Below are 55,111 nucleotides of genomic sequence, written 5' to 3' on the forward strand. Positions count from 1 at the left end.
GCGGTGCGTGACGCGTCGGAGGCCCCGCGCTCGGCGACGGACGCCGCGTCGCGCGCGGCCTCGGCGTCGGCGAGCAGTTCGTCGGTCACGGGCTCGTCCGCCGCAGCGGCGGGGCTCGGGTGCTCGACGGCGCCACACACCGCGCAGGCCTGACCGTCGACGAGGTGCGTGGCGAGCTCGCCCGCGTAGCCGTCGAGGCGACGCTGCAGCAGCGCGGCGACAGCGGCGGCGGTGCTCGCCGCGGTCTGGGCGGCGTCGCGATGGGCCTGCTCGGCCGTCTGCCGCGCCGCAGCGAGACGCTCGGCGTCCTCGGCGGCGACGAGGCGCTCGGCGACCTCGGCATGACGTGTGCGCGCCGGCTCGAGAAGGGCGGCCTGCTCGAGTGCGGCGGCGAGTTCGGCGTCGAGGCGCTCGAGCTCCGCGGGAACGGCCTCGCGCTGGGCGTCGAGCGCGACCACGTCGCCCTCGAGACGCACCACGTCGGACGACGCCTGCCGGTGCTCGGTGAGGCGCTCCGTCAGCTCGGACTCCCGCGCCACCGCTGCCGTCCACACCGCGAGGTCGCCGGTGAGCCGCTCGACCTGCGCGGCGAGGGCGGCGTCGGACTCGTGGTCGGCGTCGGTGCCGCGGTCGTCGACGACGCCGGACCCGGCATCGCGTGCGATCCGGCGCCAGGCGTCGTCAGCGGCGACCCGCGCAGCGGCTGCCGCCGCGGACGCGTCGGCCGCGCGACGCGCCGCCTCCAGCGGGGCGCGGAGGGCCTCGGCAGCGCGCGCCTCGTCGAGGACGACCCGCTCGGCCGCGATGCCCTCGGCGGCGTCTTCGAGGGCCGAAAGTGCCGTGCGCGCCCGGGCGAGGTCGCCCTGCGACTTCGCGAGCGCCACGAGGCCGGCGTGTGCGGTCTCGGCCCCACGGCGCGCGCTCTCAGCCGCCTCGCGATCACGCGACGCGGTGTCGAGCCGGTAGGCGGCACGCCGGCGGGCCAGCTCGACGTCGGCTCGACGGACGGCGAGGTCGCGCGTCGCTCCCGTCGCCGCGAGATCCGCGACCGTCACCGCGTCGGGTGTCGCGTCACCGGAGCCCTGGGCGGAAACGCCGGACTCCGCGTCCGGCGCGGTCTGCGCGTCCAGCGCATTCGCCGCGACGAGCCGCTCGGCCTGGTCGAGGAGCGTGCGCGCGCGCTCGCCCAGAGCCTCGACCTCGTGCTGAGCCTGCTTGCTGCGCTCGGCGAGGTCGCGCGTGTACTCCTCGTACCGGCGGGTGCCGAACAGCGCGCGCAGCAGGGACTGCCGCTCCGCGCCCGAGGCGAGCAGGAACCGCGAGAACTTGTTCTGCGCCAGCAGGATGACCTGCTGGAACTGCTGGGCGCTCAGACCCAGCACCTCGTCGAGCAGCAGGCCGACGTCGCGGGGCCGGGCCGCGCGACCGATCCACTCGCCCTCGATGAGCTCTTCGAGCTCGGCACGGGTGGGCTCGGTCGTCAGTCCGCCGCCGCGCCGGGCCGGGCGCTGATAGTCGGGAGCGCGCGTGACGCGCCAGCGGCGGTCGCCCACCGTGAAATCGAGGCGAACCTCGGTCGGGTCCTCTGGCTCGCAGTGGTCGCTGCGCAGCCGCTTGTCTCCGGAGTCGTAGCGCGGGACGCTGCCGTACAGCGCGAAGCATACGCCGTCGAGGATGCTCGACTTGCCCGCTCCGGTGCGCCCGGTGATGAGGAAGATGCCATCGCGCTCGAAGGCCTCGAAGTCGACGGTCTGGGTATCGCGGAACGGACCGAAGCCGGTGAGCTCCAGCCGATGCAGCCTCACGCCGTCGCCTCCGCACGCACGCGCTCATCGAGCAGTTCGCGCACGAGCTCGGTCTCACGACCCGTCGCCCCCTCGCCCTCGCGCACGTGCGAGAGGAAGGCGTCGACGAGCTCGGCGTCGTTGCCCGCGCTGCGCACGCGCTCCGCATACGTGCGCGGGGTGTCGATGCGCCCCGCCGGCGGCGTGTGCCGCACCTCGGCGCAGAAGGGGAAGCGTGCGAGCAGGCGTCGCATCGGGTCGCGCTGCGGCAGGGCGTCGGTGTACTCCGCGCGGACCCAGTCGCCCGTGTGAGCCGCAAAGCGCTCGTCGGTCAGCAGCTCGTCCAGGGTCGCGATCAGCGTCGTGAGCGCGCGCGGGACCGGCAGCGGCATCCACACGACGTCGACGAGCCCGTCGGCACCGAGCTCGACGAGCCACGAGCCGCGCGGCTTGTGGCCCTCGTCGAAGCTGTAGTGCAGCGGCGCGCCCGCGTACCGGACGTGGGGCGCGAGCTGCTGGCGGCCGTGGATGTGCCCGAGCGCCATGTAATCGACGCCGTCGAACGTCGACAGCGGCACGATGTCGAGCCCGCCCTGCTGGATGTCGCGCTCGAGGTGCGGTGTGGGCTCGACGCCCGCGGCGAAGCAGTGGGCGATCGCGACGGTGCGGCCACCGCGCGTCGCGGCGTCGTCGCGCACGAGGCGCATCGCGTGTTCGAGGACGTCGGCCTGCGAGCGCACGCCCGGCCACTCCCCGCGCATCAGCACCGGTTCGAGGAAGGGGATGCCGTAGACGTGGACAGGACCGTGCGCATCCGGGACGGTGACCGGGGTGCCGATCGCCGCGGGATCGGTGAGGACGTGCACGCCGTCGCGCAGCAGCCCCGACTGGAAGCCCAGGCGCGCTGCCGAGTCGTGGTTGCCGCTGGTCACGACGACCGTCGCACCGGCGTCGGCGATCCCGCGCAGCGCATCGCTCAGCAGCGTGTACGCGCCCGCCGCGGGCGTGGCGGAGTCGAACACGTCGCCGGCGACGATCACGACATCCACGTCGTGCTCGCGGACCTGCGCCACCAGCGACTCGAGCACGCCCCGAAGCGCATCGAGCGTGGCGTGGCCGTGGAACGACCGCCCGATGTGCCAGTCAGAGGTGTGCAGGATCCGCATGCAGCCACCGTACGTTCGGGCTCCGACATCCCCGTCGAGGCTGGCCGCGGTCTCGCGGAACGCCGGCTCGCCCGTCGTCGGCGTGCGCAGGACCGGCGGTGCGCCGCCCTCCGCACGCGGACCGGACGTATCGTGGAACATGGCGCTCACCCCGGATCCGGCCCCGCTGGCCACCGTCGTCGCCCTCGTCGGCGCCGACAGCGACGAGCTCCTGTCCGGCCTGGCCGATGTCCCGGCCCTCGTCGCCCTCTCGCTGCGCGACGCCGACCCGGCCGCCGCCGCGCACCTGGTCGCCTCGGTCTCGCTGCCGTACGTCGTGCACGACGCGGATCCGCTCGTGCATGTCGCGGCGGCATGGGTGGAGCTTTACGAGGAGCGCGCGACGCTGGGCTCGCTCGACGCCGAGGTCGAGGCGCTGCTGTCGCTGTTCGCGGCCGGCGAGGCCGTCATGCCCGACTACTACCTCGTCGCGGGGCCCGAGGCGATCGAGGGCACGTGGCGCCATTGGTGGCTGGGCGCGCTGGCCCATCACGCCCCGTCGCGCGTGCTGCCCATCGAGGCGTCGGGCGCCGCAGTGCGCGCGCGGCTGCGAGCCCTGCCGACGTCGCGACCCTGGCCGGACCCGTCGGCGTGGCTCCCCGGCGTGCGCTTCGACATCCCCGATCGCGTCGGCCTGCGCGATCAGCCGGGCGCCGCCTGACATGCCGTCCGTGGAGCGGTTCGCACACGCGGGCGCCACGATGATCGTCGAGCGCACCGGGGACGGCGGGCCGGTGTACGTCCTCGTGCACGGCATCGGAATGGGCCGCAGCGTGTTCCGCGAGCTGGTCCGGCAGCTGCACGACGGCGAAGTCGTCACCGTCGATCTTCCCGGCTACGGCGAGGCGCCCGAGCCCGTGCGCGTGCTCACGGTGGAACGGACCGCAGACCTGGTCGCGGCCTTCCTCCGCGAGCGCGTGGGGCGACCGGCCGTGCTCGTGGGGCATTCCATGGGCGCCCAGGTGGCCCTCGAGGTCGCGGTGCGGCATCCCTCGACCGTCGATCGGTTCGTCCTCGTCGGCCCGACTGTCGATCCGTCGGCACGCACGGCGCCGCGTCAGCTCTGGCGCCTGCTGCGCGACATCGCCGTCGAGAGTCCCCGCGTGATCGGCCGCGGCGCGCGGGAGTACGTGCGCGCGGGTCCGCGGCTGCGCGCCAAGTTCCGGGCGATGCTCGTGCACCGCCCCGAGAGGGTCCTGCGTCGCGCGCACGCGGCTGCCCTCGTGATCCGCGGCGAGGACGACCTCGTCGCGCCCCACGCGTGGTGCCGGCGCGTGGCCGACGAGCTCCCGGACGGGCGGCTCGTCGAGATCGCGGGGCACGGTCACGAGACGATGATCAGGGATGCCGCACCGGCCGCGCGGCTGATCCGCGCGTTCGCGCACGACGGCCGGTGAGGCCGGCGCGGCTGCCTGGTGACGTCGGATTCCTGCCATCCCGGAGCCACCCGGCAATGTCGGAACCCCCTCGTAGGTTTGCTATGTCGAACCAACGGAGGAAACCATGTTCGCTGTATTCGCCGCCGAACAGCAGTACCACCACGACACCCGCACGCGCGAGCAGGAGCGCCTGATCCTCGCCTCGATCCGCGAGCGCTCCGCTGTCGCCCCGACGCCCCTCAGCACCGTCACGCCGAGCCGCGCGACGGACATGGCGCCGGCACGCGCGCCGCGTGCGGCCTGGCCGCGGCCGATCGGGGTGCATGCGCACGAAGAGTCCGCCGCCTGCGCGATGGCCTGAGCCCGGCGCGTCGGGCGCGCTCAGGCGCGCGGGTTGAGGATGCCGCGGTGCGACGGGTTCTCGTCGAACCAGTCGGAGACGTACCAGCACACCGGAAGCACCTTCCGGTCGCCGCTGCTCTCCAGCTCCGCCACCGCCCGGCCGACCAGCTCTCCGGCGTAGCCGTGCCCGCGGAAGGTGGGGACGGTGTACGCACGGGTCATGGCGACGGTCCGGCCGTCGTCGCGGTAGTCAAGGATGCTCACGAGGTCGTCGCCGCGGTGCAGGGTGTACCGCGAGGCGTCCGGCTCGTTCGCGAAACGCAGCTCGTTCACCCGCACAGGGTACGCCCGGCCGGACGCGCCGGGACGCACCTCGGCGGATGTCGCGGCGATCACTCAGCAGACGGGGCGCTCGGCCCGTCGATCGGCTCGACGCGCAGCAGCCGGAACTCGTGCCGCCGCAGGATCGTCAGCACGACGCGGGGCCCACGCCCGAACGCGCGGCGCCCCGCGTCGGCCGGATACGGTTCGACGGCGGCGATGCGATACCAGCGCCGCCGGTGCAGGACCTCTCCCCCGCCGGCCACGATGTTGCGGTACCAGTTCACCTGCGGCCCGTAGGTCAGCTCGGCGATCAGCCCTTCGGCGACGGCGGCCAGCATGACAGGCGTCTCGAAGGTGCGCCCGCTCTTCCTCCCCACGTGCCGGACGAGCGAGAACGGCCCCTTGCCGGCGCGCGCGAGGTCGAGGGTCCAGGGGTTGAGGCGGCGCTGGATGAGGTCCAGCCACCACCGTTTCAGCGGTCCGGGTCGGGATGCCACGAGCCTCAGTAAACTCCGTCGACCGTCGACGCGCCGTACCGCGCGCCCGAGGCTGAGCAATCTGTCACATTCCGACACGATCGAGCCGCGGCATCCGAGCGATTTGACGTATTCCGACAAAGTCGGTCATAATCGGCCTCATGACTGACAACGCGCTTTCTCTGTCCGCCTGGGAGGCGAACAGGACTGCCGGCATGATGATGGCCGGCCGCGCTGTCATGTGTTGTCGAATGTGCCACTAGCACGGTGACCCCCGTCGGATTCCTTCTCCGCTTCTGAACACGGATCGCATGGAGTCCCCCGAAGCACCGGTCTTGTGCGTCGATCACGCGCACCCGGATCCGCTTCGCACACCGCCCAACGTCGGGCACCCGCCCTCTCTGGGCTCCCGGCCGATCAGGGCCGCAGCACATCCGAACCCGGCACCGTCATACGGGTTCCTTCCGCAAGGACCATCATCATGTCGACCACCGCACTCCTCGACCGTCCCGCCACCGCTCCCGTCCGCCACCTCCGTGCCGTGAACCACCCCGCCCGCGTCGAGGCCCCCGCCGATCCCGAACCGGCGCAGCCGGCCGGACGCGCCCTTCCCGCCGGCACCGCGCCGCGCGGCTTCGCGCTGTACGTCGGCATCGACGAGGCCAAGGCCGCCGCGAACGGTGTCAGCCTCGGCGTGCTCGTCGACGCGCTGCGCCGTACGCTCGCCGACCTCGCGCCGACCGCCGAGACCTACGCCACGGTGGCCCTCGCCCCGGTCGGCTCGGGCGGACGCGACGTCGACGTCGTGCGCCTCGCGCTGCACGAGCCGTCGGCGATCGCCCGCACCAAGCAGGAGGAGCCGGAGGACGAGGAGCACAGCGCCGGCGGCGTCGTCGTCGACATCTCGCGCAAGCGCGTCCTCATCGACGGTGAGTCGGCCGCCTTCACGTTCAAGGAGTTCGAGCTGCTGCAGTACCTGGTGCTGCGCGAGGGCCGCACGATCGAGCGCACCGAGCTCGTGACGTCGCTGTGGCAGGGCGCCACCGACGAGGACGCTCCGGGCGAGCGCACGATCGACGTGCACGTCCGTCGTCTGCGCGCCAAGCTCGGCCGCTACGAGGACATCGTCCGCACCGTCCGCGGTGTCGGCTATCGCTTCGACCGCCACGCCGACGTCGTGATCCGCTACGGCCACGGCACGCCGTCGCCGGACCGCTTCTGACGCGCGAGCCGTCGCGTATCGCTGCTGCGGACTCTGCGCAGCGACCAGGTGAGACGGTTCGACACCCCGGGAGAGCGGATGCCGCGTCCCGGCCGCTCCGGCGGCGGGATGTCGGTGGTCCCGGCGTAGGGTGGGCGGCATGACCACGTCGCTCTCTCGCATCCCTCGCACGAGGGATGCCGAGCGCTTCCAGGCGCGCGAGAGCACGACCCGCGACCCGCGACCCGCACCGGAGCGCCCGCTCGAGGCCGAGTACCGGCCGCGGCATCCGCTGGATCTGCGGCGCACCGTGCTGTACCAGCGGCACGGTGCCGGCGACCCGACGATGACGGTGTCGGGCTCGGTGATCTGGCGCGCGAGCCGCACGCCCGCCGGTGTCGCGACCCTGGCGATCCGCGAGACCCATCCCGGCGTCGTGCGGGGCGCCGCCTGGGGTCCCGGTCGCGAGTGGGCGCTGGCACAGCTGCCGGCGCTGTGCGGCGCCGGCGACGACCCGTCGGGATTTGACGCGTCGCGGCATCCGTTGATCGCCGACGCGCACCGCCGCAATCCCGGACTGCGTCTCTCGCGCACCGACCTGGTCTTCGACGCGCTCGCCAGCGCGATCTTCGAGCAGAAGGTCACCGGCATGCAGGCGTTCGGCGCGTGGCGCCGCGTCGTCACGTGGTGCGGCGAGCGCGCACCCGGCCCCACGCCCCAGCCGATGTTCGCACCGCCGACCATCGACGGCTGGCAGCACGTGCCGTCCTGGGTGTGGCATCGTGCCGGCCTCGAGCCGCCGCAGTCGAAGACCGTCGTGCGCGCCGCGCGCCGCGGTGACGCCATCGTGCGCGCCGTGCTGGGCGCCGAGGACGGCGAGGCGGTCGACCGCGTGCTCGTCAGTCAGCCCGGGATCGGTCCGTGGACCTCGGCAGAGACCCGCATCCGCGCCCTCGGCGACGCCGACGCGGTGAGCGTCGGCGACTTCCACCTCGCGCATCACGTCGGGTACGCGCTCGAGGGCGAACGCACCGACGACGACGGGATGCTGCGGCTCCTGGCCGCGTGGCCGGGTCACCGTCAGCGCGTCATCCGGCTGATCGGCGCGAGCGGCGTCATCGAGCCCCGGCGCGCTCCGCGCCTGCATCCCGAGGACCACCGCGACCGCTGAGGCCGAGGTCACGAGGCGTTCACCGCGGCCCCTTGTCGATGTCGGAGGGGGCGAGCACACTGGTACGCGCCACGCGGCCGGGCGCGGCATCCACTGATCCTTCTCAGGAGTTCGACATGCCCAGCCTCAACCCTTATCTCTCCTTCCGCGACCAGGCCCGTGAGGCCATGACCTTCTACCAGAGCGTGTTCGGCGGCGACCTCGACATCTCGACGTTCGGCCAGTTCGACGGCATGGTGCAGGATCCCGCCGAGAACGACCTCGTCATGCACGCGCAGCTCACGAGCCCCGACGGCTTCGTGCTGATGGGCTCCGACACCCCGACCGGGATGAACTACGAGAAGCCTGCGGGCATCTCGGTGTCGGTGAGCGGTGACGAGGAGTCCTCCCTGCAGGGGTTCTGGGACAAGCTCGCCGACGGCGGCACGGTCACCATGCCGTTCGACACTCCGCCGTGGGGCGGCAAGTTCGGCATGCTGACCGACCGGTTCGGCATCGACTGGATGGTCGCTCTGAACGCCGCCCAGGCCTGAGCCGCGCGGCCGTCGGAGCGACGGTCGTCAGAGGTACGCGCTGTCGTCGATCGCCGACGGGGCCGGGCCGAGTTCGTCGAGCTCGGCCCACACCCCGTCGGGGATCGGCATCGCGGCGAGCTCGTCGAGCTGAGCCAGCCGTGCGGCAGACGACACCCCGACCACGGTGGTGTCGACGAGCGGCGAGCGCAGCGAGAAGTGCAGTGCGACGCCCGGGAGCGTGACGCCGTGCGCCACACACACCCGCTGCAGCTGCGACACCCATTCCTGCAGCTGCGGCGTCGCGGGGCGATACGCGTACATCGCGCCCTCGCGGGGTCCTGTGGCGAGGATGCCGGCACCGAACGGCGCTGCGTTGAACACCGTCATGCCGCGCTCGCGGGCGTCGACGAACACCGGCTCGGCCGAGCGGTCGACGACTGTCAGGCGGTTGTGGATGAGCACCGCATCGAACACGCCGGTCTCGACGTAGCGGGCCATGAGCGGCACCGGTCCGGCGGCGACGCCGATGGCATCGACGCGGCCGGACTCGCGCAGTTCGATCAGGCCCTCGACCGCACCGCCACGGCCCATCGCCTCGTCGAAGGTCACCGTGTACGGGTCGTGCAGGTGCAGCAGCGGCAGCCGGTCCACACCGAGCCGGGCGGTCGTCTCGTCGAACGAGCGCAGCACGCGGTCGCGGTCGAACACGCCGGTGCCGGGCTCGCAGTCGACCTTCGAGATCACGCGCGTCGCGGCATCGGCACCCACCCGGGCCATCGCCAGGCCGAGGACGGACTCGGACCGCCCGCCCGCGTAGTTGTTCGACGTGTCGACGAAGGCGTGCGTGCTCGCGAACAGGCGCTCGGCGAACTCGACAGCCGCCTCTTCGTCGGCGGATCCGGGTTCGGTGTCGCGGCCGAGGCCGGACGTGCCGAGGGTGAGCGGGCTGACGTTGAGGGTCATGGCATCCGTTCCGTGTGGGGGTCTGCCTTCCAACCTATCGACCGCGCGCCGCCGTGGCGGCTCTAGGCTGGCGGCATGACCACGACGCGCAAGGGCTGGACCCGCGGGCATTCCGGCTGGGCCTTCGGCACCGCCCTGATGTTCACGCTGGGGATCGTCTTCGGCCTCATCTGGGGCAACGTGCTGCTGGGCGTCGTGCTCGCGGCGGCCGTGTCGATCGGCTGGCTCATGGCGTACGAGTCCTGGCGCGGCCGCAACGTGGGCCTGGAGAACCGCGACGACGACGGCGCGCAGCTGTAGCGGCGCGCGACGGTCTATCCCTGGCCGCCGTCGCGACGTATCGTGAGCGCCAGGAGGTGATCCGCATGCAAGCGAACGTCGGCGATCGCGTGATCATCCACGGTCGTGTCGTCGGTGCCACCGAGCGCGCCGGAGAGGTCGTCGAGGTCCGCGGCAGCGATGAGAACCCGCTGCTGGTGGTGCGCTTCGACGACGGCCACGAGGCGATCCTGTCGCCGGGCAGCGACTGCGAAATCCGTCACGCCCACTGAACCCGGCCGGTGGCCGGGCCGCGCTCAGCCGAGCAGCTCCGGGCGAGTCGCCTCGGCGCCTCGCACGTGCTCGGCCAGGAACGCGAACACCGTCTCGTACCAGACGATCGCGTGCTGGGGCTTCAGCACCCAATGGTCCTCGTCCGGGAAGTACAGGAAGCGGTGCGCCATGCGGCCCTCGGCGTCGGCGTGGTGCTCGGCGAGCTCGGACCACAGCCGCAGCCCCTCGCCGATCGGCACGCGGTAGTCCTTGTCGCCGTGCACGACGAGCAGGGGCGTGCGGATGTCGCCGACGAACCGGTGCGGCGAGTGCTCGATCATCGCCTCGGGCGTGAAGATGCGCTGCCAATACTCCGAGCTGTCGGTCGTGCCCGCGAACTGGTCGAGCGCCCACAGGCTCGCGTGCGTCACGATCGCACGGAAGCGGCCGGTGTGCCCGGCGACCCAGTTGGCCATGTACCCGCCGAACGACCCTCCCATCGCGGCGGTGCGCTCGGCGTCGATGTCGTCGCGCGCCTCGGCGGCGTCGGTGATCGCCAGCAGGTCGGTGTAGGGCTTCGCACCCCAGCTGTTCCAGCCGCGCGCGATGAACTCGAGCCCGTAGCCGGTCGACAGTGCGGGGTCGGGCAGCAGCACGGCGTACCCGCGGGCGACCGCGAGCAGCGGCGCCCAGCGCCAGCTCCAGGCGTTCCAGCTGTTGAGCGGGCCACCGTGGATCCACAGCAGCAGGGGCGCGGGAGCCGTCGCCGAGGCCCCCTCGGGCAGCAGCAGCCAGCCGCGGACGCGGGCGCCGTCCTCGGCTGTCGTCTCGACCTCGGTGATCGTGCCCGGCGCGGCCGGCGCGGCGGCGGGCGTGACCAGCGGGGTGACGGTGCCGTCGCGGGCGATGCGCACGGGATGCGGCGGCACGACCCACGACGAGCGCAGGGCGACCAGTCCGCCCCCGCTGCGGTCCACGACGACGTGCGTGTAGGTGAAGTCGTCGTGGGTCAGCGGCTCCGGTGCGGCACCGTCGAGTGGCAGGCGGAAAACGGGCCCGCGGCCGTCGTCGTCGGCCGTCGCGATGACCGCATCGTCGTCGGCGTCGAACGCGAGCGAGGACGCCCAGCGGTCCCAGTGCTCCGCGATGCGCTGCGGTGACGAACCGTCGATGCCGGCGACCCAGACCTCGCAGTCGGTCGGTCCGGCCGGCGTGCTCTTGATCGTGCGCAGGTAGGCGATCCGCGTGCCGTCGTGGCTCACGGCGGGCATCTCGAAGTCGACGTCGACCTCGTCGAACAGGTCCGTGCGCTCCCCGGTGCGGGTGTCGATCGACACCAGCACGCGGCGCCCGGCGCGCTGCTCACGGCGCTCCAGCGACACGATGAGCACCGAGGCGTCCGGGGTGAGGGCGGCCTCGGCGTGGTCGAGGGTGCGGCCGGGCCGGGGCGTGAGGTCACGCGGGCGCGGCAGCGTCGACGGGTACGGCTTCGGGTCGGCACCGGGCGAAGCATCGCCGGACGACGCGTCGGCGACGGCCGCGGCATCCACCGGCTCTTCGGCGACGATCGCCGCCAGCGAGTCCTGCAGGCCGTCGAGGTCGAGCGCGAACAGGTGCGGCGCGGCCGGCCCCAGGTCGTGGTCCCAGTACCGCACCGGGTACGTGTCGTGCAGGATCGCCGAGACCTTCTTCTCCTTGCGCTTGGCGCGCAGCGCCGCATCGGCCTCGATCGTGTCGCAGGAAGGAAGCAGGGATGCCGCCAGCACGAGTCGTCCACCGGCCGCGGCCGTGGCCGCGATGCCGTCGACACCGCCCGCGAGCCGCGTGACGGCACGCGCCTCACCGCCGCCCGCGGGAAGCAGCCACAGCTGGCCGGATTCGTCGTCGGCGTCGCTCTCGGCGTCGGGTCGCGCCGAGACGAACAGGATGTCGCCGTCGGCGGTGAACGCGGCGCCCGCCTCGCCCTTGGCCGAGCGCGTGAGGCGGCGCGGCGCGCCGGTGCCGTCGGCGGGCACCGCCCACAGCGAGCGCTCGTAGCCGGTGGCGTCCTTCTTCAGCACCGCGACGGTGAGCACCGCCGTCTGCCCGTCGGGCGACAGCGCGAGCGCCTCCACCCGGGGAAGCGCGATGTAATCGGTCAGCGAATCGAACGGAGTGGGGGACGCCATGCGTCCACCGTACCCGCGGTGCCAGGAGCATGATGGGGAGCGGCAGCGGGAGAGGAGTCCGTCATGAGGATCGCGGTGGCCGGAGGAACGGGCGTCGTCGGACGCCACGTCGTCGAGGCGGTGCGCGCGAACGGCGACGAGCCGGTCGTGCTGAGCCGCGGCACGGGCGTCGACCTCCTGACCGGAACAGGGCTCGAAGCGGCGCTGGTGGGCGTCGACGCCGTCGTCGACACCGCGAACATCGAGACGCTCTCGGCCGAGAAGGCGACGAGCTTCTTCCAGAGGGCGACCGGCAACCTCGCCGCCGCGTCGGTGCGCGCGGGCGTGCGACACCTCGTCGCGCTGTCGATCGTGGGGATCGATCGGATGGCGCACGACTACTACGCGGGAAAACTCGCGCAGGAGCGGGTCGTGGAGTCGTCGCCCGTTCCCTGGACGATCCTGCGGGCGACGCAGTTCCACGAGTTCGCGGGCCAGATGTTCGCCCGGGGCAGGATCGGGCCGCTGCATCTCGCCGTGCGCGCACGCGTCCAGCCCGTCGCCGCACGAGAGGTGGGCGCGCGACTCGCGGCGCTCGCCCAGGGCGCGCCCGAGGGGCGCTCGGCGGACTTCGCCGGGCCGCGCGAAGAGCGCCTCGACGACATGGTCACGCGGTACGCGCGGCACACCGGGTATCACGGCTGGATCCCCTCGGTGAGCCTGCCCGGCGCGCAGCTGAAGGCCATGCGCGCCGGTCTCGCACTGCCCGGCGCCGGCGCCGTGCTCGGCACCCAGACCTTCGAGGAGTGGCTCGCCGAACTCGCATGACGTCATCCGTTTGCGCGGCTGCGCGGGCTTGGCCACGATGGGGGCAAAACAGGGAGCCATCATGAGATTCGCGATCGCCGGCGGCACGGGGATGACAGGGACGCACGTCGAGGCTGTCGCACGCGGCCGCGGTCACGAGGTCGTGCTGCTCTCGCGAGGCGGCGGCGTCGATCTGGTCAGCGGTGCGGGTCTGGACGGGCGCCTGGACGGCGTCGACACGGTGATCGACGTGTCGAACATCACGACGCCGAAGCCCGAGGTCTCGGTGTCGTTCTTCGCGGGCGCGACGACGCATCTGCTGGCCGCCGAGCGCGCCGCCGGCGTCACGCATCACCTCGCCCTCACGATCGTGAACGCCGACGCAGCTCCCGACGGCTACTACGCCGGCAAGCTCGCGCAGGAGCGACTCATCGCCGCGGGCGACGTGCCCTGGACGATCCAGCGCACGACGCAGTTCCACGAGTACGCCGCGATGATGTACCACCGCACGCACGCCGGCGCGCATGTCGCGCCGACCGGTCGCGTGCAGCCGGTGTCACTGCACGAGGTCGCCGCGCTGCTGGTCGACCTCGCCGAGGGCGAGCCGGTGGGCCGCGCGACCGACTTCGGCGGGCCCCGCGAAGAGAGCCTCGCCGACATCGTGCGGCGTTACGCGCGCGCCATCGGCCATCACGGTCCGCTGCCGGCTATCGACATGCCCGGCACCCTCGGCCGCGCCTTCCGCTCGGGTGCGCTGCTCCCCGGCCCCGACGCCCGGCTCGGCACCCAGACGTTCGCCGAGTGGCTGGCCGCTCTGCCCGACGCCTGAGGCGGAGGGATGCCGCACCCGGCCGGGTGCGGCATCCCTTCACATCTCTTCGTGCGTGAGGGGGTCACCGTCCCACAGGCGTCCGCGCTCGAGGGCGCTGATCGCCGCCAGCTGGTCGTCCGTGAGCGTGAAGCCGAACACGTCGGCGTTCTCGCGCTGACGGTCCGGATCGGCCGACTTCGGGATGGGCGTGCTGCCCAGCTGCGTATGCCAGCGCAGCACCACCTGCGTGGGCGTGACGTCGTGGACGACGGCGAGCTCCTGCAGGATCTGCTCGGTGAGCAGCTCGGTGCGGTGCGCGAGCGGGCTCCAGCTCTCGGTGCGGATCCCGTGCGCGGCGTGGAAGGCGCGCAGCGCCTCCTGCGGGAAGTACGGGTGCAGCTCGACCTGGTTCACGGCCGGGACGACCCCGGTCGCCTCGATCAGCTCGGTGATCATCTGCTCCGTGAAGTTCGAGACGCCGATGGAGCGGACGAGCCCCTCCTGCTGCGCGTCGATCATGCCGCGCCACGTGTCGATGTACTTGCCGACGCTGGGGTTCGGCCAGTGGATCAGCTCCAGGTCGATGCGGTCCAGGCCCAGCATCCCCAGCGATCCGCGGATGCTGTCGACGGCCCCCTGCCGCCCGTGATGACGACCCGGGATCTTGGATGCCACGATCAGCGTGTCGCGGTCGGCACCGCTGCGGCGCACCGCCTCGCCGACCTCGCGCTCGTTCTCGTAGTTCACCGCGGTGTCGAGCAGGCGGTAGCCCGCCTGGATCGCGGCGGCCATCGCCGCGATCCCCTCCTCACCGCGCAGGTTGTAGGTGCCGAGGCCGAGTTCGGGGAACCAGGCGCCGTCGTTCAGGGTCACAGTGGGGATCGGGCTCATGCCTCCATCCTGGCCCGGAGCCGCGGGTGTCAGGGCAGTTCGTCGACGTCGAAAGCATCCGCGGTCGCGGCCTCTTCCCCGGTGCCGACAGCGCGGATCCGGTCACGGGAACCGGGGATGCCGCGCCCGACGCGTCGCCACGATCCGTCGTCGTCGCGCACCTCGTAGGCGGCGAACGCGCAGGGGATGCCGCGGGCGGTCATCAGGTCGGCGGAGTCCATGAGCTGGAAGTGCAGGTGCGGCGACGTGGAGTTGCCGGTGTGCCCGACGCGGCCGATCACCTCTCCTGCGCGCACCGTGTCGCCCGCGCGCACCATCACGCTGTCCGGCCGCAGGTGCGCGAAGCCCGCGTACACGTCGCCCGCCCGCAGCACGACGTGATTGCCGAGGATCGCCGGGATCCGCGACGGACGGAACGTGAGCCCGTTCCACGTCATGCGCGCGAACTCCCGCACCGGATGGATCCAGCGCCGCTCCGGCGCGCCGTCGCTCGCGGCGACCACGACCGCGTCGAACGGGGCGTGCACCTCGGCGCCCCAGGCGTAGCATCCGTCGGTGCGACAGCCGATCGTCGACGTGCGCAGCCGCGCGCCGGGGTGCACCGGCACACCGCTCCGGTCGTCGACCTTCACGAAGTCGTACGCGTACCGCTGGCCCAGCAGATCGACGCCGTGGCTCGGGATGCGAGAGGCCGGGGTCGTCACGGCCATCCAGCCCTCACCGCGCAGGGGGAACTCCACGACCACCGGATCATCGAGCTCGCCCACAGCTCAACCCTGCCAGCGCTCCCGCAGCCAGTCGAGGGTCACGATCGCCTGGTCGCGTTGGAACGTGCGCAGTGTCGGCATGCGAGGCGGGTCCGGCCGCAGCGACGACGACAGGAACATGCCGGCGAAGCCCGCCAGCACGTTGCTCGCCGCCTCGGCGGGCATGCCGTCGTACACCGGATGCCGGGCGATCAGGCCCTCGACGTCGGCGGCAGGGTCGTAGTACCGCACGTTGATCAGCAGGCTCAGCGCATCGAACCATCCGGCGCCGCGCGCGCCCCACGGCCAGTCCACGAGCACGACCGTCCCGTCGGGGCGGATCAGCAGGTTGTCGGCCCGCGTGTCGTAGTGCACGAGGCGGTCGCCCCGGGCGTCCGAGGCGCCGCGGGCGGCGGCATCCACGAGTCCGTCGAACTGCGCACGCACCCACGCATCGAGGCCGCGCGGCATCGGCGGCAGGGCGTCCAGGTCGATGCTGCGCCACGCGTCGGCGTCACCGGCGAGCGCGTCGCTGACGTCGATCACCGGGACGTCGGCGGGAAGCTCGACCTCCGCGACCTGCTGCAGCGCATCGAGCACTGCGTCGAGCTCGCGCGGCTGCCAGGGAGTGGCGGGATGCCGCCCCTCGACGTCCTCGAGCACGAGGGCGATCCAGTCGCCGTCGTCGACGGCGCCCAGCAGTGTCGGGGCGGGGACGACGGCGGGCAGTTTGGCGGTGATGGCGGCCTCGCGCCGATGGATGTGCGGGGTGTCGACGTTGACGGCGGGGCTGGCTGCCTTGACGAACGCGCGGCGGCCGGAGGCGGTCACGACGCGGTCGGCGGACCCCGGCGAATAGCCGCCGGACTGCGACACTGCTTCGACGACCGGGCTCCCCAGGACGTCGCCGATCTGCGCCCGCACCGGCGCGGGGATGTCGTGCCATCGGAGCCGGGTCATGCGCTCACCGGGATCGATCCGGGACGCGCGCCGACGAGCGCCTCGGCGGCGCGGGCGGTGCGGCGGGCGAAGCGCGTCGTGTCGGCGCCCCGGGCGAGGGACTGGGCGTTGAGTCCGTCGATCATGCCGATGAGCTCCCACGCGACCTCGCCGGGCTCGGTCGTCGAGAAGGCTCCGGTGCGGCATCCCGCGGCGACGATGTCTTCGACGAGAGCCTGCCAGCGCTGCATCTGGCCGCGCACCGCGAGCGCGAGCGCGTCGCTGCGGCGGGCCATCGCCCACCCTTCGACCCACACGACGGTGAGCTCGTCACGGGCGCCGTCCATGAGCGTGTCGATGAGCGCGCCCAGCCGCGCCGGGGCGTCGGGGGCTGCGGAGACCACGCGTTCGACGTCGCGGACCTCCTCTTCGACGAGGTCGGTGTAGACGCGGGCGACGAGGTCGTCCATCGACGGCTGGTAGTGCGCGACCAGGCCCGAGGTGATGCCCGCGCGCTCGGCGACGGCGCGCAGCGTCAGGGCGCTGAGGCCCTGCTCGCGCGCGACGGCGGTGGCCGCGGCGACGATCTCGGCGGCGCGTTCGGCGGGGGCCTTGCGGGTGCGGGGCCGGGGCACTGTGCTTGACATGGTCTCGCCAGCATAGATACTGTCTGTATTGATCGCTAGATCAATTACTTCCGGCGTCGACGCCGGCCGAGAGCGAAGGGGCTGACGATGGCCTGGAGGATGCCGCACGAGGGCGATCCGCACGAGCGCACGTGGATGGCGTTCCCGAACGAGGGACCGACGCTCGGCGGCGACCCCGCCGAGCAGGAGCGCTTCTACGCCGCGTGGAGCGCCGTCGCGAACGCCGTCGCCGAGTTCGAGCCGGTCACGATGCTCGTGGACCCGTCGAAGTCCGCCCGCGCCCGGCAGGCGCTGAGCTCCGACATCGCGCTCGTCGAGACGCCGGTCGACGAGTTCTGGTTCCGCGACCACGGTCCGACGTTCGTCGTCGACGACGAACGCCCCGGCACGCTCGGCGCGGTCGACTGGATCTTCAACGGCTGGGGCGCCCCCGAGTGGGCGTCGTGGACGAAGGCCGCCGCGCACGCCCGCTTCACCGCGGGACTCGTCGGCGCCGAGGTCGTCAGCTCGCTGCTCGTGAACGAGGGCGGCGGCATCCACGTCGACGGCGAGGGCACGGTGCTGGTCACCGAGACCGTGCAGCTCGACCCGCGTCGCAACCGGTTCGCCGACAAGGAGCGGGTCGAGGCCGAGCTCGCCCGCACGATCGGCGCCACCAAGGTCGTATGGCTCCCCCGCGGCCTCACCCGCGACTACGACGAGTTCGGCACCAACGGGCACGTCGACATCGTGGCGACCATCCCGACGCCCGGCCGCATCCTGCTGCACGCGCAGCAGAACCCCGAGCATCCCGACTTCGAGGTGTCGCACATGCTGCGCGCATTCCTGCAGGAGCAGACGGATGCCGCCGGCCGCACCTTCGAGATCATCGACCTGCCCGCGCCCGAGACGCTCCGCGACCACGAGGGCTTCGTCGACTACAGCTACGTGAACCACCTCGTCGTGAACGGCGGCGTCATCGCGTGCGGCTTCGGCGAGGAGCGTGCCGATGCGCAGGCCCGCGACATCCTCGAAGCGGCCTACCCCGGCCGGCGCGCCGTGACCGTCGACGCCCGTCAGATCTTCGCGGGCGGCGGCGGCATCCACTGCATCACCCAGCAGCAGCCGGCCGTTCGACAGGCTCAGGGACCGGTGGCCCGATGAGCCGCTATCCCGTCGTCGAGAAGACGATCGCGCAGCTGCGGGCAGCGCTCGAGGCCGGCGAGGTCACGAGCGTCGAGCTGCTGGAGGCGTACCTCGCACGGGTGGACGCCTACGACGCGCTCGGCACGGAAACCGCCCTCAACGCCGTCGTGGTCCGCAATCCCGGAGCGCGCGCCGACGCGGAGGCATCCGATCGCCGGCGTGCCGAAGGCCGCCCGCTCGGACCGCTCGACGGCATCCCGTACACCGCGAAGGACTCGTTCATGGCCCGCGGGCTGACTGTCGCGGCGGGTTCTCCGGCGTTCGCCGACCTGGTCGCGCAGCGCGACGCCTTCTCGATCGAGCGGCTCCGCAGCGCCGGCGCCGTGCTGCTGGGCCTCACGAACATGCCGCCCATGGCCAACGGCGGCATGCAGCGCGGCGTGTACGGCCGCGCCGAGAGCCCCTACAACGGCGGCTACCTCACGAGCGCGTTCGGCTCCGGTTCGTCCAACGGCTCGGGCACCGCGACCGCGGCGAGCTTCGCGGCGTTCGGGCTCGGCGAAGAGACGTGGTCGAGCGGCCGGGCCCCGGCATCCCACAACGCCCTCTGCGCCTACACGCCCAGCCGCGGGGTCATCTCGGTGCGCGGCAACTGGCCGCTCGTGCCGACGATGGACGTCGTCGTGCCGCACACCCGCACCATGGCAGACCTGCTCGAGCTCCTCGATGTCATGGTCGCCGAGGACCCCGAGACGCGCGGCGACTTCTGGCGCGCGCAGCCGTGGATCGAGATCCCGGATGCCGCGGCCACGCGCCCCGCGTCGTACCCGGCGCTGGCGCCGGCGGGCGTCGACGGTGCCCGGGCGACGCTGGCGGGCCGCCGCTTCGGCGTGCCCCGCATGTACATCGGCGCCGACGCGGAGGCCGGCACGAACCCCGACGGCGGCATCGGCGGCCCGACCGGGCGGCGCATCCAGACCCGCGACTCGGTGCTGGAGCTCTGGCAGCAGGCCCGCCGCGACCTGGAGGCCGCGGGCGCGATCGTCGTCGAGGTCGACTTCCCGGCCGTGTCGAACTACGAGGGCGACCGGCCGGGCGCCCCCACGATCAAGACCCGGGGGCTCGTCACCGAGGCCTTCCTGCGGCGAGAGATCGTCGACCTGTCGGCGTGGGCGTGGGAGGACTTCCTCGCCGCGAACGGCGACCCCGCCCTGGACACCCTGACCGCCGTCGACGGCGCTCGGATCTTCCCGCACCCCGAGGGCACCCTGCCTGACCGCTACACCGGATTCGACGACGACATCGCGGAGTACCCCGCGCAGGTGCGCGAGCACCCGTACGCCTCGTTCACCGACATCCCGACGCTCGAAGACGGGCTGCGCGGGCTCGAAGAGACCCGCCGCCTCGACCTCGACGAATGGATGCTGCGCCTCGGCCTCGATGCGGTGCTCTTCCCCGCGATGGCCGACGTGGGCCCCGCCGACATGGACGTGAACGAGGCATCCGCCGACCTCGGCTGGCGCAACGGCGTGTGGGTCGCCAACGGCAACCTCGCGATCCGCCACCTCGGCATCCCGACAGTCACGGTGCCGATGGGCACGATGTCCGACATCGGGATGCCGGTCGGCCTCACGATCGCCGGACCCGCGTACTCCGACCCCGAGCTGCTCGCGTGGGCTGCGGCCTTCGAGGCCCTCCGTCCCCGCCGCACCGCTCCCCCGCGCACGCCCGAGCTGGACTGACGGATGCGGCTGCGCACCTTCATCACGGCCGCGGGCGACCCGGTCGCCCGCGGACGCGAGCTGGGCGCGGCGTTCTCCGCGCAGTACCGGCGCACGGCGGACCTGTACCTGGCGCACTTCGCCGAGCTCGGCATCCCCTCGCCCGACGTGCGCGGGATCGCCGAGCGCAGCCGTGGCGCGCTCGAAGCCTGGGATCCAGGCATGGCCGCAGAGGCCGACGCCATCGCCGACGCGGCGGACGTCGACCGCTGGCGCCTGGCCGCGGTGGGGGCGCGCACCGAGATCCTGGCGGCGGCACCGCCCCGCGCCGAGGGCGAGTGCTCCACCGCTGTGCACGTCGGCGCCGGCCGCGCCGCCGAGTCGATCCAGACGTGGGACTGGCACGACTTCCTCGTGCCCGAGGGACTCCTCGTCGCCTTCCCGTCGAGCGCCGGCCTGCACGTCAAGCTGTTCACCGAGTTCGGCACTGCCGCCAAGATCGGCGTCAACAGCGCCGGGCTGGGCCTGCACTTCAACATCCTCTCGCACGCGTCGGACTCCGCCGCGGGCGGGGTGCCGGTGCACGCGATCGCCCGGCGCATCCTCGATGAGGCCCGCTCGCTCGACGACGCCCGGCGCCTCGCCTCCAGCGCGACGGTGAGCGCCTCGACGGTGCTCACCGTGTTCACGTCCGATCCTTCCGGCTCGCACGCCGCCTCGCTCGAGCTCTCGCCCGCGGGCCTCGGCGTCGTCGAGCCGGCCGAGGACGGCTGGCTCTTCCACACCAACCACTTCCTCGACCCCGCGCTGTTCGCGGGCGACACGATGCCGCCCGACTCGACGACCGCCGAGCGCTACGCGCACCTCGACGGGGTGCGCGGCAGCCTGGCCGGTCTCGATCCCGCGGCCCGGGCGCGCGCCGTGTGCGGCGGCGCGGGCGCCGACGCGGCGGTATGCATGACCCCGGACCCCGCGCTCCCCCGCCTCGACCAGTGGGCGACGCTGCTGACCATCGCGGTCGACACCGCGGGCTTCGCCCTCGACGTGTTCGCGGGCCGTCCCGATGAGGCGGCGATCGCGGGTCTCACCCGGTTCTGACCCGACACACCGATTCGAGGGTCAGCGCAGACCGGAACGCAGGTCTTCGCCCGCCTCGCCGATCATCGCCGTGACCCCGGGGGCGGCATCGGACTCCGCGCCGTCGGCGGGCGGAGCCGCGGCGGCGTACGCGTCGCTCAGCTCGCGGTAGGGCTTCGACACGAACGCGAGCAGCACGACCAGCAGCAGCACGAGGCTCGCGCCGACGAAGGCCAGCGCGATGCCACGGGCCTCGCCCTCGCCGAGCAGCCAGCCGAACCGCCCCTGCCCCTCGGGCGACTCCATGAACGGGATGAGCCAGAACTGTGCGAGCGGACCGATGATGAAGGCCGAGATCGGCGCGGCCGCCGACTCGACGCTCGCGGCGAAGCCGAAGACGCGCCCCTGCTTGTCGAACGGCACGACCCGCTGCACGATGGTCTGCTCGGAGGCCTCGGCGATCGGCATGAGGCACATGAAGACGAGGATGCCGAGCGCGTAGATCCACCACTGCTCGCGGATGGCGAAGGTCATGCCGAGCAGGGCGATGCCGATGTTGACCAGCAGCATCGTGCGCACCGGGTTCTTGCCCAGGCCGAACTTCGCGACGAGCGCGCCGCCGATGATGAAGCCGAAGCTCGTGACGCCCAGGACGACGCCCCACATCTCGACCGAGAACAGGGTCAGCCCGTACGGATCCATGAGCGCCATGAAGACGCCGCCCACGAGATTGTTGAAGGTCGAGAAGAGCACGAGGGCGAGCAGGCCCGGCACGGCCAGCACCGCCGGGATCACGCCGCGGAACCCGAAGCCCTTCGGCGCGTCGCCCTCGGTGCGCACGACGCCGCGCTCGGGGATCGGCACGAACAGCAGGTGGATCAGCGCGATGCCGGTCGCGGCGATCGCGATCGCCACGGTCCAGCCCATCCCGAGGATGCCGATCGACAGGCCCGAGAACACGCTGGTCACCATGAAGGCGATGCCCTGGACGGCGCCCACGAGGCCGTTGGCACGGTCGCGGCGCTCGGCCGGCACGAGCAGGGTCACGGTCGTCGACAGCGCGATGTTGCGCAGGTTCTCGACGACGCCCCCGACGAGGATGACGCCGGCGAACACCCAGAACCACGGGCCGCCCCAGTCCAGCAGCGCGCTCTCGGGGAACGAGAGGAACATCGCTCCGGCCACGAGGTAGGCGACCGTCGTGACGATGCTCGACAGCATCATGACGGCCTTCTTCTTCATGTGGTCGACGATGACGCCGAACACGACGCCGAAGACGGCGACCAGCAGCATGTACGAGCCGCCGATGATCGCGGTGGCCAGCACCGACTGCGTCTCGAGGTAGACCCAGAACGTCAGCGCGAACCACAGGTAGCTGCTGGTCACATTCGCCAGAGCCGTGTTGACCAGCACCTGGTGGAAGGCGCGCAGGGTGCGGGGTCCGGGGGCTGATTGCGTCATGAGGGGCTGCTCCGGCGTGTTCGGCGTCGATGGCGGTCTGGCGGGGGCCTACACTCAATGTGGACACTGTTCACATCGAGATGTTCACACCGTACACACCAGAGCGGGAGCGCGCAATGACCTCATCTGCGGTGCGCACCTATCACCACGGCGATCTGCGCAGGGCCCTCATCGACGAAGGGCTCACGCTGGCCCGCACCGGCGGCCCCGCCGCGGTCACGCTGCGCGAGGCCACGCGCGCCGTCGGCGTCTCGCCCAACGCCGCGTACCGCCACTTCGCCGACCGCGTCGCCCTGGTGCACGCTGTCGCGCACGAGGCGCAGCGCGCCCTCGCCGACGCGATCCTCACGCGTGTCGCCGCGACGCCGGGCGACCTGCCCCCGCGCGACGCCTCGATCGAGCGCCTGCGTCGCGTCGGCTTCGCGTACATCGCATTCGCCCGCGCCGAGCCGGGCTGGTTCGAGACGGCCTTCTTCACGCAGGACTCCGAGGCGAGCGCCGGCATCGTCACCCTCGACGACGAGATCGTCGCGCCCTTCCGCCTGCTGATGGAGACGCTCGATGCGATGGTGGATGCCGGCGCCCTCGCCGCCGGCAGACGGCCGTTCGCCGAGTGGGCGTGCTGGTCGGCGGTCCACGGCTTCGCCGACATCGCGGTGCACGGCCCGGTGCGCTGGCAGCCCGCGGCGGTCGTCGACGCGCTCGCGGCGGCGGTCGTGGAGTCGGCCATCACCGGTGTCATCGGTGCACCCGCGCCCGCCCCCGCGACCTCCTAGACTGACGCGCATGTCAGACGCCCCCGCCGCGCACCCCTCGCTGCTGCGCCGCGGGCTCTGGTGGGCGGCGGACTACCTCTACGCCGCCCGGCGCCAGCTCGCCGTGCTGTCGTTCCCGTGGGCGATCGGCCGGCCGCGACCGGATCCCGACGCGTGGCGCCACGGCGACCCCGGGCTCCCCGAGGTGTACCTCGTGCCCGGGGTGTACGAGCACTGGACGTTCCTGCGGCCGCTCGGCGACGCACTGGCCGCGGCCGGGCACCGGGTGCGCGTCGTGCACGGGCTCGGGGTGAACCGGCGCAGCATCCCGCAGACCGCCGATCGCCTGGCCGGGCTGCTCGGCGAGACGCCTGCCGCGCCGGCCGGACGCGTGCTCGTCGCGCACAGCAAGGGCGGGCTCATCGGCAAGCACGTGCTCGTGTCGTCCGGCGCGGCGACATCCGACAGCCCGACCCCGCCGCTCGGGCTCCTCGGACTCGTCGCGGTGGCGACGCCGTTCCACGGGTCGAAGCTCGCGCGCCTGTTCGTCGATCCGAGCATCCGCGCGTTCCGTCCCGCCGACGTCACGATCGTGGCGCTCACGGGCGAGACCGGGGTGAACTCGCGCATCGTGTCGGTCTTCGGCCCCTTCGATCCACACATCCCCGAGGGCAGCGCCCTCGACGGCGCCGTCAACGTCCAGGTGCCCGTGTCGGGCCATTTCCGGGTGCTCGGCTCCCCCGCCACCCACCGCGCCGTGGTGGACGGGATCGCGCTGCTCGCACCGCGCGACGCCGGCTGACGCCGCACCCTGTCACACCGCAGGGCGGTGCGGCCACCAGTCCGGCAGGAGCGCGGCGTAGGTGCGCAGGAACAGCTCGACCTTCGGATCGGGATGCCGCAGCCACCCGTCGATGAGGCCCACGGTGCCGTCGGCCAGGAACCGTGCGGCCGCGTCGGCGACGTCGGCGTGCGGCATCCCGCCGACGACCACGTCGAGCTCGACCCGCCCGCGTTCGAGGAGCGCCTCGGTCGTCCCCCGGAAGTGACGGCTCAGCATCGCGTGGAGCGCACCGCCTCCGCCGGACAGCTCGCGGCGGTAGATGTCGGCATGGCGCAGGATGTGCTCCAGCACGCCCCGAGTGACGGTGACCAGTGCGGTGGCGGCATCCGATCGGTCGGTCATGAGGGCGGCGCGCAGGTCGTCGAGCTCGGCCGTGAGCGCTGACTCGACCAGCGATCCGGGCGAGTCGGCGTGCTCGTAGAAGGTCGAGCGGTGCACCCCGGCGGCGTCGGCGAGCTGCGTGACCGAGAGCTCCGAGATCGCGTGCTCGGCGGCCAGCTCGAGCGCGGCGGCGTACAGACGCTCACGGCTGCGCTGCTTGCGGGGGTCCATCGCACCTCCGGGAATCTTTTCGACAGGTGTAGGTTAACTCATGTATATCCGACAACTGTCGGAGACAGGATCGGCGCCACACGATGACGCCACCAACGGAGGTACATCATGGCTACGTACGATGTCGCGGACCGCTCCGCCATCGTCACGGGCGCCGGATCCGGCATCGGCCGGGCGGTCGCCCTCACTCTCGCCGCGAACGGCGCCGCAGTGCTGGTCGCCGACGTGCGACAGGAGGCCGCGGACGCGGTGGTCGCCGAGATCACCGGCGCGGGCGGCACCGCCGTCGCGTTCGTCGGCGACGTGTCGGACCCCGCGGTCGGCCAGGCCGCTGTCGACGCCGCGGAGGCCCTCGCTCCTCTGCGGATCGCAGTGAACAACGCGGGCATCGGCGGCGCCGCAGCCCCCGTCGGCGAGTACCCGATCGACTCGTGGCAGAAGGTCATCGAGATCAACCTGAACGCCGTGTTCTACGGCACGCGTGCACAGGCCCCGGCCATCGCGAAGAACGGCGGCGGCTCGATCGTCAACATCTCGTCGGTGCTCGGCTCGGTCGGCATCCCGATGTCGTCGGCCTACGTCGCCGCCAAGCACGGCGTCGTCGGCCTGACCAAGAACGCCGCCCTCGAGTACGGCACGCAGGGCGTGCGCGTGAACGCGGTCGGCCCGGGCTTCATCCACACCCCGCTCGTCGACGCGAACCTCGACGCCGACGCGCAGGCCGCCCTCGCCGGCAAGCACGCCCTCGGCCGGCTCGGCGACGCGCAGGAGGTCGCCGACCTGGTGGCCTTCCTCGCCTCGGACGCCGCGAGCTTCGTCAGCGGCAGCTACCACCTGGTCGACGGCGGCTACGCCGCGCAGTAGGCCTCGTCACGAACCAGCGGCCCGCGCGAACCCGAATCGCGCGGGCCGCTTCTCGTCCGTGCGGCAGCGGTGGACGATTCACGGGCCGGGATCGGCCGGCGTGAGCGTCAGGCCGCGCCACGCGGCGAGGACCTCGACATGGCGCAGCAGGAACGCGCGCTCATCGAGTCGTTTGCGACGGAGCCACCCGGTGACCTCGTCGTTGCTCTTGGAGGCGTTGCACGAGCGGCACGCCGGGACGACGTTCTCGAACGTGTAGCGCCCGCCTCGCGAGATGGGCTGCACGCAGTCCTTCTGCAGGGCGACGCCGTCGGCGCCGCAGTATGCGCAGGCACCCCAGGCCTCCAGCAGCGCCTCCCACTCCTCGAGGGTGAGGTCGTTGTCCGCCGCCGCGACGCGGCGCGCGCGCCGGCGCGACGCACGCGCGCGACGGGTCTGACTGACGGCCATGCCCACAAGGTACCGATCGCGGCGGGTCGATCGGGACGACGCGCCCGTGCGAGCGTCGACATCGGGCGCTCTCGACGCCAGGCGTCTCAGGCCCCGTCGTCGGGAAGGCCGTCCAGGAGCTTCTCGATCGTGGTGAGGACGCCGTGGTCGAGGTTCGACGGCGCCCGGAACCTCGCGCGCTCGGCCACGAGCGGGTGGGCGTTGGCCATCGCGAACGAGAGGGCGGCGGCATCCATCATCTCGAGGTCGTTCAGATAGTCGCCGAACACGGCGGTCTGGTCGCGGGTGACGCCGGTCGCCGCCTGCAGGCGCTCGAGGGCGACGCCCTTGTTGACGCCGAGGTTCATGACGTCGATCCAGTGCTCGCCCGACACCACGACCTGGTGGGTCGCGCGCAGGTCCTCCAGCGCGGGGGCGGTCTGTGCGGCGGAGGCGAAATCGAAGATCGCGACCTTGAGGATCTGGTCGTCGACCTGGAGCAGGTCACCGACGACCTGCAGGCGCGCGTAGTACTTGTCGGCCTCGGCGCGGAACGCGTCGTCGGCGCGCTCGATGTACGCCGACTGCTTGCCGCACACGACGACGCCGAGATCCCGGCCCTCGAGCGCGCGGACGCGGGCGATGAGCGATGCCGTGAAGGCGGCATCCATCGCATCCGAGCTGATCTCGGTCCCGCCCTCGACGACGTACGCACCGTTCTCGGCGATGAACACCATGTGGTCGAGGTGGTCGGCGAAGGCACGCTGCAGGGTGGCGAGCTGCCGCCCGCTCGCCGGGGCGAAGCGGATGCCGCGCTCGTGCAGCCGGTCCAGCAGCGGCCACAGCGCATCGGGGATGCGGCCGTCTCCGTCGAGCAGGGTGCCGTCCATGTCGACGGCGATCAGGCGCAGGTCTGGAGAGGGGAAAGGCATCACCTCGAGCCTACGCGGCTCACTCCGGCGGGAGCCCGATCGTGCGCAACACGAAACCACCCCGTACAGCGGCGCGGGTAACTTAGGGTGCGTGACCGCTCCCGTCGATGCCACCGCCACGCCCGCCTGGTCCGAGCTCAGCTCGATCCGGGATTCGTTCGCCCCCGACCTGCGCGATTGGTTCCAGACCGATCCGCACCGCGCCGAACGGCTGAGCTTCGAGCTCGCCGACCTGCACGTGGACCTGTCGAAGAATCTCGTGACCGATGAGATCCTCGCCGCCCTCGTGCGCCTGGCCGAGCAGACCGGCGTCGCCGAGCGGTACGCGGCGATGCTCGCCGGCGCGCACATCAACACCACCGAGGACCGCGCGGTGCTGCACACGGCGCTGCGCCGTCCCGCCGGCGCCGAGCCCGCGCTCGTCGTCGACGGGCAGGACATCGACGCCGCCGTGCAGTCGGTGCTCTCGGCGATGACCGCGTTCGCCGACCGCGTGCGCGCGGGCGAGTGGACCGGCGTGACGGGCAAGAAGGTCACGCACATCGTCAACATCGGCATCGGCGGCTCCGACCTCGGCCCCGTCATGATCTCGGCGGCGCTGGAGCCGTATGCGACAGCCGGCATCCAGGCCCGCTTCGTGTCGAACATCGACCCGTTCGACATCGCCGACAAGACGAAGGACCTCGACCCCGAGACCACGCTCTTCATCGTCGCCTCCAAGACCTTCACCACGCTCGAGACGCTCACCAACGCGCGCCTCGCGCGCGACTGGCTGTGGGCGGGCCTGCAGTCCTCCGGCGCGATCGACGGCTCCGACGAGGCGAAGACGGATGCCGTCGCGCACCACTTCGTCGCCGTGTCGACCGCTCTCGACAAGGTCGCCGCGTTCGGCATCGACCCCGTCAACGCGTTCGGCTTCTGGGACTGGGTGGGCGGCCGCTACTCGGTCGACTCCGCCATCGGCCTGTCGCTCATGATCGAGCTCGGCCCCGACGTGTTCCGCGAGCTGCTCGCCGGCTTCCACGCCGTCGACGAGCACGTGCGCACGACGCCGCTCGAGCGCAACGTGCCGGTGCTCATGGGCCTCCTCAACGTCTGGTACTCGAACTTCCTCGGCGCGCAGTCGCACGCGGTGCTCCCGTACGCGCAGCAGCTGAGTCGCTTCGCCGCGTACCTTCAGCAGCTCACGATGGAGTCCAACGGCAAGTCGGTGCGCTGGGACGGGTCGCCGGTGACCACCGACACCGGCGAGGTGTTCTGGGGCGAGCCCGGCACCAACGGCCAGCACGCGTTCTACCAGCTGATCCACCAGGGCACGCGCCTGATCCCCGCCGACTTCATCGCGTTCGCGAACCCCGCGTACCCGCTGGAAGACGGCGGCCGCGACGTGCACGGCCTGTTCCTGTCGAACTTCCTCGCTCAGACCAAGGCGCTCGCGTTCGGCAAGACGGCCGGAGAGGTCGAGGCCGAAGGCACGACGGGGGCCCTCGTGGCCGCCCGCACGTTCGCCGGCAACAAGCCGACGACGTCGATCTTCGCCCCCGCGCTCACGCCGACGGTGCTCGGCCAGCTGGTGGCGCTCTACGAGCACATCACCTTCACGCAGGGCGTGATCTGGGGCGTCAACTCGTTCGACCAGTGGGGCGTCGAGCTCGGCAAGCAGCTCGCCCTGCAGATCGCGCCCGCCATCGAGGGCGACGCCGAGGCGATCGCTGCGCAGGACGCCTCGACGCGCGCACTGCTGGCGTACTACGCGGCACACCGCCGCTGATCGCCCGAGAGCGGGAGTGGATGCCGGGCGCCCGGCATCCACTCCCGCTCTCGTCCGCGCACCCTCAGGCGCGCAGCCGCCCGGCCAGCCGGGTCGCACTCATGTAGGCGATGGCCTCGATCGTGATCATCGGGTTGACGCCCGATGCGGTCGGGAAGGTCGACGCGTCGGCGACGACGAGGTTCGGCACCTCCCACGTCGCGCCGTCGGCGTCGACCGCGCTCGTCTCGGCCGAGCCGCCCATGCGGGCGCTCCCCATGATGTGCAGCGCGGCCATCGAGCAGCGGCCCGGGCCGTAGCCGGCGGCGTCGCAGCGGGCGATGAAGGCGTCGAGGGGCTCGCCACTGGAGCGGACCCATTCGATCCCCGCCTGGTGGCCCGAGAACATCCGGCGCGCACCGGCGGCTTCGAGGATGCGGGAGGCCCCGGCGACCCCGGCCTGCACGCGTCGCGCATCGCGCTCGGACAGCGTGTAGTGCAGCGTCGGCTCGCCGTTCTTGTCGACCCGCACCTCGCCGGCGTCCTGGTCGCGGGCGATGACGCCGACGCTGGAGTAGTGCGCCAGCCGCTTCATCACGTCGAGGTGCGTCGCCGCACCGCGCCACGACTGGAACGCGACCGACAGTCCGGGGTTGGCGGCCGCCGTCTCGTAGACGACGCCGTACCCCGAGCCGTCGAGGTCGGCGTGCTCGGCCGAGTAGCGCGACTGCATCGCACCCTCCCACGGGCGGACCTCTTCGTCGAACTCCGCCCACACCGCGGTGGCGGGGTGCAGGCGGAGGTGCTTGCCGATGTTCGGATTCTGCAGCCCCGAGCGTCGCAGCAGCGCGGGCGTCTGCACGCTGCCGCCTGCGACGACCACCGCACGGGCGCGCACGGCCACCGTGCGGCCGTCGGCCGTGCTCCCGGTCACACCGGTGGCGCGGCCGCCGTCGACCTCGACACGGCGCACGTCGACACCGGTGAACAGACGCGCTCCGGCGGACTCGGCGTCTGCCAGCCACGTCTTGGCGGTCGACTGCTTGGCGCCGATCCGGCAGCCGTAGCCGCATCGGCCGCATTCGAGGCCGGTGTCGCAGCCGACGACGTTGCGCTCCAGCGCGCCGACGTGCCAGCCGAGCTCGGTCAGTCCGCGCTCCATGATGCGGTCGCGGTGCGACGGCTCGCTGTACGAGCCGTTGACGCCCAGCCGGCGCCACACGGCGTCCAGCGCCTGGTCGTACTCGTCGGTGGCGAACTGCGGCACGCCGTGCGCCGCCCACTCGGCGCGCACGTGGTCGGGGGTGCGGAACGACGTGGAGAAGTTCACGACAGTCCCGCCGCCGAGGCACTGCGCCGACAGGATGCTCAGCTGCCCTTCCGCCGTCGCCGACGGGCCCGGCGCGTACAGCCGGGCGAGGCCGCCCAGTTCACTGCCGTCGAAGTCGCGGTCGTCGTAGTACGCACCCTTCTCGAGCACCACGACGTCGTAGCCCTCGGCGGCCAGCACCGCCGCGGCGGTGCCGCCGCCCGCGCCGGAGCCGACCACGACCACGTCGCAGTCGAGCGAGAGATCCGACACCGGCGTCCGCGGGTGCAGCGGCGGGGCGACGGCATCGGCGCGCGGCCCGGGCGGGCCGGGGTAGCCCATCGCTGCCCACAGGGGCGACGACCCGTCGGCGCCCGGTGAGATGTAGTACGACAGCATCGCCGCGGACTTGAGGTTCTGGAACAGCACGCGCTTGAGCGGCATCCGCGAATCCGACATCGCGATCAGCGCCGCCTCACGCCGGGCCGCGGGCAGCGAGGAGAACCGCCGGGGTCCGATGCCGAGCAGGATGCCGCCGACCGGCGTGTCCCACAGTGACAGCACGCGCGCCAGCAGCTCCGCCTCCTCGGCGCGCGGGTTGGCTTCGAGCATGCCCTCGGCGATCGGGACCGCCCCGAGCTGCGTCGCCGAGGGGATGCCGTCGCCGTCGCCCGGGGCGAAGGTGTCGAAGATGAACTCGAATGTCGCCCGCTGCGCTGCGGTCAACGTCATGGGGTGCCTCCTGGTGCGCCGTCGCTGCGGCAAGCATGCCGCATCCTCGCGCCGTAGGACAAGAGTTAAGTGAATCGGAATTCACGCGAGCGATTCACCGCGGAGGCACCAAGGCGGCCTCCCTCGGCTCCCGTTCCACTACCCCGGATCAGGACTTTCCGGGAAAACCCTTCCCACGGTTCTTCCAGGAAAACGCCAGAAGTCGTCCAGAAGCGATGAGGCAGACTCGGGGACTTGATGCGTCCGACCCGAGGACGCGGCGCGCTGTACCCGACGGCGCGGAACCCCCGAAGGATCGTACGTTCGTCATGCACTCAGACCAGATCGCCCCTGCCCGCCGCCCCCGCCGCCGCTTCACCGCCGCGGCCGTCGCCGCCGGAACCGCTCTCGGAATCGTCGTCACGACCGGCCTCACCCTCGCCTCCCCGAGCCTCGCCGCCGCCGCCCCGATGGCCGCCACCGCCATCGCCTCGGTCGCCGCACCCGACGCCACCGTCCACACGCTGCGCGACATCCGCGCCGAGGCGAAGAGCACGCTGCTCGCCGCCCGCGTGGCCCAGACGGAGGCCGACAGCATCACCACCGACATCGCCGCCACCGGCCTCGACATCGGCATGACCGACACGTCGGTCGACACCAAGGACCTCACCAAGACCACGGACCGCCTCGCCCAGCTCGACATCGTGCCGGCGCTGCTGCTGCCCGGCCTCGCGGCCGACACCTCGTCGGCGACGGAGGAGGTCACCACCCGCGTCGCAGATCTGCGAGAGCACCTCGACGCCGCGAAGGCCCAGAAGGCTGCCGAGGAGGCCGCGGCCGCGGCCGCCGCCGCCGCCGCCGAGGCGCAGCGCCAGGCCGAGGAGGCCGCTGCCGCCCTCGCCGCCGCCAACACCCCCGAGGGCGCGAAGGCCACGGCACGCCAGATGGCCGCGGCCAACTACGGCTGGGGCGACAGCCAGTTCTCGTGCCTCGAGTCGCTGTGGACCAAGGAGTCCGGCTGGAACTACCAGGCCTACAACAGCAACGGCGGCGCGACCGGCATCCCGCAGTCGCTGCCCGGCAACAAGATGGCCAGCGCCGGCGCCGACTGGCAGACCAACGCCGCCACGCAGATCGCGTGGGGCCTCGGCTACATCGCCGGTTCGTACGGCACGCCGTGCGCCGCATGGGCGCATTCGCAGGCGGTCAACTGGTACTGACCCCCGCTTTCGCGGTGAAGACGCGGATGCCGCACCCCGGCCGGGGTGCGGCGTCCGCCATAGGGGTCGGGGCGGCGACGACAGTGCGACGGGCCACGGGCGCGCGATGGCGGGACGGTGGTGTTTCGGAGGCGAAACGGCGCTAAGTTGCTCGCAGAGAAGCGGCGTGTCGTCCGCTCGAGGTTCCGCGAAGGGAGCGGGTCCGATGAGCTTTCTGGTCTCCAGCGCAAAGATGGACATCACGCCGCCGCCGGGAATGAACCCCTTCATGGCCGGGTACGGATCACTGACCGGCCCTCGCCGGGTGGCTGACGACACGCCGCACGCCCGACCGCTCTACGCCCGCTGCGTGGTGATCTGGCAGGAGCGGCATCCGTTCGCGATCGTGTCGCTGGACATCCTCGGGATCCCCCGTGCGCTGCACCTCGCGCTGAGGGCGCGACTGGTGCCGCTGGCGGCCTGGCAGTCCTCTGACATCGTGCTCGTGGCCAGCCACACCCATAACGGCCCGGTGATCGGCCGAACCCTCGACCCCGTGATCACGTACGGCATGGGTCCAGGTGAGCTCGCCCTGGTCGACGTGTACACCGCGTGGCTGCAGGATCGCATCGTGGCCGTCGTCACGAGGGCGCTCGCATCGCGACGGTTGAAGGTCCAGTTGGAGTACGGCGTGACCGCCGCCGGTTTCGCGTACAACCGTGCCGGTCTGGGCACCGTCGAGACGGACGTTCCCGTCCTTGTCGCCCGCCGTCTCAACGGCGATCTCCGCGCGGTCCTCTTCAGCTACGGCTGCCACCCCGTCAGCGCGGGAGGCCAGGAACTGTGGGACGGCGACTGGCCTGCTGCGGCGTGCGCGGTGATCGAGGACGAGACGTCCGCGTTCGCCCTGTTCATTCCCGGGCCGGCCGGCGACCAGGACCCGGCGGGTGTGCGCAGCTGGGCGCTCCGCGATGAGCACGGACAGGCGGCAGGCCACGCGGTGATCGACGCCGCGGATTCCGGTCGCATCCTCTCCGGGCCGATCAGCTCCGACTTCCGCGAGGTCACTCTCCCGTTGGACATCGACGAGTCGCCGGCCAACCTGGCTGCGGTGAGGGCGACGTTCGAGGTGCGAATGCTCAATCCCGCGGGCCTGCCGGCCTGGTATGCGCGCCATGGCGCCGCGATGGTGGACCGGATCGACAACGGCACGTATGCGACCAGTGTGCAGAATCCGTCGCAGGTGTGGCGCATCGGCGGAGATCCGGGCGTGCAGCTCGCCTTCGTCGGCGGCGAGCTGGTCAGCGGCTACGGCGCGTACTTCCGGCTGAGATTCGGCGGCGCCGAGGAGCTGATGATCGGCGGCTATGCGAACGAGACCAACTCGTACATCCCCGCCGACAACTTCCTCCTCCCGCTCGCCCCGGCGTGGGGCAGCTACGAGGGCGGATGGGATGCCGACGCGCCGGGCATCGCCGGCGGCAGCATGACGATCTACCCCCAGATCGCCCACTTCCTCGCGGGCGCCGGAGGCGTCGAGTCAGCCGTCATCGACGCGCTCACCGAACAGCTGTCGTGATCGTCGGCGTGCCGGGGTCCGCGAGGCGCCCCGCACGCGGACCTCACTCGATCCGCGACAGGATCTCGTCGACCGCCCACGTGGACGTCCGCAGGGTGATCTCGTCGGGAGCCGCGCTGAAGAACGGGCCGTCGAAGTAGTCGTCGTCCGAGCCGGTGATCGCCTGCGCGATATCGGTGAGGTCGGCGCACACTGTCACCTCGGCCCCCGTGGCGTCCGTGACGGCCTCGCCCAGGCACCGCGCCGACACCGTGAGGTCGCGCTTCGCGTCGGCGGCGACCGGCGCCCCGGCCTCGAGGATCGCGCTGAGCGTCTCCGGCGGGACCGCCAGATCGAGCCAGCCCGACGACGCCGCGTCGGGAGCCGCCGCGACCGCATCCTCCGCCGACGCGCTGCTCGGCGCGAGGTCGATGCCGAGGCGCAGGTTGCACGCTCCCTCGCAGTTGTCGCTCGCGACCACCGCCTGCGCCGCCCAGTCGTCGCCCGTCAGCGCCTCGTCGAGCGCTTCCTGCAACGCGGGGAGCTGCGCGCGCACCTCGGTGAAGCTCGGTCCGAACGGGTCGTCGAACGGCGAGCGCCCGTCGGCGAGCGGGATCATGAAGCAGCCCGCGAGCGCAACCGTCGCAACCGCGGCCGCAGCCGGCGCCATGACCGCTCGCAGAACCCGGCCGATCCTTCGCTGACGCATCATCGGGCGACCCTACCTGAAATCGCGGGGGTCGCGAGACCCGGACTCCTCAGGTCTCGTGCCGCCATGCGCAGTCTGATCAGCGGTTCGGGCCCGGCCCGTACAGCTCGGCGACCTTCTGCGACGTGAGCCACCCCTCGTACGCGTCGGACTGCGGCCAGCCCTCGGGCGAGTCCTGCCACAGCTCGCGCCGCCCGTAGGGCAGCGCGTCGACGAGCGGGAACGTGTAGCTCAACTGCTCGGTGCCGCGGCCGTTGGTGTGCCAGGTGCGGTACACGGTGTCGCCGTCGCGCAGGAAGACGTTGACCGCGAAGCCGCCGTCCGGTGGTGCGTCGACATCGGCGCCGAACGGGCTGTCGGCCGTCGAGTACCACTCCATGCGGTTGCCGACCTTCTCTCGGTACGCAAGCGCTTCGCCGATCGGACCCTGCGTGACGATAACGAAGCGGGCGTCGTACGGCTCCAGAAACCCGAGGCGGGCGAACTGCGACGTGTAGCCGGTGCAGCCGGCGCAGTGCCATTGCTTTCCGGGGAACCACATGTGGTGGTACGTGATCAGCTGCGAGCGGCCCTCGAACACGTCGACCAGCCGGATCGGTCCGTCCTTGCCGACCAGGGTGTAGTCGGGCAGTTCCACCATTGGCAGGCGCCGCCGCTGCGCGGCGATCGCGTCGAGCTCACGTGTGGCCGCCTTCTCGCGGACTCTGAGCTCGGCGAGCTCGCGACGCCAGGCCTCGGCGTCGACGACGGGCGGGAGGGCGTTCTCGGTCGTGCTCTGCATCAGGACCTCCGGATGGCGAATGCGTATGTTCACACCGTACACATCTGGATGCCGGCGTCAAGAGGTCGCGGGAGAAATAGTGCTCGACTTGCTCGAAGCGCTTCGATAGTGTCGCGATCGATCGAGCTCGTCTCGATCGGGTCGAAGAAGACCCTCACCGAACACGACAGGAGTGTTTCATCGTGAGATTCAGACGTTCAGCGGTCGGACTCGTCGTCACGGCCGGCGTCGTCCTCCCCCTCGCCATCGCCGCACCGGCGACGGCGGCGCCGAGCCCGCAGGCCTCGGGCACAGCCGATGGCGGGGAGGCGGCATCCACCCCTTCCTACGAATGGTCGAACGCGGCCATCTCGGGCGGCGGCTACGTGCCGGGCATCGTCTACAACCAGACCGAACCCGGGCTCGTCTACGCCCGCACCGACATCGGCGGCGCCTACCGCCTGGACCGCACCACCGACGAGTGGGTGCCGCTGCTGGACCATGTCGGGTGGGACGACTGGAACCGCCTCGGCGTGCTGAGCCTGGCCACCGATCCGGTCGACACCAGCCGCGTGTACGTCGCGACCGGCATGTACACGAACGAGTGGGACCCCTCGAACGGGGCGATCCTGCGCTCGGACGACTACGGCGCCACGTGGCAGGCGAGCGCGCTGCCGTTCAAGGTCGGCGGCAACATGCCGGGGCGCGGCATCGGCGAGCGACTGCAGATCGACCCGAACGACGACGACGTGCTGTACTACGGCGCCGAGTCCGGCCAGGGCCTGTGGCGCTCGACCGACGCGGGCGCGACCTTCACGAAGGTCGACTCCTTCCCGAACGTGGGCGACTTCGTGCCCGACGCCGGGTCGGGCAACTCGTACCTGATGCAGAACCTCGGCGTGCTGTGGACCGCGTTCGACAGGGCGGGAACCGATGCCGGCGGGCCGACGCGCACGATCTTCACCGCCGTGGCCGACACCGACGACATCCTGTACCGCTCCGACGACGCGGGCGTCACGTGGGCCCCGGTGGCCGGCGCGCCGAAGGGCTTCCTGCCGCACCACGGCGTGATCGACGAGGACGGCCGCTTCCTGTACCTGACGACGAGCAACACGTCGGGCCCGTACGACGGGTCCGACGGCGAGGTGTGGCGCTACGGCCTCGACGACGGCACGTGGACGAACATCACGCCGGACTACCGTCCGGTCGGTGTCGACTTCGGCTTCGGCGGCCTCACCGTCGACAAGAGCGACCCCGACACGATCATGGTCGCCTCGCAGATCCAGTGGTGGCCGGACATCCTCATCTTCCGCTCCACCGACCGCGGCGCGACCTGGAGCCCGATCTGGGAGTACGCGTACCCGGCCGAGGGCGGCACCACCCTCACCGCCCGCTACGAGCAGTCCGTCGACGAGGTGCCGTGGCTGACGTTCGGCAAGGACGCCGGCGCACCGGTGCCGTGGTCCGAGCCCGCGCCCAAGCTCGGCTGGATGGTGTCGGCGCTCGAGATCGACCCGTTCGACTCCGATGAGCTCATGTACGGCACGGGCGCGACGATCTACCGCAGCGAGGACCTCACCGCGTGGGACCAGCCGGGCGGCACGATCCACCTGACGCCCGAGGCGTTCGGCATCGAAGAGACCGCGATCCAGGACCTCGTCGCCCCGGCCGGCGACGTCGACCTCGTCTCGGCCATGCTCGACCTCGGCGGCTTCGTCCACGACGACCTCGGCACGGTTGCGCAGAGCTTCCGTTCGCCCTACTTCGGCGGCGGGACGAGTGTGGATGCCGCGGGCCTCGCCCCCGACGTGCTCGTGCGTGCCGGCACCGACGGCAGCGGCGCGCGCGTGGTGGCGGCATCCACCGACTCCGGCGCGACGTGGACGACCTCGCCGGCCGCCGACGGCGCGACCGGATCGGGCACCGTCACCGTGAACGCCGACGGCTCGTCCATCGTGTGGGCGCCGGACGGCGTCGCGGTGCGCCGCTCGACCGACGGCGGCACGACGTTCGCCGACGTCGTGGGCCTTCCGGCCGGCGCCCGCGTCGAGAGCGATCGGGTGGATCCGTCGCTCGTGTACGCGTTCGCGGGCGGGGTGTTCTCCCGCTCGACCGACGGCGGCGCGACCTTCGCTGCCGTGTCGTCCGGCACGCTCCCCGCCGAAGGACCCGTGCGATTCGGCGCCACGCCGGGCACGATCGGCGACGTGTGGCTCGCCGGCGGCTCCGACGAGGGCGGCGTCTACGGGCTGTGGCACTCGACGGACGGCGGCGCGACCTGGACCGCGACGTCGGGGTTCGCCGAGGCCGACACCGTCGGCTTCGGCAAGGCTGCGCCGGGCGCGACCGGACCGGTGATCTACACCGCGGCGTCGCGTGAGGGCGTCCGCGGCGTGTACCGCTCGGTCGATGGCGGTGCGACGTGGGTGCGCATCAACGACGACCAGCACCAGTTCGGCTGGATCGGCGCCGACATCGAGGGCGACCCGGATGTGTTCGGCCGCGTATACCTCGCCACCAACGGCCGCGGCATCGTGGTCGGTGACGACGCGTCGGCCGTCGCACCGCAGGCCTGGTCGGCGAAGGCCGTGTACGACGAGGGCGACGTCGTCGCATCAGGCGACGCCGTGTGGGTCGCGACGTGGTGGACCCAGAACCAGAAGCCCGGCGCCAAGAAGAACGGCCCGTGGCAGGAGGTCGCCGCCACCCCGACCGGCGTGGCCGTCTGGACCGCGTCGCGCATCTTCGACACCGGCGACGTCGTGTCCGCCGGCGGCAGCCTCTGGCGCGCCGCCTGGTGGACGCGCGGCGATGAGCCTGGCGCGAAGAAGAACGGCCCGTGGGAACGCCTCGGCTGACCCGGTGGGATGGGAAGCGGATGCCGGCGGCCCGGGCCGCCGGCATCCGTTTCGCCGGAACAGCTCGATCTGCTGCGCGCTGCCCCTCGACAGCCCGTCGATACGCTGGGGACGTGCCTGACGACGAGGTTCGGGGCCGGGTCTCACCGGCTCGCCCGCGCGAGGTGCTGCGACTGCCGGCCTTCGCGCTGTTCTGGAGCGCCGCGACGCTGCGGGCGTTCGGCGGCAGCATCGCGGGAGTCGCCTTCCAGGTGCTGATCGTGTCGGTCATCGACGCGACGCCGCTGCAGATCAGCGTGCTGAGCGCGCTGGGCGTCGTGCCGTACCTGTTCCTCGGGCTGATCATCGGAGCGCTGATGGACCGCTGGCGACGGCAGCGCGCACTGGTGCTCACGAGCGTCGGCCGCGCCGTCGTGCTCGCGGTCGTCCCGGTGCTGCTGCTCACCGGGACCCTCGGCTTCTGGTCCCTGGCCGCCGTCGTGCTGACCCTGGGTGTGCTGACGCTGTTCGCGGACTCGGCCGCTCAGCCGCTCCTCCCCCGCATCGTGCCGCGCGACGCGCTCGTCATGGCGAACGCCCGCCTCGGCCAGAGCGAGACGGTCGCCGCCACGGCCGGCCCCGCCCTCGGCGGTACGCTGCTCACCCTCGTCGGCGCCCCGCTGCTGTTCGCGTTCGATGCGGTCATCAACGCTGTCGCGGCGCTGCTGCAGTGGCGCATCGCGGTGGACGAGCCGCGAGCCGCGCCCCGCCCGCCGGGCCGCCATGTCGGGCACGAGATCGCCGAGGGCATGCGATACACCTACGGTCACCGTACGCTGCGCCCGCTCGCGCTGTCGGTGCACGTCTGGTTCCTCGGCAACAGCATCGTCACGACGGTGTTCGCCGTGTTCGTGCTGCGCGAGCTGGGCTTCGAGCCGTGGGCGTTCGGCGTCACGCTGGCGTTCGGCGCCGCCGGCGGCTTTCTCGGCGCGCTCATCGCCCCGGTGATCGGGAGCAGACTCGGCGCGGGGCGGGCGATCCTCGTCGGACGCGCGCTCGTGGTGGTGCCGTGGGCGGTCCTGGCGCTCGCACCGCTCAGCGCCGGGAGCGGCATCGGCGTCGTGCTGGCCGTCGTGTCGGGCGCGCAGTTCCTCTACGGCCTCGCGATGGGCATCGAGGACGCGAACGACATCGGCTATCGGCAGTCGGTCGCGCCCGACGGCATCCAGGGCCGCATGAACTCCACCATCCGCACGGTCAACCGCGTCGTGTTCTTCTTCGGCGCACTGCTGACAGGCGTCCTCATGACAGTGGTCGGGTTCTCCGCGACCCTCGGCATCGGCGCTGTGGTGTTCGCCGTCGCGGCGGTGGTCGTGCTGGTGTCGCCGCTGCGCACCGCACGGCACGACGATCCGCCCGACGTCTCGGACTGAGCGGATGCCGGTGGCCGCGGCATCCCTCGGTCCGGGCTCACGTGGGCCCGAGCAGGTGCTCCCGGGCGCCCTCGCCGCCCTCGACGGTGAGCGACCATGACGGCCGGCGGAACTGCTCGGCCGACACGCGCACCCGGATCTCGTCGACCGGCTCGCCGGGGCGCGGCTCGGCGCGCGAGACGCCGTTGCGCTCGGATGCCGACCGGGACGCTGTCGTGCAGCACCGTGAAGCTCACGCCCCAGTTCTCCACCGTGGCGTTCGCCCGCAGGCTCCAGTGGAACTGCGCCATCGAGCGCGCGATGCGCTCGGGCTCCCAGTCCGTCCACGGCACGCCGAACGGCATGCGCGCCGGATCGTGCACGCCCCGCAGTGCCGCTTCGACCAGGCCCGGCAGGTCCTCATCGCGGATCGGGCGCATGGCCAGGCGCGGCGTCTCCAGGCGGAGCGCGAACAGGGGCCAGACGTCCTCGATCTCCATGACGCCACGCTAGAGGCCGCGACGGGACGGTTACGAGAAGTCCTCGTGGCGAGTCGGCACAAGGGCCGCACGTAACATCCGTGCTCAGGTCATGCTCAGGCAGTGATGAGCGTGCCCAGGTCCTCGCCCTCGCAGATGCGGCGCATGAGCCCCTGACGGCCGACGTCGAAGACGTGCATCGTGAGGTCCTGCTCACCCGCGAGGACGAAGGCACTGGTGTCCATCACCCGGATGCCGAGTCGCACCGCGTGGTCGTAGGTGAGACGGTCGAAGCGCACCGCGTCGTCGTGCCGGTTGGGGTCCTTGTCGTAGACGGCGTCGATGTCGCGCTTGGCGACCAGCAGCGCGTCGGCGTCGAGTTCGAGCGCCCGCTGCACCGACGGGTAGTCGGTCGTCACGTACGGCTGTCCGATGCCGCCGGCGAGGATCACGATGCGCCCCTGTTCCAGGTGCGAGATCGCCCGCAGCCGGATGAACGGCTCGGCGACGGACTGCATCGGGATCGCGGTCATCACCCGGATGTCGGCGTCGGTGCGGCCGGTGAGGGCGCCGCGCAGCATGAGCGCGTTCATCACCGTGCCCAACATGCCGATGTTGTCGGCCTCGGCGCGGCCGATGCCCCAGCCGTCCGCCATGCGCCCGCGGAAGTAGTTTCCGCCGCCGACCACGACCGCGACCTGCACACCGAGGTCGTGCACGGCGAGCACCTCTTCGCTCAAGTGTGCGAGCCGTTCGGGGTCCACCCCCGAACTCGACGCGCCCGCGAGCGCCTCACCGCTCAGCTTCAGGACCACCCGGCCGTATCTCGACATCGAAACCTCTTCCTCGCAGCGGCGGTGGGCGCCATCGCCCGGACGATGCTAGCGGGTGGGTCGGCAGGATCCCGCAACAATGGTCCAACCATGCATATCCATTCGATGTAGCGAGAATACTCAATGTCTGGATAGCGTGAAGGAGGAATCAGTCCACCCGAGGAATCATCTGGAGGATGATCGATGGAGATCACGCGACGCACGGTCCTGACCGGAGCCGCCATCCTGGGAGCCGCAGCGGCGATCGGAGCGCCGAACCCGGCGAGCGCCGCCACGGTGTCGACGGCCGCGAGCGGAGCGGCGGCGAACCCCAAGGCGGTCGAGCGGTGGGGCGTGCACGAGATCGTGCTCAACGGCCCCGACAAGGGCAACCCCTACGTCGACGTCACCGTCGCCGCCGTCTACGAGGGTGCGGGTCAGTCGATCACCGTCCCGGGCTTCTACGACGGCGATGGCACGTTCCGCGTGAGGTTCTCGCCACCCGCGGCGGGCGAGTGGCGGTGGCGCACCGACAGCAACCTCCCGGCGCTGCGCCAGTCCGGCAAGGTGAGCGTCGTCGAGCCCTCCCCCGACAACCACGGGCCGGTGCTCGTCGTACCCGGCGGGTACCACTTCGTGTACGCCGACGGCTCGCCGTACCGCCAGATCGGCACAACGTCGTACTCGTGGGCGCTGCAGTCCGACGAGAAGTGCGAGCTGACCCTCGACACGCTCAGCAAGTCACCGTTCAACAAGATCCGCATGCTGGTGTTCCCGAACGTCCCCGCCGAGGCGACGGACCCGTTCGTGCGCACCGGCACGGGCCTGCACGATTGGGACCCGACCCGGATCGACCCCGCGTACTTCCGCCGTTACGAGAGCCGCATCGAGCGCCTGCTGGCACTCGGGATCCAGGCGGACGTCGTCCTGTTCCAGCCGTACGACACCGCTCGCGGCTACTCCGACATGACGCGGGTCGACGATGAGCGCTATGTGAAGTACATCGCCGCCCGGTTCGGCGCGTACCGCAACGTGTGGTGGTCGATGGCGAACGAGTACGACGGCATCAAGACCAAGACCGTAGACGACTGGGACCACCTGTTCCAGGTGCTCCAGGCCGCCGACCCGCACAACCGGCTGCGTTCGGTGCACAACAAGAACATCTACTACGACGCCCGCAAGCCCTGGATCACCCACGCGAGCATCCAGAGCGCGGGCGCCGCACTCGACGGCCTGCGCGCCCACTTCCACCGCCAGTTCGCGCTGAAGCCCGTCATCTTCGACGAAGTCGCGTACGAGGGCAACATCAGCGAGCGCTGGGGTCAGCTCTCGGGCGAGCAGATGACGCACCGGTTCTGGAACACGTTCGTCGGCGGCACCTACTGCGGCCACGGCGAGACGCTCAACCCCGAGCAGAAGCCCAGCATCTCGTGGCTCGGGCAGGGCGGGACCCTCAACGGCACGAGCGCGCCGCGGCTGGCGTTCCTCAAGCAGATCATGGAGGACGGACCTGCGCCCGGCATCAACGCCCTGCAGCCGGACTGGGACTACGACATCGCCGGCGTCGACAGCCAGTACTACCTGCGCTACTTCGGCGAGAGTGCGCCGACGTCGTGGGAGGCCATCCTTCCGAGCGGCGCGGGCCAGTCGTATCAGGTCGACGTCATCGACACCTGGAACATGACGATCACGTCCGCCGGCGTCTACAGCATGGCCAAGGTCCCGCGGGGCGCGCAGGACCCGGCGCGTCCGACAGTCGCCCTCCCGGGCTCGCAGTGGATCGCGGTGCGGTTCACCCGGGTCTGATCACTGCCGGTGCGAGATGAATGGATGCCGCCACCCGGCGCGCCGTGAGCGCCCGGGTGGCGGCATCCATTGTTCCGGTTCACGCCAGGACGGCCTCGGGGACGCGACGTCGCTGCCGGGCGGCGGCGGCGAGCTCGTCGAGGAGCGCGTCGGTGGTGTCCCAGTCGATGCACGCGTCGGTGACCGACTGTCCGTAGACCAGGCGGTCGCGGGTCTCGGCCGTGAGCTTCTGGTTGCCGCCCACGAGGAAGCTCTCGATCATGACGCCGGCGATGTCGTCGGTGTCGGCGATCTGCCCCGCGAGCTCGCGCACGACCTCGGCCTGACGCACGTGATCCTTGCCGCTGTTGGCGTGGCTGGCGTCCACGACGAGGCGGCGCGGCATGCCGGCACGCTCGAGCAGCGCTGCCGAGGCCTCGATGTCGGCGGGGCGGAAGTTCGGGCCGCCGCGCCCGCCGCGCAGCACGACGTGCGCGGCACGGTTGCCGGTGGTCGAGACGACGGCGGCGGCGCCGGAGTCATCGGTACCGAAGAACACATGCCGCTGCGACGCGACCGTGCAGCCGTCGACCGCGATCTGCACGTCGCCGTCCGTGGCGTTCTTGAAGCCGATCGGCATCGACAGTCCCGAGGCCAGCTGACGGTGGATCTGACTCTCGGTCGTGCGGGCGCCGATGGCGCCCCAGGCGACGGCATCCGCGATGAACTGCGGGCTGATGGGCTCCAGGAACTCGCAGCCGATCGGCAGGCCGAGGTCCAGGACGTCCAGCAGCAGGCGGCGCGCGACGCGCAGGCCCCGGACGACGTCGTGCGTGCCGTCGAGTCCGGGATCGTTGATGAGGCCCTTCCAGCCGCCCGTCGAGCGCGGCTTCTCGAAGTACACGCGCATCACGACGAGCAGATCCTCGCGATGCCGGTCGGCCGCGACCGCGAGCCGGCGGGCGTAGTCGACGGCGGCGACCGGGTCGTGCACCGAGCACGGCCCGACGACGACGAGCAGACGATCGTCGTCGCCGCGCAGCACGGCCTCGACCTCGGCGCGGGCGTCGGTGACGGCCGTCTCGTGCGCGGCGGTCATGGGCAGCTCGCGCCGCAGCTCCGCGGGCGACGGCAGCGGGGTGAAGGAGGCGACGCGGAGGTCGTGGGTGGCGTTCATGCGGGTTCCTGTTCCCGGCGGGAGCCGGATCCCAGGCCACCGCCGTGTTAACGACGAAGGCAGACGCTCGGACGAGTGTCTGCCTGTGGCTCTGGAGGTGTGGTGCGCTTATCGGCGGTCTGCCCCTCCAGAGCCACTCCGATACGCATACCAGCGGATGTCCATGTCGCGAAGGTACCGGGGTGTCCGCCGGATCTCAAATCGCGGCGCATAGTGTGGCGTCATGATCTGGCAGACGCTCGCCTCCCGCACCGTGTACGAGAACCGCTGGATCCGGGTGCGTGAGGACGACGTCATCGGGCCCGACGGCACGGGCATCTACGGTGTGGTCGAGATGCGGCATCCCGCCGTCTTCGTCGTCGCGCTCGATCCCGACGACCGCGTGCTGCTCGTGTCGCTGTACCGGTACGCGACGAGCCGCTCCTCGCTGGAGGTGCCCGCCGGCGGCTCCGACGGCGAGGATGCACTGATCGCCGCGCAGCGCGAGCTGGCCGAAGAGACCGGGTACGCGGCCGCGGAGTGGACCGAGCTCGGCCGCATGGACGCGCTGAACGGTCTCGCCGACGCCCCCGAGCACGTGTTCCTCGCGCGCGGCCTGCACCGCGTCGCCGATGCGGCCCACACGCAGCACGAGGAGGGCATCGACGGCGTCCGCTGGGTGCCGTTCGGCGAGGTACTGGCCCTCATCGCCGCAGGCGAGATCACCGACGGCGAGACCGTCGCCGCACTCGCGTTCGCCGGCATCCATCTGGGCCGGTTCCAGTGATGCTCCCCTCACGCGGGGAGTGGATGCCGCAGACCGCGGCGTCTCCGGTCACCCGGCTGACCGGAACCATTTCGCCATCGTGAACCAGTACAGGACGACCGAGCGGTAATCCGTGGTGCAGTGTCGGTCGACCCACCCCTGGACGTCCTCGAACGCGTCGCCCGCGTAGCCGGGATCGTTGTCGACCGAGGGGATCAGCTCCGCCATCGGCGGCTTGACCTCCGCGGGGGTCTGCGCGTACAGATCCGCCTGGCGCGCGTAGACGTCACCGACATCGAGGTCGCTGCTCGACAGCCACGCGAACTCGAATTCGGCGTATCCGGCCAAGGCCGCACAGTAGGCCGCGGATGCGGCATCCGGAATCGTGTGCGGCGCCTCAGGGTCCTCGGTCGGAGGAGTGTGGATCGTGAACGGGATCCGCTTGCTGCCCGACGCCGCGGGAGTGAGCAGCTTCGTGAGCGCCGTCACCGCCTCGCCGCGCACCAGGTCGACGAGCTGCCGCGCGTACCCGCGGACCACCTCAGGGATCGATGACAGCGCGCCGTCGATCAGCTTGTCGGCGAGCTCGCTCAACCGCTCGATCTCGGTGCGGTCGGCCTGGGCCGACACGTCGATCCAGATGTCGAGCGGGTCGCCGTCCCACGCCTCGGGCGGGTCGGCGTTCGCCTCGTACTCGAACTTCGACGTACCGTCGTCACCGACGGTCTGGGTCGCTGCGGTGAGCGCGGTGGCCTTTGTTCCGATGGCCGGCGCAAAAGTCCAGTGGAGCGTGCTGCCCGGCCCGGGCGGACGCGGCAGCTCCAGGCCGATCGCGGACGCGCAGTCGCGCACCCACCCCGGGAAGTCCGGGATCTTCGAGGCCACCGCGGCCGTGAACGTGCCGGGCACCGGGGTCGACGCCGACACCATCTCACCGGGATCGGCCGAGATCTTGACGGTCCAGGGTTCGACCGCGCTCCCTACCTGCTGGATGATGCCGATCACCGCCAGCGCGCTGCGGATCGGCGCGAGGATCTTGTCGAGCACGGCGTTCACGGCGTCGACGACGGTATGGACGACCTCGCCCACGAGCTTGACGCCGAGCCCCACGATCTTGCCGAAGAATCCTCCGATGCCCTTCTCGGCGCGCTCGGCGATCGCGTCGAGCGTGCGGTACAGCGTCGCCAGCGCGTTCTGGACGAAGTTCGCGCCGGCTGTGCAGAGGTCGCCGATGGATGCCTCGGCCACCGATGCGGTGTGCAGACTGAGTGCGCTCGCCGCGACGGCAGCCTCGGGGGCGCTGGGGGCATCGCCGCGGGAGGCGAGCGCGCGGTCGGCGGCGGGGATGTCGGCGGTGATGTCGGCGAGGAACAGCGCGAGCGTCGCATCCGGCCACACAAGCGATTCGGGCAGGGTCCAGTCGTGTTCGCCCATCAGGGACCGCGCCGCGGCGGCGCCGGCGCCGGTCCAGTCGCGCGCCCATCCCGCCAGCACGTACGAGATGGGCGGCACGTCGGGGTCGTCGAGCGAGCTGCCGGCGAGATAGTCGATCGTGCTCGCCGGCGTCCCTGAACCCGCGACGACCTCGTCGGTCATCGCGAGCACCTGATCCTCGGTGAGGACCACGACGTGATCGGCGAAGGCGTCGGGCGCATCCTCCAGCGCGACCACCGCGACGCCCGCGCCGTCCAGCAGCTGTGTGAGTGTGGATGCCGCACCGTCGAACGCCGGCACCTCCGCGGCGTGCGGGACGCCAGAACCGTCGACGGTCCCCTCATCCGGCGCGGCGGTGTCGCCCCCCGCCGGCGTACATCCGGCCGCGACGAGGACGACCGCGAGGACGATGCCCACCACACCGATGCGTCGCACATTGTCCTCCTTGCTCCAGGCGATCCGACTCCCGGTGTCAGAGTGCCCCTCCGGCCCTCGTGATACGCCCGCGGGCGTCCCACCCTCCGCGGCCGGCCATAGGGTGGCGTTCATGACCTCACCGCCCGTCGGCGCCCCGGCTCCCCCCTCGGCAGTGCTCTCGTGACGCGCGCTTCGGGCGCGGACTGGATGCTGCAGGCCGCGGTGGACTGGGTCGTCATCCCCGCGGGCGTGCTGCAGCGCGGAACTCCGGCCGCCGAGCCCTGTCGGGCTCACAGCAAATGAATCACAAAAAGATAACGGCAAACCCTTGCTGTCGTTATCTGGCCGTTATAGAGTGCTTGCACGGTAGTTGTTTTGCTGTGGCAGCTACCGGCATGTGATTGCAGGACACTCTTGGTGCAAGGGACAAGGGCCGGTCGGTAGCCTCTCCGACCGGCCCTTACTCTTGCCGTGGCAGAGACAGAGGCGGCCGGCAAGATCGACGAGTTCATCCCCTCGCAGGATCTGCGCATGACGGGCACGCACCACGAGGTCTACCTGAGCGATCCGCGCCGGACCGCCCCCGAGAAGCTGCGCACGATCCTGCGCAGGCCGGTCACCCGGGACTGACGGGCCGGTATCAGCGCCCCGACATCGGAATCGTCCCGGTGTCGAGCAGGCAGCCGCCGCCCGAGATCGCTGCCGCGACGGCATCCACCGTCTCGTCCGGCTTCTGAGCACTCGTGTCGATCACGTGCGATTCGAGGGCGGCGAGCTCGGCGAACTGGTCCCACAGCGACACGATCGGCCCGTCATCGACGAGCGCATCCGGGGCGGTGCGCGCCTGCGCCCGACGCACCGTCTCCGCCTGAGAGGGGCGCAGCACGAGGTAGTGCACGCGCGGCCCCTCGCCCTGTTCACCAGCCGCGACGAGGTCACGAAAATGGTGGAGCATCCACGGACCGATGATTCCGTCGACCACCGTCACGTATCCGCCGGCGGCGTACTCGCGAGCCGCCCCGCTGATCACGCGCAGCACCGTCTGGTTCTGCGCATCGGACTCGGCAAGGTACGGCGCGATCGCACCCCAGGCGATGAAGCCCCAGAAGTCATCCGTGTGCAGGTGCACCGCCCGCGGATGGGACTCAGCGACGGCCCTCGCGACGGTCGACTTCCCGGCACCGGGCGGCCCCGTCAGGATGATGATGTCGGCGCTCATCCGCCCACGCTATCGCGGCCCTTCCTCCCCAGGTAGCGACGAACTCGGCACACCGTGTGTTATCCACAGAAACAAGCTGTGACCGGGAGTTTCACGCAGTGGGAATGTCGGAGCCCCTCGCCATGATGGAGGTATGAACTTCCCGCTAGACGACCTTCGCGGACTCACCGCGATGCTCGGCGATGCGCTGCGCGAGCCGCTCGCGCAGGGGTCCGAGCGCGGGTTGTCCGATGGCGACCTGGTCGAGTCGCTGCGGGTGGTGGAAGAGATCGGACGGTGGGTGGATGCCGCACGCCTGACGATCGCCGGCGAGATCGGCCGTCGCAGCGAACCGGGCGTCCAGGACGTCCCGCTCGTGACCGCGTACGGCTGCGACAACCCGGGCGAGCTGATCGAACGGGCGGCGCAAGTCTCGCACGTGACCGCGCGAACGCGGCTGCGCACGGCGCGGGCGATCACACCGGTGCTCTCGCTCACCGGTCACATCCGACCTGCTCCACTGGACCACGCGCGACGCGAACTCGCGGCCGGTCGTCTCAGCCTCGACGCGCTCACGACCATCACAGACGCGCTGCGGCCTTTGCAGCGTCGCGTCGGCGCCGAACACCTCGCGGCCGCCGCGGCTTCACCCGACAGCCCCCGGCTCGGCGGTGCCGCGCCGACCCTCGTCGTGACCGTCGCCGAAGACCAGCTCGACTGCGCCGACGGCGTCGCATTCGTCGACGGCCCGGACGGCGAGACGCCGGTCTCGGCCGCCTTCGCCCGGCACATCGGATGCCACGGCACGATCCATCGCGTCACCCTTGGCGCGAACGGGGCGATAAAGGCACTCACCGTCATCGACCGCGTGTTCACGCACTGGCAGCGCAAAGGTATCGGCGCGAGGGACGGCGGTTGCATCATCCCCGGGTGCCGCGTCCGCGCCGCGTGGTGTGAGATCCATCATGTCGTCGAGCATTCGCGCGGCGGGCCGACCGACACGGGGAACGGAGTCTTGCTGTGTTGGCACCACCACCGCACGATCGAGACCAGCGGGTGGGAGGTGCGGATGCGGGACGGCACTCCCGAAGTCAGACCGCCCGCCTGGATCGACCCGCTGCGACGATGGCGACCCGCGAACCGGGTACTGCACAACGAACTGCAACGCTCACGTTCGGCATGACCGTGCGCTCACTCCGACGCGGCGACGACCTCCACCTTGAAGCCGGCGCCGTTCTCGAGCCACCCCGCATAGTGGTCGGGACCACCCGCGTGCGGGTACCGGTCGTGGTACAGGGGACGCCAGCCGTGCGCGGGAGCGGCGTGCATGACGGCATCCACGGCGGCGCGATCCCCCGCCCAGAACGCCAGGTGGTTCACCCCAGGACGCCGGCGGTCGTGCCCGCCCTCGGCCAGGTTGGGCGACCCGGTGAGGGTGAGGTAGGCACCGCCGTCACTCCAGGTCTCGCCGCCGGGCCACGTGCTCTGGCGGGTGAAGCCGACACGGCCGAGCAGCCAGGCCCACTCGTCGCGCACCAGGTCGAGGTCGGCGACCCACAGCTCTACGTGGTGCAGTCCCATGCGTCAGACCCCGCCGCCGCCACCACCGCCACCGCCACCGCCCGCAGAGCCGCCGCCGGTGGAGCCGCCCGACGAGGACGACGACGCGGCCGATGCCGACAGGCTCGAGATGCCGGAGGAGAAGGCCGCGGCGTTGAACGCCGTCGACCCCACGTACCAGCCCGGGTTCCCGCGGTCCCCGTACAGCACGGCGAGCTCCTCGGCCCACTGCTTCTCCTGGCCGAACACGACGGCGTACGGCAGCAGGGCCTCGTACAGCTTGAGCTTCACCGTCGGGTCGGTGAGGTCGACGGGCACGCGCTCGGCGCCCTGCGGCGACTGCAGCATGCGGATGCGGTCGGCCTCGGCCCACTCGATGAACTCCTTGAGCCCGAGCAGATGATCACGGGCCTCGGCGCCCGCCGCGGTGAGCGGATCCCGTGCCACCAGGAACGTCACGGTGAACGCCACCCCCAGGCCGCCGATGAAGAGCACGACAGGCACGAGCGGGTTCACGAACGAGACGACGGCGATGACGCCGAACACGATCACGAGCGCCGCCGACAGCCACGCGATGGCGATCGGCCACGCCTTCGCGCCGCCGGGGACGACGCGGCGGAAGCCACGTGCCTTCAGGTCGTCGGCGGCGGCCTTCAGCAACGCCTGCGCCGTCTTCGAGAACCTCGTGTCGGTGCCGCCGAACTCGAACTCCTCGCCGGGCACGCCCGAGGGGAACAGTCCCGGCAGCAGCATCTGCCCATCGGCGTCTGCGAGCGTCGGGTCCTGCAGCACGGCTTTCAGATGGACGCCGCCGAACAGCTTGCGCGAGCCCTCTTCGATGCGGATGCTGCCCACGATCGCCTGCTCGAGCACCTCGGCCGGCACCGCCTTGGTCGCGCGCCCGAGCAGCACGGCGCTCTGCAGCGCGTCGAGGCCGGGAGGCGGCGTGTACTCGGCGATGATCACCGAGCGCCCGGGCGCGTCGCGCAGGAATCTGCGGCGCGCCACGATCGCAGCCACGAGCGATCCGCCCAGACCCAGCAGCGCGACGATCCCCTGCAGCCACCCCCACGGCGAAGCGAGATACGACGCGTCGAACGGCGTGAACGTCCCCTTCTCGAAGGCGATCGCGAAGGTCACCGTCTGGTACGGCCCGACGTCGGTGGCCGAGGCGACGATCCCGTCGCCCGAGTCCGAGATCGGGCACGTGGCGTTCGAGCCCTGGCCGCCGACGTAGCACGACATCGCGCCCGTGCGTGCGGCATCCACCTCGTCGGTCATCGTGACGCGCGCAGTGACGCTGCCGAACGACTGCGGCCACGCGGTGCCGTTGACGTCCCAGTAGAACTCGTCGACGCCGGTGTCGGCGAAGTAGCGCGTCACGTTCTGCATCGTGTACGTGAACACGTAGGTCTGCCGGCCGTGCACGAAGCCGTCGGCCCGCGAGGTCATGAAGTAGAAGCCGTCGTCGGAGTCGGTCTCGGACTCGCGGGGCGTGCCGTTCTCATCCGTGATCGACACCAGCTGCGGGTGCAGCGGCGCGCCCTGATACGAGTCCGGGACGGCCCGCCGCATGCCGTGGTTCTGGTCGATGTCGGGGAACAGCGCGACAAAGGTCTCGATGACCGTCACCGTGCTCGTGCCGTCGTCCGCGCGACCGAGCCGGTACTCGACGTCGAGGCTCTCGAACGAGAAGGCGTCGACGTCGGCACGCGCGGGCGTGGCCGCGGCGGCCGCCAGCAGAACCCCCGCGAACAGTGCGATCAGCAGGCCGATGACGCCGAGGCGGTGTGGGCGCGACGCGCGGGCTGCAGGAGAGGCCATGGCGCAAGCCTACGGTCCGCACCAGGCCCTACTCTTGACGATATGACCGACCGCCGCCTCGCCATCGACGCGTGGGAGAGCCTGTTCCGCGCCCAGCATGAGGTGTTCGGCGACATCAACGACGACTTCGACGACGACACCCTCAGCCAGGCCGAGTACGACGTGCTGCTGACCGTCACGCGCGCCGACGACCTCACGGCGCGACTGCGCGACGTGACCGCCAACATGCTCATCAGCCAGCCGAGCGTGTCCCGCCTCGTCGACCGCATGGTCGCGCGCGGGCTGATCACGAAGTGCGCCGATCCCGAAGACGGCCGCGGGTCTCTCGTTCATGCGACGGATGCCGGAGCCTCGCTCTTCCGCCGCATCGCGAGCGCCCACGGCCGCGCCATCGCCGAGCGCATGTCGATCCTGAGCGACGACGAGCTCTCGCAGCTGCGCGACCTCACCGCGAAGCTGCGCAAGAAGCAGCCCAGCTGCTGACGCCTACGGCGTGCGCCGCCGCAGCGTGAGCGACGCGAGGATCAGCGCCCCCACCGCGAACGCGACGACGACGAGCAGCGGCCCGAACACGTCCCAGCCGTCGTCCCCGGCGGTGACCGCGTTGATCGTGTCGATCGCATAACTCAGCGGCAGGATCTTCGAGATCTGGTACAGCGCGTCGGGCATGTCCTCGCGGGGCATGAACAGGCCGCCGAGGATGATCTGCGGGAACACGATCAGCGGCATGAACTGCACGGCCTGGAACTCGGTGCGGGCGAAGGCGCTCGCCAGCAGTCCGAGCGCGGTGCCGAGGATCGCGTCGACGACCGCGACCAGACCGAGCTGCCACAGCTCCCCGTCGACCTGCAGATCGCACACCCACACGGCGAACGTCACGGTGATCACGGCCTGCAGCGTCGCCATGAGCCCGAATGCGAGCCCGTAGCCGAGGATGAAGTCCGCCTTGGCGATGGGCGTCGTCATGAGCCGTTCGAGCGTGCCCGAGCGACGCTCGCGCAGCGTCGTGATCGAGGTGATGAGGAACATCACGATGAACGGGAACAGCGCGAGGATCGGGCCGCCGAACTGGTCGAAGACGCCTTCCTGGTCGCTGAACAGCCACGCGAACAGGCCGACGAGCAGGCTCGGAGCGATGAGCATCAGCGCGATCGAGCGCGGGTCGTGGCTCAGCTGGCGGAGCACCCGCCCCGCCGTGGCGAACGTGCGCACGCCGTTCATGACGCGTCCTCCCCCGAGGGCGGCATGGGTTCGGGATGCTGCGCGTGCTCGCGCGCCTCGCGGCGGGTGAGCGGGTGCGGTTCGCCGGCCTCCTCGCCCGGCGTCCCCGGCAGGCCCTGAGCCTGTCGAACGGAGTCGCGCTCGATGAGCGCCAGGAAGGCGGCATCCGGGTCGGGCGTGCCGGTGTCGGCGAGCAGCCCGTCGGGAGTCGTGTCGGCGATGATCCGGCCGGCGCGCATGAGGAGGAGCCTGTCGCACCGCAGCGCCTCGTCCATGACGTGGCTCGACACGATGAGCGTCGTGCCGGCGTCGGCGAGCCCGCGGAACACGTCCCACAGCTCCGACCGCAGCAGCGGGTCCAGCCCCACCGTGGGCTCGTCGAGCACGAGCAGTTCGGGGGTGCCGAGCATCGCGACAGCGAGCGACACCCGGGACTCCTGGCCGCCGCTGAGCGAGTCGATGGTCTGGTCGCGCTGGTCGGCGAGGCCCACCTCCGCGATGACCCGGTCGATGTCGCTGCGAGGTGCGCCGAGCAGCCGGGCGAAGTAGCGCAGGTTCTGGCGGATGGTGAGGTCGCCGTAGACCGACGCGGCCTGGGTGTCGTACGAGACGCGGTGTCGCAGCGCCCGCGATCCGGCCGGCTCGTCCAGCACCTGCACCGTGCCGCCGGCGACCTTCTGCACTCCGACGATGGAGCGCATGAGGGTCGTCTTGCCGCATCCGGAGGGTCCGAGCAGGCCCGTGATCTGCCCGCGCGGGATGTCGAGGTCGAGCCCGGCGAACACCTCGGTCCTGCCGCGCCTGACCTGCAGCCCTCGGATGTGGACGGCCTGTGCCGTCGCGATGTCGCTCACACCATGAATCATGCGCCCGCAGAGGCCATCGCGGCCAGATGCTCCGCGACGGCGCGCCGCGGGCACGGATCGACGGGCCGCGTCACCAGCGGTTGTGGACCTCTTCCGCCCACCCCAGGATCCCGTCGAACTCGACGGTCTCGCCGCCGGGGATCGCGAACGTCCCCGACCAGTGCCCGAAGCACTGATCGGTGCGCGACGAGATGATCGCGAGGTCGGTGCGGGTGGTCTTGTCGAAGAACGGGGTGAAGGATGCCGCCAGCCCGCCACCCGTGATCCGCCATGGCCTGCGCCAGTCGGCGATGGCGTAGTCCCACGCGAGCTCGTCGTGGATCTTGTGCAGGCGGCCGTCGACGAAGAACGCGTTCTCGGTGGAGCCGGTTCCCTCGGTCCAGCGGCCACCGACCTGGATGCCGATCGTGCGACCGTGCGAGACGCCGGAGCCGGCGCCCCAGTTCCACGCGATGTCGTAGGGCCACCGGCCGCGGCCGTGATCGAGCACCGCCCACGACTGTCCTGCAGGGACCTCGTGCGTGATGCCGTCGACAGTGACGGAGCCCGAGGCCGGGCGTGCGACGTCCTTGACCGTGTACTGGAATCGCGTGCGGCTCCACGGCACCACGACGGCGAGGCGCTCGTGGCCCTCGGGGAGCTCGGCGAACACGTCGAACGAGGCACCGGGGATGCGGGCGCGCAGCCGCGTGCCGCCGGGCTCCCCGCTCGTCGACGCAGTCACGTCGATCTCGAGGTCCTTCGCGCGGGCGCGCGCCGGGCCGCTCCCGACGTTTGCCGGCAGTTCGGCCCCGCGGGACGGGACCACCGTCGCCCCCTTGTCCCACGTCTGCTCGGTGGCGCGGTCGAACACCCACACCTCGTGGACGGCGGCGTAGTCGATCGACGACACGGTGAGCGCGAGGATGTGGGTCGGCGTCGTGACGTTCCAGTACTCCCACCGCTTGTTGCGGCCGAGGCCCCGGCCGATCCCGGACGTGTCGACGATCGGCTGCCGCGCCCACCCGATCGCCTCGGGGTTCACCTGCCCGTTCGGCAGGGTCAGCGACACGGGGGCGGTGAGCTCGCGCTCGGTCATGCGGGGTCCTTCCCGGGGCTCGGGGACGCGGCATCCCGGAGCCGGTCGTTGATCGCGCGCATGACGTCCTCGGGAACCTTCACGAACCGCCGATCGTACGTGACGAGCCCGTTGACCTCCTCTTCGACGTCGGCGAGCTGCGTGTACACGGTGGCGGCGAGCCCGCGCGCGATCGCCGGCGCGATCTCGCGGTCGTGCAGCCCCTCCAGCGCCGCGACGAGCTGGTCGCGCGACCGGTACTTCTTGTAGCCGAAGGTGGTCGGGCTCCACGTGTGCTGCGGCACCGCGAGGCTGTAGCCGCCGTACTCGGTGAGCGCCAGCACCCGCCCGTCGCCGCGGGGCGCCTTCACCGGGCGGAAGTAGATGTGCAGGCTGCGCAGGTCGCCCGCGCCCTGGTCGTGCCACCCGCTTGCGTGGTCGACGGGCCGGGTCGGGTCGAGCTCGCGCACGACGCCGGCGATGCGGGCCGCGTCGAACTGCCCCCACCCCTCGTTGAACGGCACCCACAGCGACAGCGAGGGGACGCTGCGCAGGTGCTCGATCATGTCGTGCAGCTCGCGCTCGAACGCGGCCCGTCCGGCCTCGTCCGCACGCGCGAATCGCGCGTGCCGGCGGTCGTCGAGCGTCGGCGAGGCGATGGCGGGGGCGCTGACGACCAGCGGGTTGTACGCGGCGCCGCCGCTGACGGCGTCCTGCCACACGAGCATGCCGAGCCGGTCGCAGTGGTGGTACCAGCGCAGCGGCTCGACCTTGATGTGCTTGCGCAGCATCGTGAACCCGAGCCGCTTCGCCAGGCGGATGTCGTACTCCAGTGCCGCGTCCGAGGCCGCGGTGTACCCGCCGTCGGGCCAGTACCCCTGGTCGAGCAGGCCGACCGGCAGGTGCGGCCGGCCGTTCAGCAGCAGTCGCGTGAAGCCCCGGTCGTCCACGCCGACGCCGAACGACCGCATCCCGACGTAGGACTCGACCAGATCGTCGCCGAGCGTCACGCGCACGCCGTACAGGAAGGGGTCCTCCGGGCTCCACGGGCGCACGGCCCCGTCGAGTGCGACCGAGGTCGCGACGCCCACCGGAAGATCGATGGATGCCGCCACCCGCTCCCCCTCGAGCACCTCGACCCGCGCGGTCCCGGCGCCGGCCGCGTGGTCGCTGTGCACCGTCACCTCGACGGCTCCGGCATCGAGGTCGGGGGTGAGCACGAGCCGGTCGACCGCGACGCGCGGCACGATCTCGAGCCAGACCGTCTGCCAGATGCCCGACTGCGGCGTGTACCAGATGCCGCCGGGGCGGCTGGTCTGCTTGCCGCGCGAGAGCCACGAGGCATCCGTGACGTCGCGCACGGCGACGACGAGGTCGTGGACGCCGGACTCCGCGCCCGCGGCGAGCGCCGCGGTGACGTCGAGCGCGAACGGCAGATAGCCGCCGGTGTGGCCGCCGACCTCGACCCCGTCCACGGCCACGCGGCAGGACTGGTCGACCGCGCCGAAGTGCAGGATCGCACGCTCGTCGGCGCGCAGCGCGCGCGGCAGAGCGAGCTCCCGCCGGTACCAGAGCGTCTGATCCGCACGCAGCGCGCGCCCGACGCCCGACAGCGCGGTCTCGGGTGAGAACGGCACGACGATGCGGCCGTC

General features: G+C 71.7%; 52 protein-coding genes and 1 pseudogene (2 of these 53 running past the window's edge). 26 read left to right on the forward strand and 27 right to left on the reverse strand.

Annotated features, from left to right (window positions below):
* Together ABEA46_RS13895 and ABEA46_RS13900 are read right to left on the reverse strand one after the other, a co-directional pair.
* Positions 1-1,805, reverse strand: the 5' portion of a protein-coding gene (locus tag ABEA46_RS13895; protein ID WP_345545142.1) for an AAA family ATPase. Its footprint begins 1,315 nt before the window's first position; the window shows 1,805 of its 3,120 coding nt (coding positions 1-1,805); it begins with the start codon at positions 1,803-1,805; its stop codon lies off the left edge, out of view.
* A complete protein-coding gene (locus tag ABEA46_RS13900; protein ID WP_345545143.1) occupies positions 1,802-2,950 on the reverse strand; it encodes an exonuclease SbcCD subunit D in 1,149 nt (382 codons plus the stop codon). Before ABEA46_RS13900 ends, ABEA46_RS13895 begins: the two co-directional genes overlap by 4 nt.
* A gap of 139 nt (positions 2,951-3,089) precedes the next feature.
* Between ABEA46_RS13900 and ABEA46_RS13905 the strand changes: the two genes are divergently transcribed.
* The 3 genes from ABEA46_RS13905 to ABEA46_RS13915 all read left to right on the forward strand — a co-directional run bounded on the left by ABEA46_RS13905 (position 3,090) and on the right by ABEA46_RS13915 (position 4,729).
* Positions 3,090-3,650: a hypothetical protein gene (locus tag ABEA46_RS13905; RefSeq protein WP_345545144.1), complete on the forward strand. Its 561-nt coding sequence runs from the start codon at positions 3,090-3,092 to the stop codon at positions 3,648-3,650.
* Between the two features lies 1 nt (position 3,651).
* A complete protein-coding gene (locus ABEA46_RS13910) occupies positions 3,652-4,386 on the forward strand; it encodes an alpha/beta fold hydrolase (RefSeq protein ID WP_345545145.1) in 735 nt (244 codons plus the stop codon).
* A 106-nt stretch (positions 4,387-4,492) separates the two neighbouring features.
* A complete protein-coding gene (locus tag ABEA46_RS13915; RefSeq protein WP_345545146.1) occupies positions 4,493-4,729 on the forward strand; it encodes a hypothetical protein in 237 nt (78 codons plus the stop codon).
* A gap of 20 nt (positions 4,730-4,749) precedes the next feature.
* Here ABEA46_RS13915 and ABEA46_RS13920 read toward each other — a convergent pair whose 3' ends face one another.
* Positions 4,750-5,043: a GNAT family N-acetyltransferase gene (locus tag ABEA46_RS13920; protein WP_345545147.1), complete on the reverse strand. Its 294-nt coding sequence runs from the start codon at positions 5,041-5,043 to the stop codon at positions 4,750-4,752.
* A 59-nt stretch (positions 5,044-5,102) separates the two neighbouring features.
* Positions 5,103-5,531: a PNPOx family protein gene (locus tag ABEA46_RS13925; protein WP_345545148.1), complete on the reverse strand. Its 429-nt coding sequence runs from the start codon at positions 5,529-5,531 to the stop codon at positions 5,103-5,105.
* Positions 5,532-5,991: 460 nt separating this feature from the next.
* Here ABEA46_RS13925 and ABEA46_RS13930 point away from each other — a divergent pair, with 460 nt between their 5' ends.
* The 3 genes from ABEA46_RS13930 (at position 5,992) to ABEA46_RS13940 (ending at position 8,415) form a co-directional block, all read left to right on the forward strand.
* Positions 5,992-6,732, forward strand: coding sequence for a winged helix-turn-helix domain-containing protein (locus ABEA46_RS13930; RefSeq protein ID WP_345545149.1), 741 nt, complete (start codon positions 5,992-5,994; stop codon positions 6,730-6,732).
* Positions 6,733-6,871: 139 nt separating this feature from the next.
* Positions 6,872-7,882, forward strand: coding sequence for a DNA-3-methyladenine glycosylase family protein (locus tag ABEA46_RS13935; RefSeq protein WP_345545150.1), 1,011 nt, complete (start codon positions 6,872-6,874; stop codon positions 7,880-7,882).
* Positions 7,883-7,998: 116 nt separating this feature from the next.
* Positions 7,999-8,415, forward strand: coding sequence for a VOC family protein (locus ABEA46_RS13940; protein ID WP_345545151.1), 417 nt, complete (start codon positions 7,999-8,001; stop codon positions 8,413-8,415).
* A gap of 27 nt (positions 8,416-8,442) precedes the next feature.
* Here ABEA46_RS13940 and ABEA46_RS13945 read toward each other — a convergent pair whose 3' ends face one another.
* Positions 8,443-9,360 carry an aldo/keto reductase gene (locus ABEA46_RS13945; RefSeq protein WP_345545152.1) on the reverse strand — a complete coding sequence of 306 codons (918 nt, stop codon included), beginning with the start codon at positions 9,358-9,360 and terminating at the stop codon, positions 8,443-8,445.
* Positions 9,361-9,435: 75 nt separating this feature from the next.
* Between ABEA46_RS13945 and ABEA46_RS13950 the strand changes: the two genes are divergently transcribed.
* Positions 9,436-9,660 carry a hypothetical protein gene (locus tag ABEA46_RS13950; RefSeq protein WP_345545153.1) on the forward strand — a complete coding sequence of 75 codons (225 nt, stop codon included), beginning with the start codon at positions 9,436-9,438 and terminating at the stop codon, positions 9,658-9,660.
* Positions 9,661-9,725: 65 nt separating this feature from the next.
* Positions 9,726-9,911, forward strand: coding sequence for a DUF1918 domain-containing protein (locus ABEA46_RS13955; protein ID WP_345545154.1), 186 nt, complete (start codon positions 9,726-9,728; stop codon positions 9,909-9,911).
* 24 nt (positions 9,912-9,935) lie between these two features.
* Here ABEA46_RS13955 and ABEA46_RS13960 read toward each other — a convergent pair whose 3' ends face one another.
* On the reverse strand, positions 9,936-12,059 hold the full coding sequence (locus tag ABEA46_RS13960) for a S9 family peptidase (protein ID WP_345545155.1): 2,124 nt from the start codon (positions 12,057-12,059) through the stop codon (positions 9,936-9,938).
* Positions 12,060-12,122: 63 nt separating this feature from the next.
* Between ABEA46_RS13960 and ABEA46_RS13965 the strand changes: the two genes are divergently transcribed.
* Together ABEA46_RS13965 and ABEA46_RS13970 are read left to right on the forward strand one after the other, a co-directional pair.
* Positions 12,123-12,866 (forward strand): SDR family oxidoreductase, encoded by a 744-nt coding sequence (locus tag ABEA46_RS13965; RefSeq protein ID WP_345545156.1) that lies wholly within the window; start codon positions 12,123-12,125, stop codon positions 12,864-12,866.
* A gap of 61 nt (positions 12,867-12,927) precedes the next feature.
* Positions 12,928-13,674 (forward strand): SDR family oxidoreductase, encoded by a 747-nt coding sequence (locus tag ABEA46_RS13970; RefSeq protein WP_345545157.1) that lies wholly within the window; start codon positions 12,928-12,930, stop codon positions 13,672-13,674.
* 39 nt (positions 13,675-13,713) lie between these two features.
* Here ABEA46_RS13970 and ABEA46_RS13975 read toward each other — a convergent pair whose 3' ends face one another.
* From ABEA46_RS13975 to ABEA46_RS13990, 4 genes are read right to left on the reverse strand one after another with little or no spacing between them, the layout of a single operon-like run.
* Positions 13,714-14,547: an aldo/keto reductase gene (locus ABEA46_RS13975; RefSeq protein WP_345545158.1), complete on the reverse strand. Its 834-nt coding sequence runs from the start codon at positions 14,545-14,547 to the stop codon at positions 13,714-13,716.
* A 29-nt stretch (positions 14,548-14,576) separates the two neighbouring features.
* A complete protein-coding gene (locus ABEA46_RS13980) occupies positions 14,577-15,314 on the reverse strand; it encodes a M23 family metallopeptidase (protein WP_345545159.1) in 738 nt (245 codons plus the stop codon).
* Positions 15,315-15,317: 3 nt separating this feature from the next.
* A complete protein-coding gene (locus tag ABEA46_RS13985) occupies positions 15,318-16,253 on the reverse strand; it encodes a protein kinase family protein (RefSeq protein WP_345545160.1) in 936 nt (311 codons plus the stop codon).
* Entirely contained in the window at positions 16,250-16,879 is a 630-nt protein-coding gene (locus tag ABEA46_RS13990) for a TetR/AcrR family transcriptional regulator (protein WP_345545161.1), read from the reverse strand. Before ABEA46_RS13990 ends, ABEA46_RS13985 begins: the two co-directional genes overlap by 4 nt.
* A gap of 87 nt (positions 16,880-16,966) precedes the next feature.
* Between ABEA46_RS13990 and ABEA46_RS13995 the strand changes: the two genes are divergently transcribed.
* The 3 genes from ABEA46_RS13995 to ABEA46_RS14005 are packed head-to-tail and all read left to right on the forward strand — an operon-like array spanning position 16,967 to position 20,823.
* Positions 16,967-18,022, forward strand: a complete 1,056-nt coding sequence (locus ABEA46_RS13995) for an agmatine deiminase family protein (RefSeq protein WP_345545162.1) — start codon at positions 16,967-16,969, stop codon at positions 18,020-18,022.
* On the forward strand, positions 18,019-19,746 hold the full coding sequence (locus ABEA46_RS14000) for an amidase (RefSeq protein WP_345545163.1): 1,728 nt from the start codon (positions 18,019-18,021) through the stop codon (positions 19,744-19,746). Before ABEA46_RS13995 ends, ABEA46_RS14000 begins: the two co-directional genes overlap by 4 nt.
* Positions 19,747-19,749: 3 nt before the next feature.
* Positions 19,750-20,823: a C45 family autoproteolytic acyltransferase/hydrolase gene (locus tag ABEA46_RS14005; RefSeq protein ID WP_345545164.1), complete on the forward strand. Its 1,074-nt coding sequence runs from the start codon at positions 19,750-19,752 to the stop codon at positions 20,821-20,823.
* Positions 20,824-20,844: 21 nt separating this feature from the next.
* On the opposite strand, the gene ABEA46_RS14010 is transcribed toward ABEA46_RS14005, so the two are convergent.
* Positions 20,845-22,263 (reverse strand): MFS transporter, encoded by a 1,419-nt coding sequence (locus ABEA46_RS14010; protein WP_345545165.1) that lies wholly within the window; start codon positions 22,261-22,263, stop codon positions 20,845-20,847.
* 116 nt (positions 22,264-22,379) lie between these two features.
* Between ABEA46_RS14010 and ABEA46_RS14015 the strand changes: the two genes are divergently transcribed.
* Together ABEA46_RS14015 and ABEA46_RS14020 are read left to right on the forward strand one after the other, a co-directional pair.
* On the forward strand, positions 22,380-23,039 hold the full coding sequence (locus ABEA46_RS14015) for a TetR/AcrR family transcriptional regulator (protein WP_345545166.1): 660 nt from the start codon (positions 22,380-22,382) through the stop codon (positions 23,037-23,039).
* A gap of 10 nt (positions 23,040-23,049) precedes the next feature.
* Positions 23,050-23,820, forward strand: coding sequence for an esterase/lipase family protein (locus ABEA46_RS14020; RefSeq protein WP_345545167.1), 771 nt, complete (start codon positions 23,050-23,052; stop codon positions 23,818-23,820).
* 12 nt (positions 23,821-23,832) lie between these two features.
* Here the strand turns inward: ABEA46_RS14020 and ABEA46_RS14025 are convergent, their stop codons facing one another.
* Positions 23,833-24,414, reverse strand: coding sequence for a TetR/AcrR family transcriptional regulator (locus ABEA46_RS14025; protein WP_345545168.1), 582 nt, complete (start codon positions 24,412-24,414; stop codon positions 23,833-23,835).
* Positions 24,415-24,522: 108 nt separating this feature from the next.
* Here ABEA46_RS14025 and ABEA46_RS14030 point away from each other — a divergent pair, with 108 nt between their 5' ends.
* A complete protein-coding gene (locus ABEA46_RS14030; protein WP_345545169.1) occupies positions 24,523-25,278 on the forward strand; it encodes an SDR family NAD(P)-dependent oxidoreductase in 756 nt (251 codons plus the stop codon).
* A gap of 78 nt (positions 25,279-25,356) precedes the next feature.
* Here ABEA46_RS14030 and ABEA46_RS14035 read toward each other — a convergent pair whose 3' ends face one another.
* Both ABEA46_RS14035 and ABEA46_RS14040 read right to left on the reverse strand, forming a co-directional pair.
* Positions 25,357-25,728, reverse strand: coding sequence for an HNH endonuclease (locus tag ABEA46_RS14035; protein WP_345545170.1), 372 nt, complete (start codon positions 25,726-25,728; stop codon positions 25,357-25,359).
* Positions 25,729-25,814: 86 nt separating this feature from the next.
* The gene (locus tag ABEA46_RS14040) at positions 25,815-26,639 is read right to left on the reverse strand and encodes a Cof-type HAD-IIB family hydrolase (RefSeq protein ID WP_345545171.1); all 825 of its coding nucleotides are present in this window, start codon (positions 26,637-26,639) and stop codon (positions 25,815-25,817) included.
* A 91-nt stretch (positions 26,640-26,730) separates the two neighbouring features.
* On the opposite strand from ABEA46_RS14040, the gene pgi reads away from it, so the two are divergent.
* Complete coding sequence (gene pgi / locus ABEA46_RS14045; RefSeq protein ID WP_345545172.1) at positions 26,731-28,410, forward strand: glucose-6-phosphate isomerase; 1,680 nt, start codon at positions 26,731-26,733, stop codon at positions 28,408-28,410.
* A gap of 64 nt (positions 28,411-28,474) precedes the next feature.
* On the opposite strand, the gene ABEA46_RS14050 is transcribed toward pgi, so the two are convergent.
* The gene (locus tag ABEA46_RS14050; RefSeq protein WP_345545173.1) at positions 28,475-30,430 is read right to left on the reverse strand and encodes an FAD-dependent oxidoreductase; all 1,956 of its coding nucleotides are present in this window, start codon (positions 30,428-30,430) and stop codon (positions 28,475-28,477) included.
* 308 nt (positions 30,431-30,738) lie between these two features.
* On the opposite strand from ABEA46_RS14050, the gene ABEA46_RS14055 reads away from it, so the two are divergent.
* Together ABEA46_RS14055 and ABEA46_RS14060 are read left to right on the forward strand one after the other, a co-directional pair.
* On the forward strand, positions 30,739-31,629 hold the full coding sequence (locus tag ABEA46_RS14055) for an aggregation-promoting factor C-terminal-like domain-containing protein (RefSeq protein ID WP_345545174.1): 891 nt from the start codon (positions 30,739-30,741) through the stop codon (positions 31,627-31,629).
* A gap of 205 nt (positions 31,630-31,834) precedes the next feature.
* Positions 31,835-33,187: a hypothetical protein gene (locus ABEA46_RS14060; RefSeq protein WP_345545175.1), complete on the forward strand. Its 1,353-nt coding sequence runs from the start codon at positions 31,835-31,837 to the stop codon at positions 33,185-33,187.
* Positions 33,188-33,230: 43 nt separating this feature from the next.
* Here the strand turns inward: ABEA46_RS14060 and ABEA46_RS14065 are convergent, their stop codons facing one another.
* The gene (locus tag ABEA46_RS14065; RefSeq protein WP_345545176.1) at positions 33,231-33,878 is read right to left on the reverse strand and encodes a hypothetical protein; all 648 of its coding nucleotides are present in this window, start codon (positions 33,876-33,878) and stop codon (positions 33,231-33,233) included.
* 76 nt (positions 33,879-33,954) lie between these two features.
* Positions 33,955-34,656 (reverse strand): DUF899 domain-containing protein, encoded by a 702-nt coding sequence (locus ABEA46_RS14070; RefSeq protein ID WP_345545177.1) that lies wholly within the window; start codon positions 34,654-34,656, stop codon positions 33,955-33,957.
* A 182-nt stretch (positions 34,657-34,838) separates the two neighbouring features.
* Here ABEA46_RS14070 and ABEA46_RS14075 point away from each other — a divergent pair, with 182 nt between their 5' ends.
* A complete protein-coding gene (locus tag ABEA46_RS14075) occupies positions 34,839-37,493 on the forward strand; it encodes a xyloglucanase (RefSeq protein WP_345545178.1) in 2,655 nt (884 codons plus the stop codon).
* A 113-nt stretch (positions 37,494-37,606) separates the two neighbouring features.
* Positions 37,607-38,905, forward strand: coding sequence for an MFS transporter (locus ABEA46_RS14080; RefSeq protein WP_345545179.1), 1,299 nt, complete (start codon positions 37,607-37,609; stop codon positions 38,903-38,905).
* Positions 38,906-39,479: 574 nt separating this feature from the next.
* On the opposite strand, the gene pyrH is transcribed toward ABEA46_RS14080, so the two are convergent.
* Positions 39,480-40,196: a UMP kinase gene (pyrH, locus tag ABEA46_RS14085; protein WP_345545180.1), complete on the reverse strand. Its 717-nt coding sequence runs from the start codon at positions 40,194-40,196 to the stop codon at positions 39,480-39,482.
* A 183-nt stretch (positions 40,197-40,379) separates the two neighbouring features.
* On the opposite strand from pyrH, the gene ABEA46_RS14090 reads away from it, so the two are divergent.
* Complete coding sequence (locus ABEA46_RS14090) at positions 40,380-41,981, forward strand: DUF5060 domain-containing protein (RefSeq protein ID WP_345545181.1); 1,602 nt, start codon at positions 40,380-40,382, stop codon at positions 41,979-41,981.
* A gap of 79 nt (positions 41,982-42,060) precedes the next feature.
* Here ABEA46_RS14090 and ABEA46_RS14095 read toward each other — a convergent pair whose 3' ends face one another.
* Positions 42,061-43,137 (reverse strand): 3-deoxy-7-phosphoheptulonate synthase, encoded by a 1,077-nt coding sequence (locus tag ABEA46_RS14095; RefSeq protein ID WP_345545182.1) that lies wholly within the window; start codon positions 43,135-43,137, stop codon positions 42,061-42,063.
* A gap of 223 nt (positions 43,138-43,360) precedes the next feature.
* Between ABEA46_RS14095 and ABEA46_RS14100 the strand changes: the two genes are divergently transcribed.
* A complete protein-coding gene (locus ABEA46_RS14100; RefSeq protein ID WP_345545183.1) occupies positions 43,361-43,903 on the forward strand; it encodes an NUDIX domain-containing protein in 543 nt (180 codons plus the stop codon).
* A gap of 48 nt (positions 43,904-43,951) precedes the next feature.
* Here the strand turns inward: ABEA46_RS14100 and ABEA46_RS14105 are convergent, their stop codons facing one another.
* Positions 43,952-45,751 (reverse strand): hypothetical protein, encoded by a 1,800-nt coding sequence (locus ABEA46_RS14105; RefSeq protein ID WP_345545184.1) that lies wholly within the window; start codon positions 45,749-45,751, stop codon positions 43,952-43,954.
* Positions 45,752-46,234: 483 nt separating this feature from the next.
* Between ABEA46_RS14105 and ABEA46_RS14110 the strand changes: the two are divergent.
* Positions 46,235-46,363: pseudogene (locus tag ABEA46_RS14110) on the forward strand (GyrI-like domain-containing protein); the annotation flags it as partial.
* Positions 46,364-46,373: 10 nt separating this feature from the next.
* On the opposite strand, the gene ABEA46_RS14115 reads toward ABEA46_RS14110, so the two are convergent.
* Positions 46,374-46,952 carry an AAA family ATPase gene (locus ABEA46_RS14115; RefSeq protein WP_345545185.1) on the reverse strand — a complete coding sequence of 193 codons (579 nt, stop codon included), beginning with the start codon at positions 46,950-46,952 and terminating at the stop codon, positions 46,374-46,376.
* 133 nt (positions 46,953-47,085) lie between these two features.
* On the opposite strand from ABEA46_RS14115, the gene ABEA46_RS14120 reads away from it, so the two are divergent.
* Positions 47,086-48,114: an HNH endonuclease signature motif containing protein gene (locus tag ABEA46_RS14120; RefSeq protein ID WP_345545186.1), complete on the forward strand. Its 1,029-nt coding sequence runs from the start codon at positions 47,086-47,088 to the stop codon at positions 48,112-48,114.
* Positions 48,115-48,122: 8 nt separating this feature from the next.
* On the opposite strand, the gene ABEA46_RS14125 is transcribed toward ABEA46_RS14120, so the two are convergent.
* Together ABEA46_RS14125 and ABEA46_RS14130 are read right to left on the reverse strand one after the other, a co-directional pair.
* Entirely contained in the window at positions 48,123-48,512 is a 390-nt protein-coding gene (locus ABEA46_RS14125) for a VOC family protein (protein ID WP_345545187.1), read from the reverse strand.
* A gap of 3 nt (positions 48,513-48,515) precedes the next feature.
* Positions 48,516-50,315 (reverse strand): DUF2207 domain-containing protein, encoded by a 1,800-nt coding sequence (locus ABEA46_RS14130; RefSeq protein ID WP_345545188.1) that lies wholly within the window; start codon positions 50,313-50,315, stop codon positions 48,516-48,518.
* A gap of 42 nt (positions 50,316-50,357) precedes the next feature.
* Between ABEA46_RS14130 and ABEA46_RS14135 the strand changes: the two genes are divergently transcribed.
* Positions 50,358-50,798: a MarR family winged helix-turn-helix transcriptional regulator gene (locus ABEA46_RS14135; protein WP_345545189.1), complete on the forward strand. Its 441-nt coding sequence runs from the start codon at positions 50,358-50,360 to the stop codon at positions 50,796-50,798.
* Positions 50,799-50,801: 3 nt separating this feature from the next.
* On the opposite strand, the gene ABEA46_RS14140 is transcribed toward ABEA46_RS14135, so the two are convergent.
* The 4 genes from ABEA46_RS14140 to ABEA46_RS14155 form a co-directional block, all read right to left on the reverse strand.
* Positions 50,802-51,536 (reverse strand): ABC transporter permease, encoded by a 735-nt coding sequence (locus ABEA46_RS14140; protein ID WP_345545190.1) that lies wholly within the window; start codon positions 51,534-51,536, stop codon positions 50,802-50,804.
* Positions 51,533-52,390, reverse strand: a complete 858-nt coding sequence (locus tag ABEA46_RS14145) for an ABC transporter ATP-binding protein (protein ID WP_345545191.1) — start codon at positions 52,388-52,390, stop codon at positions 51,533-51,535. The genes ABEA46_RS14140 and ABEA46_RS14145 overlap by 4 nt, the downstream gene beginning before the upstream one ends.
* Before the next feature lie 82 nt (positions 52,391-52,472).
* A complete protein-coding gene (locus ABEA46_RS14150; RefSeq protein ID WP_345545192.1) occupies positions 52,473-53,480 on the reverse strand; it encodes a DUF2804 domain-containing protein in 1,008 nt (335 codons plus the stop codon).
* Positions 53,477-55,111 carry the 3' portion of a glycoside hydrolase family 2 protein gene (locus tag ABEA46_RS14155; protein WP_345545193.1) on the reverse strand. The gene runs 210 nt beyond the window's last position, so only the last 1,635 of its 1,845 coding nucleotides appear in the window; the start codon falls outside the window, past its right edge — the gene reads right to left on this strand; the stop codon is at positions 53,477-53,479. The genes ABEA46_RS14150 and ABEA46_RS14155 overlap by 4 nt, the downstream gene beginning before the upstream one ends.

This window comes from Microbacterium jejuense (assembly GCF_039544225.1).
Classification (GTDB): Bacteria; Actinomycetota; Actinomycetes; order Actinomycetales; family Microbacteriaceae; genus Microbacterium; species Microbacterium jejuense.

What these genes read in the sequence shown, in the direction of transcription:
- ABEA46_RS13900 (WP_345545143.1), bottom strand. Translation starts at nt 2,950, where the DNA reads ATGCGGATCCTGCACACCTCTGACTGGCACATCGGGCGGTCGTTCCAC.
- ABEA46_RS13905 (WP_345545144.1), top strand. Translation starts at nt 3,090, where the DNA reads ATGGCGCTCACCCCGGATCCGGCCCCGCTGGCCACCGTCGTCGCCCTC.
- ABEA46_RS13910 (WP_345545145.1), top strand. Translation starts at nt 3,652, where the DNA reads ATGCCGTCCGTGGAGCGGTTCGCACACGCGGGCGCCACGATGATCGTC.
- ABEA46_RS13915 (WP_345545146.1), top strand. Translation starts at nt 4,493, where the DNA reads ATGTTCGCTGTATTCGCCGCCGAACAGCAGTACCACCACGACACCCGC.
- ABEA46_RS13930 (WP_345545149.1), top strand. Translation starts at nt 5,992, where the DNA reads ATGTCGACCACCGCACTCCTCGACCGTCCCGCCACCGCTCCCGTCCGC.
- ABEA46_RS13935 (WP_345545150.1), top strand. Translation starts at nt 6,872, where the DNA reads ATGACCACGTCGCTCTCTCGCATCCCTCGCACGAGGGATGCCGAGCGC.
- ABEA46_RS13940 (WP_345545151.1), top strand. Translation starts at nt 7,999, where the DNA reads ATGCCCAGCCTCAACCCTTATCTCTCCTTCCGCGACCAGGCCCGTGAG.
- ABEA46_RS13945 (WP_345545152.1), bottom strand. Translation starts at nt 9,360, where the DNA reads ATGACCCTCAACGTCAGCCCGCTCACCCTCGGCACGTCCGGCCTCGGC.
- ABEA46_RS13950 (WP_345545153.1), top strand. Translation starts at nt 9,436, where the DNA reads ATGACCACGACGCGCAAGGGCTGGACCCGCGGGCATTCCGGCTGGGCC.
- ABEA46_RS13955 (WP_345545154.1), top strand. Translation starts at nt 9,726, where the DNA reads ATGCAAGCGAACGTCGGCGATCGCGTGATCATCCACGGTCGTGTCGTC.
- ABEA46_RS13960 (WP_345545155.1), bottom strand. Translation starts at nt 12,059, where the DNA reads ATGGCGTCCCCCACTCCGTTCGATTCGCTGACCGATTACATCGCGCTT.
- ABEA46_RS13965 (WP_345545156.1), top strand. Translation starts at nt 12,123, where the DNA reads ATGAGGATCGCGGTGGCCGGAGGAACGGGCGTCGTCGGACGCCACGTC.
- ABEA46_RS13970 (WP_345545157.1), top strand. Translation starts at nt 12,928, where the DNA reads ATGAGATTCGCGATCGCCGGCGGCACGGGGATGACAGGGACGCACGTC.
- ABEA46_RS13975 (WP_345545158.1), bottom strand. Translation starts at nt 14,547, where the DNA reads ATGAGCCCGATCCCCACTGTGACCCTGAACGACGGCGCCTGGTTCCCC.
- ABEA46_RS13985 (WP_345545160.1), bottom strand. Translation starts at nt 16,253, where the DNA reads ATGACCCGGCTCCGATGGCACGACATCCCCGCGCCGGTGCGGGCGCAG.
- ABEA46_RS13990 (WP_345545161.1), bottom strand. Translation starts at nt 16,879, where the DNA reads ATGTCAAGCACAGTGCCCCGGCCCCGCACCCGCAAGGCCCCCGCCGAA.
- ABEA46_RS13995 (WP_345545162.1), top strand. Translation starts at nt 16,967, where the DNA reads ATGGCCTGGAGGATGCCGCACGAGGGCGATCCGCACGAGCGCACGTGG.
- ABEA46_RS14000 (WP_345545163.1), top strand. Translation starts at nt 18,019, where the DNA reads ATGAGCCGCTATCCCGTCGTCGAGAAGACGATCGCGCAGCTGCGGGCA.
- ABEA46_RS14005 (WP_345545164.1), top strand. Translation starts at nt 19,750, where the DNA reads ATGCGGCTGCGCACCTTCATCACGGCCGCGGGCGACCCGGTCGCCCGC.
- ABEA46_RS14010 (WP_345545165.1), bottom strand. Translation starts at nt 22,263, where the DNA reads ATGACGCAATCAGCCCCCGGACCCCGCACCCTGCGCGCCTTCCACCAG.
- ABEA46_RS14015 (WP_345545166.1), top strand. Translation starts at nt 22,380, where the DNA reads ATGACCTCATCTGCGGTGCGCACCTATCACCACGGCGATCTGCGCAGG.
- ABEA46_RS14020 (WP_345545167.1), top strand. Translation starts at nt 23,050, where the DNA reads ATGTCAGACGCCCCCGCCGCGCACCCCTCGCTGCTGCGCCGCGGGCTC.
- ABEA46_RS14025 (WP_345545168.1), bottom strand. Translation starts at nt 24,414, where the DNA reads ATGGACCCCCGCAAGCAGCGCAGCCGTGAGCGTCTGTACGCCGCCGCG.
- ABEA46_RS14030 (WP_345545169.1), top strand. Translation starts at nt 24,523, where the DNA reads ATGGCTACGTACGATGTCGCGGACCGCTCCGCCATCGTCACGGGCGCC.
- ABEA46_RS14035 (WP_345545170.1), bottom strand. Translation starts at nt 25,728, where the DNA reads ATGGCCGTCAGTCAGACCCGTCGCGCGCGTGCGTCGCGCCGGCGCGCG.
- ABEA46_RS14040 (WP_345545171.1), bottom strand. Translation starts at nt 26,639, where the DNA reads ATGCCTTTCCCCTCTCCAGACCTGCGCCTGATCGCCGTCGACATGGAC.
- ABEA46_RS14050 (WP_345545173.1), bottom strand. Translation starts at nt 30,430, where the DNA reads ATGACGTTGACCGCAGCGCAGCGGGCGACATTCGAGTTCATCTTCGAC.
- ABEA46_RS14055 (WP_345545174.1), top strand. Translation starts at nt 30,739, where the DNA reads ATGCACTCAGACCAGATCGCCCCTGCCCGCCGCCCCCGCCGCCGCTTC.
- ABEA46_RS14060 (WP_345545175.1), top strand. Translation starts at nt 31,835, where the DNA reads ATGAGCTTTCTGGTCTCCAGCGCAAAGATGGACATCACGCCGCCGCCG.
- ABEA46_RS14065 (WP_345545176.1), bottom strand. Translation starts at nt 33,878, where the DNA reads ATGATGCGTCAGCGAAGGATCGGCCGGGTTCTGCGAGCGGTCATGGCG.
- ABEA46_RS14070 (WP_345545177.1), bottom strand. Translation starts at nt 34,656, where the DNA reads ATGCAGAGCACGACCGAGAACGCCCTCCCGCCCGTCGTCGACGCCGAG.
- pyrH (WP_345545180.1), bottom strand. Translation starts at nt 40,196, where the DNA reads ATGTCGAGATACGGCCGGGTGGTCCTGAAGCTGAGCGGTGAGGCGCTC.
- ABEA46_RS14090 (WP_345545181.1), top strand. Translation starts at nt 40,380, where the DNA reads ATGGAGATCACGCGACGCACGGTCCTGACCGGAGCCGCCATCCTGGGA.
- ABEA46_RS14095 (WP_345545182.1), bottom strand. Translation starts at nt 43,137, where the DNA reads ATGAACGCCACCCACGACCTCCGCGTCGCCTCCTTCACCCCGCTGCCG.
- ABEA46_RS14100 (WP_345545183.1), top strand. Translation starts at nt 43,361, where the DNA reads ATGATCTGGCAGACGCTCGCCTCCCGCACCGTGTACGAGAACCGCTGG.
- ABEA46_RS14115 (WP_345545185.1), bottom strand. Translation starts at nt 46,952, where the DNA reads ATGAGCGCCGACATCATCATCCTGACGGGGCCGCCCGGTGCCGGGAAG.
- ABEA46_RS14120 (WP_345545186.1), top strand. Translation starts at nt 47,086, where the DNA reads ATGAACTTCCCGCTAGACGACCTTCGCGGACTCACCGCGATGCTCGGC.
- ABEA46_RS14125 (WP_345545187.1), bottom strand. Translation starts at nt 48,512, where the DNA reads ATGGGACTGCACCACGTAGAGCTGTGGGTCGCCGACCTCGACCTGGTG.
- ABEA46_RS14130 (WP_345545188.1), bottom strand. Translation starts at nt 50,315, where the DNA reads ATGGCCTCTCCTGCAGCCCGCGCGTCGCGCCCACACCGCCTCGGCGTC.
- ABEA46_RS14135 (WP_345545189.1), top strand. Translation starts at nt 50,358, where the DNA reads ATGACCGACCGCCGCCTCGCCATCGACGCGTGGGAGAGCCTGTTCCGC.
- ABEA46_RS14140 (WP_345545190.1), bottom strand. Translation starts at nt 51,536, where the DNA reads ATGAACGGCGTGCGCACGTTCGCCACGGCGGGGCGGGTGCTCCGCCAG.
- ABEA46_RS14150 (WP_345545192.1), bottom strand. Translation starts at nt 53,480, where the DNA reads ATGACCGAGCGCGAGCTCACCGCCCCCGTGTCGCTGACCCTGCCGAAC.